Origin of the sequence: Mycobacterium sp. ST-F2, assembly GCF_001905655.1 — a bacterium.
In the GTDB taxonomy this organism is placed as follows: Bacteria; Actinomycetota; Actinomycetes; order Mycobacteriales; family Mycobacteriaceae; genus Mycobacterium.
This window is the reverse complement of the sequence record NZ_JMHT01000041.1, coordinates 1-51,437: the sequence shown is the minus strand read 5'-3', so window position 1 is coordinate 51,437 and position 51,437 is coordinate 1. Positions and strand designations below refer to the sequence as shown.

Genomic DNA, 51,437 nt, shown 5'->3' with positions numbered 1-51,437 from the left:
GGCGTACAGATGACGCGGAAGACACTTTGAACATGACAGTTCGACCCACAATAAAACAGCAGTTCAGGGTAGGTTTTAAAGAGTCATTAGGGCCGCGTCATCACCCACGTCATCAAAAGCGTGCGTATGGCGCGGCCCTATGGCGTTCATCCACACCCGCACACGCAAAGACGGCAGCCTCTACTTTGCGGTCTACTACCGGTCGGACATGTCGCCGACGCTCCGCCGAATGTCGTTGCCTGGCTGTACGTTCACCGCATGCGTGCAAAGCCGCCGCTGGGGCGCTCTCTGGCCGAGGTAGCGCCGCTTGTCGCTGCCGACTGGCATCCGGCTCTCAACGGCGACCTGACGCCCTCCGACGTGTTCCCTGGCAGTGACTTGAGGGCCTGGTGGCGGTGCTCACAGTGCGGCTATGAGTGGGCGACCAAGGTGTGGCGGCGTACGGGGCGAAGGCAGGGGTGCCACAAGTGCTCTGTGGCCCGCCGAGCAGCGGCCTACGCCACGCCAAAGCCGAGGGAGTCGCTCGCCGAGGCCGCCCCCGAGGTCGCCGCCGAGTGGCACCCGACCCGCAACGGTGACCTGATCCCGGCGGCAGTCCGCGTTGGTAGCGGCAAGCTGGCCTGGTGGAAATGCTCGCAGTGCGGGCATGAGTGGCAGACCGCGATCAACAAGCGTGGCCGCGTCGGCATCGGCTGCCAGAAATGCGCTGGCGTGCAGTTCGGAATACGACGCGCCACACCCAAAGTTGGCCGCAGCTTTGCTCACGAGTACCCCGACGCCGCCGAAGAATGGCACCCCTCGCGCAACGGCGAGCTGACCGCGTTCGATGTGCGGCCATCGAGCAACAGGCGTGTCTGGTGGCGGTGCGCTGCCGGGCATGAATGGGACGTATCGCCCGCTAATCGCACCCGAGGCGAGCAGTGCCCAGAGTGCGACGACGTCCGCAGAGCCATCGAAAAGGCGACACCGAAACCTGGCCGATCACTCGCCGACCTGCACCCCGACATTGCCGCCGAATGGCACCCAACGCTCAACGAGCCGACCACGGCTGCTGACGTGAATCCTGGTGGCAGACAGAAGCGTTGGTGGCAGTGCAAGGCTGTCGGGCATGTGTGGGCGGCGCCACCGTACAAGCGCGTCGACCGGGGCGACGGCTGCCCCGACTGCTCGACGATTGGCGTTTCGGCCCGCCAGGTGCGCCTTGAGTACGAGCTGGCGGCGGCGGGCCTGCCTGTCGCGCACGGCCACCCGGCGATACCTGTCACAGGGCGTCGGCCGGTCCGTGCCGACATCGTCGTGCCCGGGCTGCACCTCGTCGTCGAGTACGACGGCGTTAGGTTCCATGCCGCACTGGACAAGCGCGACCGCTCGCAGACCGCTGCACTCATCGCTGCCGGGTGGACTGTGCTGCGGGTACGCGAGCTGCCCTTGCACAGCCTCGGCGGGCATGAGGTGTTCGTAACCCCAACCGAGCTAATCAAGTCTGTCAGCGTGAAAGTGCTACGCGCACTTGAGAATATGGGCTACACCGCCGAGCGCCTCGACGAGTACATCAGCGATCCGCAACTGTGGGGCGAGGCAGAGGCGAACAAGGCGGTCCACAAGCACCGGACCATCAGCCTCGCCAGTGAGTTTCCGGTCGTCGCTGCTGAGCTGCACGCCGACAAGAACCACGGGATCACCGCCGACCGCATACACCCCGGCACGCACACCAAGTTTGTGTGGACGTGCTCGCAGTGCTCGCATGAGTGGACGACGGCGGTGCAACTGCGCACCACCGGCAGCGGCTGCCCGAAATGCGGCTACCGCACTGTGGCGCGCAAGCGCACGCAGCCGCCGCCGGGCGGGTCGTTCGCTGACCTGTTCCCCGAAGCCGCACGCGAGTGGCACCCCACACGAAACGGTGCGCTGGGGCCGAATGAGCTGCGGCCAGCGAGCGGTGTGCGGGCCTGGTGGCTTTGTGCGCGCGGGCACGAGTGGCAGGCAGTGGTGAGCAGCCGCCGCAAGAGTCGCTGCCGCCAGTGTTACGACATCGAGCGGCGCCGCGGCGATAGCATCCCCAGATGAGTACCCGGCGCTGGTGCCCGAAATGCGGCGCGCACGTGGACGTTGGCGACGACGATTTCCTTGTGCGGCATTACAAGACGATTGCCAGTGGCGAGCATCGCAAGTGCCCCGGCAAGACTCGTGGCGCCGTAGAGCGACCTTCATCTATCACGGTCGTGTGTGGTGGCCTGCCGAGCCACTCACGGCGCCGATAAGGGCGGTGGTGCGACTGCCGCTTCCTAGCGGCGCGGCCCACCCATTGGAAATTCCGAGAACCAGGTGGGTAGCACCATGTTTCGCTCCTCGCCGCGAAAAGCCTTGTTGCTCACATGGCTCTTTGTGCAGGAACGCTCTCGCCTTTCGGCACGTGATTTGCATTCGGTGCAAAGGTCTTCATCCCAGCCTGGTCGGGTGGTCGGTTTGTCGCGCTTTTTCTTTGCCACGACTTCAGCTCCCTTGTTCGCTGGGTGTCACCTCAGGTAGTGGCCCACGAGTTGGTGGACTTTACGTTATCCCGGTGCGCTTCACATGTAGCGTTCAACGAGCCTCGACCGCCATCCGCTCGAAGCGGCCTCATCTCGGCCGGGCGGCGAGGCTTGCGGCATTGATCACAGACGCGGCGGCGGCCGTTGCCTGTCTCAAAGCGCTCGCCGCAACGCTGGCACAGCTTGGCCATCAACATGCCGGTGGGGCCACAGTCGGGCCCACCGCAGACCCCACAATCCCCTGGGTTCAGACGTTACGGATGTCCGCCTTGAGCAGATGGGGTTCGGTATCGGTGTCGTCGATGCCGAAGCTGATGATGCGACGGGGCGTGATGCGGATGATCGCGGAATCGAGGGCATCGCCTGCGGGGCCATGTTGTCCTGACGCTGTCACGGCCTGTTGGGCGGTGCCGCGTATCTCCAGGCACCGCACGCGCCATGGGTTGCGAGAGGCGATGTCGTCGACGACGAAGGACACCTTGTCGTGGTGGGCGAGGTTGCGGAACTTCTGGCTCTTGGCCATGTTGTAGCCCGAGATGTCGATGGTGCCCAGTTCCTCGTTGTAGGTGAAGCCCACCGGGCTGACCTGCGGCGTGCCGTCGGGCTGGATCGTGGCGAGTCGCCCGAGGTCTGCTGCCTTCATGAATTCGATTTCGTGTGGTTTGAAGGACATGCACTCCACGCTAGAACCTCAACCAAGGTTGAGGTCAACCCCCCGTGCACATGACACGCTTCGTAGTTTCGATACCGCCATGTGGTGAGCTGGATTCCGAATACCCGTGACAGAAAATGAAACACGTTCTAGTCTCGCTTTCATGGGTAACCTGGAGGCGATCGCTGACATTCATCGGCTCAAGTACCGGTACTTCCGGTCCTTGGACCTCAAAGAGTGGGACACCTTCGGGGACTGCCTCGCTGCCGATGTCGTCACCCGCTACGGCACACACGCGATGGGTGAGCCGGCGCATTACGAGGGACGAGACGCCGTCGTCGACTTCATGCGGACCAACCTCGACAACGGCATCATCACGACCCATATCGCCAGCCACCCCGAGATCGACATCGACTCCGACACCACGGCGCACGGTTCGTGGGTGTTCGAGGACACCGTGATCGTGCCGGGGCACGCGATGATCCGCGGCTCGGGCTATTACTCGGATACCTACCGCAAGGACGAGGACGGTGTGTGGCGGATCGCCGGCACCGGGTACCAGCGCATCTACGAGGCGCTCACGTCGCTGGAAGATATGCCGAGTTTCAAGTTGCTGGCGAACCGCTGGGCCTGAGGCCTAGTCCGTCACCACGTTCAGCACGAAGTTGGCGTCGGTCTGGTTGGGTACCTCGGGCGGCACCTGCGCGGTGCCGTCACCGCGGGCCTTGCTGTACTTGCCGCTGCCTCCGACGATCGAGACCGGCAGCGTTTCGCCCTTGCTGAACACCGCGGCTCGGTCGGCCAGCATCTGGATCGAAATCTGACCGCCATCCAGGATGAAGGTCTCGGTGCACGAGACGTCACCTGACGTGGCGTCTCCGCTGACGGTCGTGCACACCCCTGCCGTGCGTCCGAGCTTCGTGCCACCTTGGCGATCGAAAACGTCGCCGGAGAAGATGAACTGGTCGCCGGGACCCTCGCCGGGAGTTCCGAGATCGACGCTGGTCTGCCCGGTGTCGTGCTCATAGAAACGCAGCGTTGTGACAGTGGGCGCGGATTGATCCTTGCCTTTGTCTCCCGGGGCGCAGGACATCGTCAGCAGCAAGGTAGGGATCAGCACGGCCGTCGTAGGACGAAACATGTTCATGGGTCTTCCTCTCAGAGGGTGAATAGCTACCGATGGCCGCAAACCATCGGCTGACCGGCAAGACCTCCTCACCCCTGCATTCAGCTGCGAGTTCCCTGTGAGGAACAGTTGTCTGTTGAGCATCCCACTCGCGCGGCGCAATTGATAGCAAACAATTCGGCGGTTGTATCCGCGGCGGAAAGTTAGGCTTGCTCCGGTGTGCACACGAGTCATCTGGCCTGACGCGGGCGACGCGGTCCTGGTCGGCCGCAACATGGACTTCCACCGAGACCTCATGACCAACCTGTGGAAGCAGCCGCGCGGCGTGACCCGCGACGATGGCGTCACCGGCAAGCTGACCTGGACCTCGAAGTTCGGCAGCGTGATCGCCACCTCCTTCGACATCATCTCGGTGGACGGCATCAACGAGGCCGGCCTGGCCGGGCACGTGCTGTGGCTGGCTGAATCCACCTACGGCACACCAGATGACGCGCGGCCGCAACTGAGTCAGGCGATCTGGCTGCAGTACTTCCTCGACAACTTCGCGACGGTGGCCGAGGCGGTCGCGTGGATCGGCGAGACCGACGTGCAGGTGGTCCAGATGGACGACCCCACCGGCGGCGACCCGCCGACCATTCATCTGGCGCTCGATGATGCCACCGGCGACTCGGCGATCATCGAGTATCTCGATGGTCAGCCGAAGGTGTACCACAGCAAGAACTTTCGGGTGATGACCAACTCGCCCACCTACGATCAGCAGCTCGAGCTGGTGAAGAACTTCGAGGGCCTCGGCGGCACCGAACCGTTGCCGGGCTCGACGTTGGCCTCCGACAGGTTCGCCCGGGCCACGTACTACGTTGGGCGGCTGCCGAACCCGTCCAGCCAGGTCGAAGCGATCGCGAGCATGTTCTCGGTGATCCGAAATGCCGCGCAGCCCTTCCGGATTCCCGACCCGGGCAAGCCCGACGCCTCGCAGACCATCTGGCAGGTGGTGCTGGATCTGACCAACAAGCGGTACGTCTATGAGTCCACGACGCGACCGAACATCGTGTGGGTGGATCTGGCCGATCTCGATTTCGGCGAGGGTAGCCCGCAGCTCAAGCTTGATCTGATCAGCGATCTCGCCGTCGAGGGCGGCATTGCGGGCAACGTCGCCGACAAGTTCGAGGACGCGGGGCCGATGACGTTCCTGTCGCTGTCGCTTCTGCGTGAACTGGAGAAGGCCAAGGCGGCTGATTGAGCGGCACGTCTCGGCTATTGCCGAGACGTGTCGTTGACGCTCTGACACGCTGTGCACGTGGACCTGATGTGGCGCGTCGTCGCGCTGACCGTTGCGACGTTCACGGTGTTGCTTGCCGTGCGCCGAGTTGTGATGGTCGTCAGCGGATTGGTGTTCGCGCGCTATGTCGCCGTCGGCGGGTTGGCGGCGTTCTCTGTGGATCGCGATGGCGCCGACGGCTATACGGTGCGGTTCCAGGTCGGCGGGCCGGCGGTCTTTCACAACGTGACGGTGCAACTGTTCGGTCCACCGGAAGATGTCGCACCGACGCCACCGGCGTTGCGCCACACCATGATCGCGGGCGACGATCCGCTCGAGTGGACTTTTCGGCTGCCCGACGACGTGGCGGCGCAGACGTGCGCGATGGTCACGTGGGTACGGCCGTACCTGCAGGGTGTCGAATCCGAAGCACTCGCGCACTGGCTGCAGACCGATCGCGTGTACGAATGGCGGTGGTACTCGGATACCAACCGCCACGTGCGGACGGTCCTCCGGTTCGCCGCCCGTCGCTGGTCCGTCGGCGGACAGTCACAGCGGGAGTTGCCGCTGTACGGGCGGTGGCGGCGCACGTCGTCGAACAGCAGCGCTGATCTGTTGGGCCCGGCGGCGACCGCACCACCGATGCCGAAGCCACTTTCGGGCCGGTAGTGGCTTCGGGCCGGCGATCTTTGCCACGCCTGCGTGCGGCAACGCTATCCGCCACCGCGAAGGGGGATGTTCCTGCCCTCTGTGAATGCCCGAGAAAGGCAATCGAGATGGGCAGGAATGAGCCCATCTGATTTGGTGGCTTCACACCAATTTTCAACGAGCCGTTGAATCTTTCTCGGCAGAATCAGAAGGCCCGATCTGTCCTCCAACTCGGGTGGGTTGACCCGGCTTACCCGGTCGGCGCCGGCCTGAGCAGTGCGATCAGGACGTTGTTGTTGCCGATGCCGCCGTGCGTCCTGACATCCCAGCCCATGGTTCCCTTTCTGACGTCCCAACCTGCCGTGGCCTCGCGAACGTCCCAGCCCATCGAGCGCGCCGTCTTGTTGATGTTGTTCACGGCGTTGAGTTGGCCGTGGTTGAGCGAATCGACAGAGTCGTCGGCGAACGCGAGCCCCATCGGTGCCGCTGCGAACAGCGCGCCCGCAATAGCGGTTCCACCGACAATTCGCGCAATTTTCTTGTTCACGGGAGCTGTTCCTTTCCTGTGCACTGACTGTGAATTGCAAATGACGCATAAAGCGGATGCATTTAGATTACGTCGACGTCAATTAAAGTGCGAGTATTTGACCAGGGAATATGCGCATATTGGCCGGCGTCGAGTCGCGGGGTGGAAGCGGCGCCAAACCTCATCTATTTGACGGATGTGTAAATCCTGTGGGGATGTTTTCGTGACGCATGGGAACAAACCTGCTGGGTGAGCATGCGGTGGTCCTGGGCGCGGGCATGAGTGGGCTGCTCGCTGCCCGCGTCCTTGCCGACCGCTTCAGGGCGGTCACCATCGTCGAGCGCGACGAGCTGCCCGACGGTCCCGACAGCAGGCGGGGAGTGCCGCAGGGCCGGCACCCTCATGCGCTGCTGGGTCGCGGCGCGCTGATATTGGACGAGCTGTACCCCGGAATTCTCGGCGAGCTGGTCGCCGACGGCGCCCCCGTGTGGAATGACGGCGACCTGTCCAAAGTGCACACCTCGTTCCGCGGCCATCTGACCGTACGTTCCGGCAAGGCTCTTGATGGTCTCAACGCGATCGCCATGTACCAACCGAGCCGGCCGCTGCTGGAACACCACGTCCGGCGACGCACCTCAGCGTGTGAGAACGTGACGATCCTCGACCGCCACGACGTCGCGGAACTGACGCCGTCGCCCGGCCACACCCGAATCACCGGAGTCCGAGTAATCAATCGGGACAAGGACACTGTGCACGAGTTGTCTGCCGATCTGGTGGTAGACGCCATGGGCCGGGGTGCGCACACGCCGGCCCTATTGGAGCGTCTCGGGTACGGCCGGCCCATCGAAGAACACATCCCCATGCGCACCACCTACGTCAGCCAGAAGGTGCGGATTCGGCCGGGAACGCTCCACGAGGTGCTTGTGAACATCAGTCCGGCGCCAGGGCGGCCGGCGGGGATGTTCTTGGTGCGCTACGAGGACGACACCTGGATTTTCACCGTTTTCGGCATGGCCGGAACGGAGCCGCCCCACGAACTCGACGACATGCTCGCGTTTGCCGGGGCGTACGCGCCGTCGCACCTGCTCGATGCGGTGCGCGGCGGTGAGCCACTCGCGCCCGTCGTTCAGCATCGGATGCCGTCGAGTCAGCGGCGCAGATACGACACCATGCGGCGTTTCCCCGAGGGCTTGATCGTCACCGGGGACGCGATGTGCAGCTTCAATCCGATCTACGGCCAGGGCATGTCGGTCGCAGCGCTCGATGCGCTCTCGCTTCGAGATGCATTGCGCGGCGGCATGACTGACCTTCCTCGCCGCTACTTCAGGGCCGCGGCCAAGGCGATAGACATCGCATGGGACCTCTCCGCGGGGTCCGACCTCGCGTTTCCGGAGGTCGACGGATATCGCCCGCTGAAGGTTCGGCTGAACAACCGGCTGGCTGACTGGGTGTTGAGTGCCTGCGAGACGGATCCGGCCGCTGCCGCCCAGTTCTTCCTGACCGCCAGCCTGATCGACCCGCCCGAGCGACTACTCCGTCCGTCGTTCCTGTATCGCGTTGCTCGCGTCAATAGGCGTCGGCGGCAACGCGATTCGCAGCCGGACCTGATCGAAACGGCTTCGGTGCCGTTGTGACGGTGTAAGGATGGGCTCATGACAGTCGTTCTCGTGCATGGCAATCCGGAGACCGACGCGATCTGGGGGCCACTCGTCGGCCATGACTGGGGCGGCGGCCACGTGCTGACGGCCGTCATGCATCGGCCTGAACTCGTCCGCAGTTGGGTGAGCGACGTCATCGGAATACTCGACCCGGACTACGTCTGGCATGACCTGGCTCAGGTGTGGCAGACGCCGGGGGAGGGCGAGCAGCTGGTCGACACGATGCTCGGCGGTGCTGTCGAGGACCGCGTCGCCCAGATGGTGGCACTGGGCATGCCGCTGGATGTCGCCACTGCCCTTGCCGCCGCACAAGGTCCTGAGATGGGGCGGGCGATCCTGGCGCTCTACCGGTCGGCGCGCCAACCTGCGATGGCCGAGGTCGGCCGTGACCTCGAGAAGTTGCGCGCCAGGCCCGGTCTCGCACTGCTGGCCACCGATGATCCGTACATCGGCTCCGACGAAATCCGGTATCGCGCAGCGGAACGCGCGGGTGCGCGCACCACGGTGCTCGACGGGCTCGGCCACTGGTGGATGCTGCAGGACCCGGCGCGCGGCGCGGCGGCCCTCACCGAGTTCTGGGGCAAGCTCGACTGAGCATCAAAGCCCAACTGGCTCAGGGCAGTACGGTGTGCAGCAGCATCACGTTGTATGCCGACCACAGCGACAGCGTGAAGTACAGATCGCGACCGGTGGACCACGGGTGCAGATACGGCGCGTAGACGCCACCGGGGAACTGCTGCGACGACACCACCAATTGCTCTGGGCCCCAAGGTCCTTGCGGCGTCGGCGCAGTGCGGATCACCACGTCGGACAAGTTGTTGCAGTACATCACCAGGTACTGCTTCAGGTAGGTGTTGTACTGCACCGACATCTCACCGACCGGGCCGGGAATGATCGGCGACGCCGCGCCGGGGTTGTTCGGCACCCACGACTGGCTCTCGTTGTTCCAGTACTCGTACTTGCTCATGTCGGGCAACAGGTTCTGCGGTACCCGGGAGACGTACGCGGATCCGCTTCGGCCAGAAGGGGTTCCGTACGAGTAGATGTAGCCGTCACTGCCCTTGAGGAACGCGCCCTGCTGGAAGTTCTCATTGCCGGGCAGGTAGGCGACCCGGGATACGCTGTCCGGCGCCATCGGCCGGACACTGCTCGGGTAGACGCCCCAGTTCTGGCCATTGTCATTGGAGACGGCGATCGCCGAGTAATTCGTCGTCCACGCGCCGGCGCTGTCCCAGTTCTTGATCGACATGAAGCTGGCGTACTGCGTCTTGCCCACCGAGACGCCGGACGTCGGGATGATGCCCTTCTCGACGGGCGCCCAGCGGATGGTGGGGATGGTCTGCTTGGACAGGTTCGGCTGCCACTCCGGTGAGCCCGAATAGGGGTTGGTCACCGAGCCCGGCGGGATATGGACGCCGTGCGACAGCGTGCGGTCGTTGGTACGGAACATGGTGTTGTAGCGCCACTGCTGGTTCCGGGTACCGCAGTAGCCGTAGGTGTCCCCGAACATCATCAGCACCTGGTTGTTCACCGGGTCGCCGTTGTCCCACATGATGCCGAGATCGGTGCCGGAGATGCCGAACCGCTGCAGGGTGTCGCCCCCGGCGCTCTGGTCGCCGGTCACCCAGCCCACGAGGGACGTGGTGCCCGCGTCGATGGCGGGCGCCGGTTCGGCGGCAGGTTGGGGCTGAGCTGGGGCGGGTGCAGGCTGCGCCGCGCGCGGCTGGACCGGCGGCTGCGGAACCCGCGGCTTGGTGGGAACCACACCGGCCTGCTGTTGCACGGTGCCCTGGGTGAAGGCGCTGAGTAGCGAACGGGACAGTTTGCCCAGATTCGGCAGCGGCGCTTTGTCGTTCGCGTTGCTCGGTCGGTGGCCCCGGGGCGGCGGCATGACCCCGCCCTGTCCGCCTGTCTGCATGCCGGGCGGCGGCGTGGCTCCCGCATTGGGGCCGGTGCACGGGTCGGCAGCTGCGCGGGGCGGCGTGATGCCGGCAGCTCCGCCGAGAACGACGGCGGCCGTCAAAGCCACCGATGCAATGCGAGGACGCGGCGACACGGTCACACCTTTCGGATGGCGGGCGGCGCTCGGACGCCAGCGATGGGGCTTTTGTGACCATAGTTATCAATGAGGTTGTTGAGACCTCTGCTGTGCGGATGGGTACCCATCTGTAACCGCGTCGCGATCGTTCACCTGGCGTTTGCCCGGCGGAGGTGATCCACGTCGCAATGCCCGCGTCAGGCCGTTCGACCCTCGTCCGACCTAGACTCCAGCCATGACCGCCGCTCAACGCGAACGTGCCGCACTCGTCGAATCTCTACGCGCGCACGGGCCCGATGCACCGACTCTGTGTGAGGGTTGGACCGCCCGCGATCTGGCCGCGCATCTCGTGGTGCGGGAACGTCGACTCGATGCCGCGCCCGGCATCCTGGTGCCGCAGCTCGCCGGCTACACCGACCGGGTCCAGGCACAGGTGACAGCATCCACCGACTGGGAGACGCTCGTCGACATGATCGCCGCGGGCCCGCCGTTGTACTCGCCGTTCAAACTGCTCGACGCCTTCGTCAATGTCGCCGAGATGTTCATTCACAACGAGGACGTCCGCCGGGCCCAGCCGACCTGGGAGCCGCGGGAACTGGACGAGCGACTGGTGTCCGCGTTGGCGGGTCAGGTGGCGAATATGGCACGTATGGGGATCAAGAAGCCGCCGGCCCGGATCGTGCTCGTGACTCCCGAAGGCCGTCGCCTGGCTGCGGCCGGCCGTGGTGCCGAGGTGACCGTGACGGGTGCGCCCGGCGAACTGCTGCTCTTCGCGGCGGGTCGCGGACCCGCTCAGGTGGACTTCAGCGGGCCCGACGACGCCGTCGCTGCTGTCCGGGGTTCGAACCGCGGATTCTGACCGGCGGTCGCGCACCAGTAGAACGCACAAAGCAGCTCAATCCCGAAGGATTGAGCTGCTTTGTGTTCGGCTTCTGGGATCAGAAGTTGTTGCAGGTGTTGGCGACGTTGAGCACCAGGTCGGTGTACGCAGCGGCGCCGGGGGTGTTGTAGGCACGCGTGATCAGCGCCTTACGCTGCTGCGGGCCCGAGGCGATCAGCTGGTGCAGGTAGCCGACGCCGATCGGGTTTGCCTGCAGCTCGGCGGCGGCACCCGGGTCGAGGGCGGTCAGAGCGGCGATCACCTGCGGGTAGGTGCAGGTCGAGTACATGATCGGGGTGGGGTCCGGCTGAGCGGTGGCGACGGCACCGCTGGCCATGACCGCGACCAGTGCAGAGCCCGCGCCGACCATCATCCGAGTGGTGAAAGACATTGTGTGTTCCCCTCCCGCACCAGCTAACCGATGCGACCAAAGTGATTGATGACTACGTTAGCAGCTCTATCGACCGCCTGTGGCTGAGCGTTACACCGCCCGCATTCCCAATTTTCACCGGCCTGCGCAGGGGCTGCGCAGACATCGTCCAGCTACTCGCTCGGGTGGAGCCGATTCGAACAAGATGAAGTAGGCAACCCTAACCTAAGTGCTCCGGTAGGGTTGCTGACCAAATGACCGAGATTGATCAGGCGCCGATTCTGCCGCGCGAGTTGACTGACGTGTCCGTCGAGGTCCAGGCCGTGGGTGCGCCGCCGACTCCGCACCTGTCCGATCCGTGGACCATGCGCCTTGCCGACGCGGACACCGACGCCGAGCTGTTGTCCGAATGGATGAACCGCCCGCACCTGGCCGCGGCGTGGGAGTACGACTGGCCGGCGCCGCGCTGGAGCCGGCACCTGCGGGCCCAGCTGGACGGCGCGTATTCGCGTCCGTTCATCGTCAGCCACGAGGGTGTCCCCATCGGCTATATCGAGGTCTACTGGGCGGCCAAGGACTCGATCGCCCCGCGCTACGACGCGCATGCCTATGACCTCGGGATCCACGCGGCGATCGCCGACGAGCAACTGATGCAGCGCCGCATCGGAATGACGCTGATGCCGCGGGTGACGGCCGGCCTGTTCGACCTGGTGCCGGACTGCCGGCGCATCATGTTCGACCCCGATCACCGCAACATCGGCGCCCGGCGGCTGGTCGAGCACGGCGGCGCCGAGTTCCTCGGCGAACACGAGATGGCGAACCGGAGAATGGCGCTGTACGCACTGGCGCGCCCAGCCGACTGACGGCGGACCCGCCCTGTATATAGAGGGAGTGGCAAAAAGGCTTCTGCTGTTGCTGGCAGTGCTCGCCGTCGTCGGGGTGTGCGCCGGACCGTGGTTCTACCGCACCCAGATGGAAGGCGCGCCGGCTCCGGCTCTGAGCCTGCCGTCGACGCATCGTCCGGCCAGCACCAATCTCGACGGCAAGTGGGTGGTGAGTGCGGGGCCCGAGGGCGAGGCCAGCCGCACGCAAGCCGGTTACCGCGCCCGGCAGCAACTGCTGTGGGAAACGGTGACCGTCACCGGCCGGACCAATTCGGTCAGGGGCGACGCCACCGTCGCGGGCAACACCCTGCAGGCAGCGAGCTTCGTCGTCGATGTCGCAACGATGGAGTCGCCGCATCACGGCCGCGATGACAAGTTCCGCAGCACCGACGTGATGGATGCCGCGCAGTTCCCTACGGCCAAGCTCGCGGTGCTCGATCCGGTCGATCTGTCATCCATCGCCGGAGACGGCACGCCCACGACGCTGGAGGTGTCGGCGCAACTGACGCTCAAGGGCGTCACGCGTCAGGTCGCTGTGCGCTTGGAGGTGCAGCGGTCGGGTACGGGCGCTGTCGCCGTCGGTCAAATCCCCGTCACGTTCTCCGATTACGGCATCAACCCGCCGGCGCCGTTCGCCGGTCTGCTCGCCGTCGACCCGATCGTGACCATCGAATTCCTCGTGAACCTGGTCAAGCGCTGACCTTCAGCTGAAGCGGCCGAGTGCCGTCCCGCCGGACCGGTGGCCGCCGTCGACGGAGACCAGTGCCGGCACCCGTTCACAGGTGACCACCCCGTGGTCGGCGGTGACCTCATCGATGAGATCGAATGCGGCAGCGATGTTCTCCGGAGTGTCGACCACGATGGTCGTGACCGGGACCTGACGGCCGAGTTGGAAGAGCTTGTCGCCGTGCGGTGTTCGCCCGTCGGGGAAGCCCCAGATACCGCGTAGGACGGTGACGCCGCGGCTGGTCTCGATGGCACGCAGGCGCCGGACGATCTCGCGGTGCACCGGTTCGCCACCGTGCAACGTGTCCTCGGCGGTGTGAACCATCAGCTTCTGCCACAACGGGATTCCGTCGGCATCGTGGGCCGGAAGCCCGCCCGGGCGGGCGAGCAGCGTCCCGGACTGCTTGCACAGTTCGGCCCGTTCCACCGTCACCAGTGGGTCCGGCAGCAGGCGCTCCAGTTCGGGCAGCACCGTAGCGGCGCAGGCGCCGTCGCCGACCGCGATGATCATCACGGGAACGTCGGTGTTCCGGTTCATGAACCGGGCCCGCTCGCGGTGGCCGCGGACGGTGCCGTCGACCCCGAGAAACACTGAAGCGCAGGCGAATCCGCTGCGGTGCAGCAGGTCGCACACCGCGATGTGGGCCGGGCGGCCGTTGATGCGGTGTTGGCGGCCCACGTACACGGTGAGCTTGGCGTGTCCACCGACGTCCGTGCTCGTGATCAGTCGGGCGCGTTCGAGCGTGATGAGTCCGCGGGTCGTCAGCTCCACGGTCCGTTCGGCCAGGCCCGCCATCTTGTCGGCGGTGTCCACGGCGGCGATGGCGACGGGCAGGTCCTCGGATTGGCTCAGGGTCTGATCGGTGCGCAGCTGGTGCCGTGGCCCGAAGCCGGCGATACCGCGCAGCACCACGCTCGTGGCGACGTTCTCGGCGCCGTACAGATCGAGTAGTTCCTCGGCCAGGAACCGGCCCCGATAGCGTTGCCGCTCACCGAAATACGTCGTGAGTTTCAGGTAGTCCGTGGAGTCGTTCACACCAGGCCGCCCATCCACAGTCCCAGCGCCGCGGCGGCCAGGCCCAGCACCACACTCGCCACGATGTTGGCCAGGGCGAACCAGATCTGTCGTTCCTCGCCCAGCCGCTGCGTTTCCAACATCCACGTCGAGAACGTCGTGTAGGCGCCGACGAACGCGGTGCCGGCCAACAGGGCGACGTGGGGACTCAACGCGAGTCCGCCGAGGAAGCCGAGCAGCCAGGCGCCGCTGAGGTTCACCACGAATGTGCCGTACGGGAAGCTGCTGCTCTTGCGTTTGGACACCGCTCTGTCGACCAGGAACCGTGTCACCGCACCCATGCCGCCGATGAGCGCGACCCCGGTCCACACCACGATGGTCATGCGCGCACCCGCACCCGGCGCACCACGACGGTGGCGAGATACACCGCCGCCAGTCCGGCGACGATGCTGGCCACTGTGTAGCCCGCCGCCAACCCGTACGCGCCGTGCTCGAGCATCCGCACCGTCTCGACCTGCATGGTGCTGAACGTCGTCAGTCCACCGCACACCCCCGTGCCGAGCAACGGGCGCTGGTAGCTCGACACCGGCAGCCGCTCCAGCAACCGGGTCGTGAAGTACCCGAGCAAGAAGGCGCCGACGATGTTGACGACGAACGTCGGCCAGGGCCAGTGCCCGGGATGGGGCGCGGCAAACACGGCGAGGGCGGCGCGCGCGACGGTACCGATGGCGCCCCCGACGAACACGGCGGCCAATTCTCGATTGTCGTGGCCGAACATATTGCAAAAGTATGGTGGCCTACCGCCGACTGTCCGACACCGGGGGAGAACCGGTAGCAGAATCGACCTCATGACGGCCAACCCCCGCGCCGGCCAACCGGCCCAGCCAGACGACCTGATCGACGTGGCCCATGTGGTCACCGCCTACTACACGGTGGCGCCTGATCCCGAGAACATCGACCAGCAGGTGGCGTTCGGTACCTCGGGCCACCGCGGGTCGAGCCTCGATGCGGCGTTCAACGAACCGCACATCCTGGCCACCACGCAGGCGATCGTCGAATACCGCGCCGCGCAGGGCACCACCGGACCGCTGTTCATCGGCCGCGACACCCACGCCTTGTCCGAGCCGGCCTGGGTCACGGCGCTGGAGGTGCTGGCCGGCAACGAGGTGGTCGCGATGATCGACGCCGCCGACCGCTACACACCCACCCCGGCCGTCAGCCACGCGATCCTGACCTTCAACCGGGGCCGGGAAGGCGATCTCGCCGACGGCATCGTCGTCACGCCGTCGCACAACCCGCCGCGCGACGGTGGTTTCAAATACAACCCACCTAACGGTGGCCCGGCCGACACCGACGCGACGAGCGTGATCGCCAAGCGCGCCAACGAGATTCTGCGCGACGGCTTGCGGGACGTGAAGCGGATGCCGTTGGCGCGCGCGCTGGGCTCGGCCGAGCGGCACGACTACCTCAATGCCTACGTCGAAGACCTGCCGAATGTTGTTGACCTCCATGCCATTCGCGCTGAAGGCGTACGCATCGGGGCGGACCCGCTCGGTGGGGCCAGCGTCGACTACTGGGGCGCCATCGCCGAACGCCACCAGTTGGACCTGACCGTCGTCAACCCGCTCGTGGATGCGACGTGGCGGTTCATGACGCTCGACACCGACGGCAAGATCCGGATGGACTGCAGCTCGCCGAATGCCATGGCGTCGCTCATTGCGAATCGGGACCGCTACCAGATCGCCACCGGCAACGACGCCGATTCCGACCGGCACGGCATCGTCACACCCGACGGCGGGCTGCTCAACCCGAATCACTATCTCGCGGTGGCCATCGACTACCTGTACACGCATCGCGCCGGTTGGCCGGGTTCGACCGCGGTCGGCAAGACCGCAGTCAGCTCGTCGATCATCGACCGGGTGGTGGCCGGACTGGGGCGCCAACTGGTCGAGGTGCCGGTCGGCTTCAAATGGTTTGTCGACGGATTGCTCAGCGGCACAATCGGATTCGGTGGTGAGGAGAGTGCCGGGGCGTCGTTCCTGCGGACGGACGGGACGGTCTGGACCACCGACAAGGACGGCATCATCCTGGCGTTGCTGGCCTCGGAGATCCTTGCCGTCACCGGGCAGTCGCCATCGCAGCGCTACACCGAACTGACCGAAAAGTACGGCGCCCCAACCTATGCGCGCATCGACGCGCCCGCCGGCCGCGAACAGAAGGCCCGGTTGGCGAAGCTCTCGGCCGAGCAGGTCACCGCGACCGAGCTGGCCGGTGAACCGATCGTCGCCAAGCTCACTACGGCGCCCGGCAACGGCGCACCGCTCGGCGGGCTCAAGGTGACCACCGAGAACGCGTGGTTCGCCGCGCGGCCGTCCGGCACCGAGGACGTCTACAAGATTTACGCCGAGTCGTTCAAGGGGCCCGAGCACCTGGCGCAGGTGCAGGCCGCCGCCCGGGAAGTGGTGAATACAGTCATAGCGTGAGTGCTGTCACCGAAGACGGTCGTCGCCCGACTCGGCTTCCCCCCGAGATCTGGATCCTGGCCGGTGCCAATGTCGTCATCGCGCTCGGTTATGGCGTCGTGTCCCCGGTGCTGCCGGCGTACGCCCGGAACTTCGGTGTCAGCATCGGTGCGGCGACGTTCGTCATCACGGCGTTCGCCGCGATGCGTTTGATCTGCGCGCCCCCCAGCGGCCTGTTGGTGCAGAGGTTGGGCGAACGGCGCGTCTATCTCAGTGGTCTGCTGATCGTCGCGTTGTCGACGCTGGCCTGCGCCTTCGCGCAGAGCTACTGGCAGCTGCTGCTGTTCCGGTCCCTCGGCGGCGCCGGGTCAACGATGTTCACGGTGTCGTCCCTGGCGCTGATGATCCGGTTGTCGCCGTTCGACGCCCGCGGTCGGGTCGCGGGGCTGTTTTCCAGCGCCTTCATGATCGGCGGTGTGGCCGGCCCGGTGGTGGGCAGCCTGACCGCCGGGCTGGGCCTGTCCGTGCCGTTCGGCATCTACGGCGCTGCGCTGACGATTGCCGCAGCCGTGGTGTTCGTCAGCCTGCGGCACTCGCCGCTGGCTGCCCGTGAAGAGGAAACCGGGCCGACGGTGTCGGTGCGGGCCGTGCTGCGCAACCGCGCTTATCAGGCCGCGCTGCTGTCGAATCTCGCGGCCGGATGGTCCGCGCTGGGTCTGCGGGTGGCATTGGTGCCGCTGTTCGTCGTCGACGTGCTGCACCGGAGCGCGGGCATGGCCGGCCTGGTGCTGGCGATGTTCGCGGTCGGCAACGTCTGTGCCGTCATCCCCAGCGGGCACCTGTCCGACCGGGTCGGCCGGCGCAGGCTCCTGATCATCGGCCTGTCGGTGTCGGCGGTCTCGACGGTGCTGCTGGGGTGGACCACGTCGCTGCCGGCGTTTCTGGCCATCGCGTTCGTGACCGGTGCGGCCAGTGGCATCTTCATCTCCCCGCAGCAGGCCGCCGTCGCGGACATCATCGGCAACCAGGCCCGGGGCGGCACCGCGGTGGCGACCTTCCAGATGATGTCCGACCTCGGCACCATCGTCGGCTCGCTGGTCGCGGGGCAGATCGCCCAGCACGTGTCGTTCACCGCGGCGTTCTGCGTGGGCGGGGCGATCCTCCTGGCGGCGGCCGTCGGCTGGTTGGTGGCGCCGGAAACGCGTACTTCTGGTGACGAAGAGGAGACCCCGATCTGTCCGCTGGGCCACGAGCCGGTGGAAGGGTCCCTCTGACCAGCCGTTTTGTTCACCGTGGTGCTGGTGGTGTAGCTTCATCAGGCACCACTTAAGGGGCTATGGCGCAGCTGGTAGCGCACCACACTGGCAGTGTGGGGGTCAGGGGTTCGAGTCCCCTTAGCTCCACGTTTCAACCCGCTCTGACTTCGGTCAGGGCGGGTTTTTGCGTTCATCGTGCGCCGGTGCAGGAGAAGCGCGAGTAGGCGTGAGAGTAGCCGCACAGTCAACCGCGGGTCGCCCTATGTAGGGCGCGCAGCCTGGATTGCGGTTCGCCAGGCGGTGTGTACCGCGTGGAGGGCGTCTTTCGCGGACACTGTCAGTCGGGTCTGTCCGGCCAATTGCGCCTGCCAGACCGTATCCGATGGCGCATCGCGAAATAGGTAATCGCCAGGGTCTCTATTGGTGGGACCGAATCGCCGGAACAGCGCGGCAGCCGCCGGCTCGATGGCACCGATCTTGTTGAGCGCCCACAGGTCCCAGAGGTCGCGGGCAGCATGCCTATCGGCCCACGTCGCAGTCTTCGATGCGGCGAAAGCGGGCAACGTTGGCACCAACAGTTCCGCTGGCGGTGCATCGGCGTAGCGCTGGACCAGTGCGCGGCGTTCGGTCGGCCACAGAATTCGATCCTCAGACGACAGCAGCTGTAGCCGTATCGGGTGGCCGTCCGCGGGCCTTATCAGCACGGGGACAGTGTCTGCGATTGAACTCAATGCGGGTTCTACGGTGAGCCGCCCATGGCTACGAGGCACAGCGCGGGGGAGGGCAGCATCCAGATCCTGCGCGACCAGCTTGCGGTCGCCAAGGGCGATGAGATCGATGTCCTCGCTCAGCCGGCCATCAGCAAGATGCGTGCGCGCCAGGGCAGTTCCGCCGATGAAGTGGATCCGGTCGCCGAAGTTTCGACTCAGGAACGCCAGCAGATGCGACATGAGGTGGTCGCGTTCGACTTGCTCGGTGGCAACGCCGAATTGTGTTGCCACGGCGTCACGTTCGTCGATGTTCATGATCTTGCGTGCACCCAGGCTTCTGCCCGGCGTAGCGACGCGAGTCGACGTTGGTCGGTTGCCAACTCCTGTAGTCGGCTCTTGTCGCTGCGTGCGTACAGCGCGGCCAGGGCGGTGGGAACGTCGGGTTCCGCGTCCCCCAGTGAGGGGCGGTGGGCCAGATCGAGCACAGTCTGCTCAGGGGTGGTCACCAGCGTCGGTCCCAACTCGGTGCGGATGAGCTCGGCGTCGATCTCGGCCGTCTGACGCTTGACGAATCGCACGATCGCCGGCCGGTCGGAGAGTGCGATCGGCCGGTGTTGTTGTGGCACTGCGATGATCGCGGTCGCAAGTGCTCGCGGAATCGCCCCATGTAGGCGTGCGGCACTTATGCCCATTACGACGACCTCATCTATTCCGTAGATCGCAGAGCCGATCCCGGCGGCGGCGGCTTCGAGCCCCGGAATCCACGGCCGTCCAACCATGTCTTGGGGGACAACGACGTAATAGCCGTCGGCAAGACGGTGTAGTAATCCGTGCTCAGTGAGCCGCGCGAGCTGGGGCCGAGGGTGGTGATACGCAACAGTGGCATCGCGCGGCCGAATGGTCCGCAGCGGGACCTGGGCCAACGCCGCTGGAATGGGGGTGCTGTGGTCTTGCGCCACGTTCACCTCTTAAGTATGCGAAACGTACTTCTTTAGGGTACGAAATGCATACTAATTGAGCAAGGGAGGCGCTTGAACAGGATGTCTGTCTGATCCGATCGGAGTCTGCTGATGTGGGGTCAGGGGTTCGAGTCCCCTTAGCTCCACGTTTCAACCCGCTCTGACTTCGGTCAGGGCGGGTTTATTTCGTCTGGGGCGTTATTTTCGTCGAACGCCGGGCTGCCACAGTGAAGCTCTGCCACAGTAATTTCTCAGCCTTTGTGGCTACACGATGGCTTGAGGCGGGGACCGTTGGTTCGTAGAGGCCGGGCACCGGCCTGTACGTAGCTGACGAAGATTTGGGTGGGGGGAAGCCGGCGTGCGTGTCACGGCAGGTGTGCGCGAGGGGTCGTTCATCGCGACCCGGAAGGATGACGCCGCGCAGACGAATGTTGCAGCCGACGACGGGCAGACGGTCCTGGTCGTCGACGACGATGCGCGACTGCGCGACCTGCTGTGCGCGGTGTTGGCGCCGTTGGACTGTGAGATCGTGCAGGCTGGTTCGGGCGAAGAGGCGCTCACCGCGCTGCTCCAGCGCAAGGTGGCAGTAATCGTTCTGGACAAGAACTTGCCGGGGATGGACGGTTTCGAAACCGCGCAGCTGATCCGGGAAACCGGCGAGTTCGCTTCTACCCCGATCATCTTCCTCACCGGGCAGGCAGACGAGGGCGACCTGCATCGTGGGTATGACCTGGGGGCGGTCGACTTCCTGCTCAAGCCGGTGTCGCGACAGGTGCTCTATGCAAAGGTCAAGGCATTGCTGGAGCTGGACCGGTCTTTTGCCCGGCTGCACAGGGAGTCGGCCGAGCTTCACGAGGAGCAATTGCGGGCGGCTCGTTCTGCCGAGACGCGGCAACGTGAGGAGTTGGCCCTCACGCGGCGACGGGAGAGGCTGGCCAACATCTTCGCCAAGGACAGTCTCGACCTGGCCTCCCTGGAGAAGACAATCGTCATCGAGCTGGGTCAGATGTTCGCCACCTGACACTGGATGCGCCGGTCGTCAGCTCGCGCCCGTCGATCGACGTGGCGTTCTCGAGCGCAGCCCAGCTGACCAATTCGGTAACCGCGGTTTTGCTCACGTGCGCAAGCGAAGACGGCGCTCGAGGATGTGAGGCGGTGAAATCCGCCGGGGGGCGAGTCGTGCTGCAGGACCCCGATTCCTGTGAGGCCGTTCTCGCGGTCAACGCGGCGATGCTCAGGGTGGAACCCGACCATGTCGCGGATCCGCATGAAATCGGTAGATGGCTGTCGGAGCCGAACATGCCGGAGGCGCGAGATTCGTGGTGAGGCCGCTGCCGCGGATGGGTCTCGGCCACCGAACTTACCGCGCGGTAAGATGCGTTGCATGACTCAGCGCAGCATGCCCACTCTCGATGGCGTGACCCATGAATATGTGCAGGCCGGAGATGTGAAGATTCATGTCGCCGTGGCCGGACCGGAGGGCGGGCGCCCGGTCGTGCTGCTGCACGGCTGGCCGGAGAACTGGTTCATGTGGCACAAGGTCATCCCCGCGCTGGCAGCTGCCGGCTGCCGGGTGCATGCCATGGATCTGCGCGGCGCCGGCTGGAGCGAGGTCACCCCGAAGGGCTATGAGAAGGAGCAGTTCGCCTCCGATGTGCTCGCCGCGGCGACCGCGCTGGGGCTGGAATCCTTTGACCTGGTGGGCCATGACTGGGGTGGCTGGACCGCGCAGCTGGTGGCGCTGAAGGCGCCGGAGCGGATCACCCGGCTGGCCATTCTCAACATCCCGCCGGTGTGGCAGGAGCCGGGCCGGGTGGCTCGCCATGCGCACAAGCTGGCGTATCAACTGGTCGTGGGAGCCCCTGTGGCAGGGCCACTTTCGCACCTGTCGCCGACGCTGTGGTGGTTCATCCGCCGCAGCGGGATGCCACAGGAATCGGTGGATTTCTTCCGCAGCTGCTTCCGAGACCGTGACCGTCGCGTGGCGGGTTCCAAGATCTACCGGTCCATGGTCGGCAAAGAGGTCGCCAAGCTCGCGCGCGGTCCGTATGACGACCAGAAGCTCGCCATGCCGGTGCGCGTCCTCTTCGGTCTCGACGACGTGGCGGTGCACCCGTCGCTGCTGGAGGGCTTCAAGGATCACGCCGACGATCTGAACATCACCGAGGTGCCCGGCTGCGGTCACTTCATCGTCGATGAGCAGCCTGAACTCGTCGTGAAGTGGCTCCTGGATGTGCTGGCAGAGCCGCAGCGGAGTTGAGCCCGACCACTTCCGACCCAACCGCAACGCGGGGCGGCGCAGTAGCGAAGAATGACCGGATGGCGAATTCCGAGCTCGTACCGTTCGGCGAGCTGTCCAATGAGTTGGCCCTGGTAGAGGAAGTCGAACCGCCTGGTCTTCCGGGCAGCAACCCGACCCTGGCACTGCAGCACATGGAGGCTGCGCTGGTTCGTGCCGACCTCGAATGCCCCGACGTGCTCAGCGCCGAGCAGTTCCGGCGCCTGCGCTACCTGTTGAGCTTCGCGCGCCTGACGGTATTCGAGCCGGGCGCGGCCGGTCCGGGTGGTACCCGCGGCCGCGGGGATGTCACCGTCGGCGACGCGACCGCCGGCTTCCGGCAGCGGGTGATCGACGCGCTGTACAACCCGCTCCGTGGGCGTACCACAGCGCAGGAACGATTGGATGCCGCGAAGGCCGTCCTCCTGAGCTTCGCCGAGGACGTGGAGTACGAACGAGCGCGGCTGCTGGAGCGCCACGCCAACGACTTCTCGGCGGACGAACTCGACACCGAGCTCGGGTACAAGACCTATGTCGCGGTGTTGGGTGGCGGGGGTGGCGCCGGCTACGTCTACCTCGGTGGCATGCAACGCATGCTCGCGGCCGGCCTGCCGCCGGCCTACATGCTGACCAACTCCTTCGGCGCCATCGTGGGCAGCGTGATGGCCCGGGTTCTGCCGGTGCCCATCGAGGACTACGTCGCGTGGGCGAAAACCGTGACGTACCGCGGGGTCCTGGCCCCGGCCAGGACCCGGCGCCGCCACGGCCTCAACGGCCTGTTCTCGTTGCAGTTCGACGAGTTCGCCAAGGAGATGTTCACGCGAGAAGACGGTGAGCCGATGCGGCTGACGGACCTCGCCATCCCGTACGAGACCGTCGTCGCCGGTGTCAGGAAACAGTCTTTCGATCGGCTGCCCGGGCAGTTCCATCCGTCGCACTTCACGTTGATGGGCGTACGGGCGCTCGAGCACCTCAAGCTGGGTTACGCACCGGGCGCCGTCAACCGCCTGTGGCAGGTCGCCGCGTTCATCGACTCACGCGTTGTGAAACCGATCGTGCTGGGCGGCGACGATCTCACCGCTGACTTCAATGTCGTTGACGCCGCGAGTTTTTCGTCGGCGATCCCGGGCATTCTGCATCACGAGTCCAGCGACCCGCGGATGTGGGGCCTGCTCGATCAGCTGCTCGTCGAGAAGGACGTCGCCGCACTGGTCGACGGGGGAGCGGCCAGTAACGTCCCAATCGAGCTGGCGTGGAAGCGCATCCAGGACGGGCGCCTCGGCACCCGCAACGCGTGCTACATCGGCTGGGACTGCTTCCACCCGCAATGGAATCCGAGACATCTCTGGCTGCAACCCATTACGCAGGCGCTGCAGCTTCAGATGGTCCGCAACGCGCCGTTCGCCGACCGCGTCATCCGGTTCAGCCCGACGTTGTCTCCGGTCACGTTGGCGGCCGCGCCGGAAGCCATCGATCGTGCCATCGAGTGGGGCAACGCGTCGGTGGAGAGTTCGGTGCCGTTCGTGCAGCGGCTGACCGAGCCGGTGTGGTGGGAGGGAGATCGGGCGCCTCAGGTCGACCGCTCGCCGGTCCGTGTCTCCGCTCCGTTGCAGCCGATGGCCACGATTCTGGACGGGGCCCGACGTGCCGCCGAATACGTACCGCGGGTCACGCGCGTGCGGCGCCGGGTCACGGCGGTGGGGGAGCGGATCCGTAGATCGCAGTGACGGGCCTGCCAATCAGGAGACGTGTTCTGTCACAACACAATCCTGGCCCGCGGCCGCCATGGCGTCGAGCTGGGTCGGCGTGACCGGGAACAGTCCGGGTTACTGCGAAGCGTGTTCGACCGCTGCGCGAAGGCGGCCTCCAATGCATTTCCAACTCCGTGTGGCTACGTTCCTGCCATGACCCGTTCCACCGGCTTCATCGGTACGACCCTCATCTTCGGGGTTCTCACGCTGCAGCTGAGCGCGTGTACCTCGACCATCAAGCCCGAAGGCGCCGCACAGTCGGTGACCGACATGGTCACCAGCAAGACCGGATTTCACCCGACCGACGTCAAATGCCCGTCCGGTATCGACGCCAAGGTCGGCGGGGAATTCGACTGCACCTTCACGGGACCGGAGGGTCCGTACAAGGCGCACCTGAAGATCACCAGCGTCGACGGCGAGAAGGTCGGCTTCGACATCAAGACGAGCCGGAGCTAGGCGCCGACGCGTGAATTCCCTTGGCGCGGATCGCTTTCTTTGCCGCGTTGCGGGCGGTTTGCGCCTCGCTGCGCCGTTCGTCGATGAGGCGTCCGAATTCGCGCGACAACTGGGGTCGGTCGGTCAGCAGCCGCTGGATCTCGTCGTGCTCGATCTGCAGCAGCGTGACTTCATCGACGGCGTGTACATAGGCCAGATTCGCCTGGTGGGTGAAGGCGGCAACGCCGATGAGCGCGCCCTTGTCGAGGCTGCGCACCGCCGCGACCGACCCGTCGTGGGTGGGCACCGTCAACCGGACCCGCCCGGAGACCACGATCGTCATGGTCTTCGGGACTTCGCCGGGTGCCTGGATGAGTTCGCCTGTGCCGTAACGGATCAGACGTGCGTAGGGCATCAGCGCCTGTTGGTCGCCCTTGTTCAACCGCAGGGCCGGTGCGGCGACTTCGTCCAGCGCCTCCTCGAGGCGTTTCGGCGTCGAGTAGTCGTCGGCGACGCCGTCGAGATGCAGTTTGTCGCGCCGGGCGGCGTACCAGGCCCAGCGCAGGAAGGTGGCCTGCACGGCGTCGTCGTCGCCGGGGGATTTCAGGCCGATGGTGGTGCGGTACTTGTGGTCGCCGATGGGCACCGTTGACGGTTCGACGTCGTCGCCCCGCTGCGGCAGGTTGGTGGCGATCCGGGTGAGGGTTGCGCACACCTGATCCGGGGAATCCGTGGCGGCGAACGTGGTGGTGACCGTCGTGTGCGACGTGGGTAGCCGGCTCAGATTGGTGAAGGACGTGCCGGCGAGCACGGAGTTGGGGGTGATCTGTACACCGGTGCTGGACTCGATGTGGACGGCGCGCCAGTTCACCTCGACGACCCGGCCGCGCGCGGCCGCGGTATCCAGCCAGTCGCCCATCCGGAACGGCTGCTCGAACAGCATGAACAATCCGGACACGATCTGGCCCACGGAGTGCTGCAGCATGAGGCCGATGACCACCGAGCTCACGCCGACGGCGGTGAACACGCCCTTGACGTTGGTGCCCCAGATATAGCGGGAGATCACCGCCAGACCCAGGATGATGAGGACCATCCGGGCGACGTCGATGAAGATGCGCGGGATGCGGCTGCGCCACGAGGTCTCCGGGGCGTTGGCGAACATGGTGTTGCTCAGCCCCGACAACACCAGCAGCAGCACCAGGAACACCAGGACCGTCGCCACAATCCGGATGGGCATGTCGCGCGCGGGGACGACAGCGACCTTGAGCAGCAGGAACAGCACTGCCACCACCGGCAGCACGTAGGTGCGCAGGAGACCCACCGGGGCGGCGAGCGGACTATGCCTGCGCAGCAGGGACCGGCGCCACTCGGTGAGCGCGATCAGGCTGACCGGCAGGCCGATGGCGATGCCGGCGACCCACAAGAACCACGACGGCCCTGAGGTGTACATGACTACCGCCGCCCTGTCAGCCGCCAGACCGTCTCCTCGGTGTCACCGACGGTGAACTGTCCCGCCTGGGTGAACCGATGAGTGTCATGCACGGCGTCGCGCACCCGCGAGGTGATGTAGATGCCGGGTTCGCTGCCGCCGGCCTGGATCTGATACGCCAGATCGACTGCGCCGCCCCACATGTCGTAGATCATCGTGGTGCTGCCCACCAGACCGCTGGTGACCTGGCCGGTGTCGATGCCGGCCCGGAAACCGAGCTGCAGATTGTCCTCGGCATTGAGGCGCGCCACGATGCGTTGCATCTCGATGGCGAACGCGACGGTGCGCTCGACATTGTCCAACCGCGGCACGTTCAATCCGCAACTCGCCGTGTAGCCGTTGCGCAGGACGCGCATCGCCTCGACGCCGTTGCGTTCGGCGGCATCATCGAACTGGCGGACCAATTCGTTGACGACCGTGAGGAACTCGTCGGAGGGCAGCTCGTTGGCGAGGGCGTCCAGGCCGTCGATGTCCGCGAACAGCACCGCGACGTCCTGGTGGCTCTCGCTGATGGGCTCTTCGCCCTGTCGGTAGCGTTCGGCGACGGCTTCGGGCATCAGCGACCTCAACAGCTGCGCGTTTTCCTTGCGTTCGCGGCGCAGCAACTCGTCCTTGATGCCGAGCAGCCGGCTCATGTCGTTGAAAGTCTTGGTCAGATCACCGAATTCGTCCCGCGTTCGTGCCGGGATCACGTCGTCGTAGTCGCCTCGACTGACCTTCTGCGCGCCGGCCTCGAGCCGGCGGATGGGACGTACGAACAGCTGCGCCAGGGCCATGGCGGCCAGGCAGTCCAGGATGACGATCGCCGCCACGGCGACGCCCATGGTTCTGGTGAAGACCCGTTCCGGCGCAAACGCTTCGGCGGTGTCGATCTTGGCCACGATGGTCCACGTCACGTCGGGGCCGACGGTCACCGGCGCGTAGGACTGCAGAGTCTCCTGATCGAGGTAGTCGGTCGCGATCAGGACCCCGGACTGGCCGCGTTCGGCCGCTCGGGTGGCGGGGCCGCCGACGGGCTGCAGCAGCGTCGTACCGCCGAGCCGGACGGCCCGCTCGGCGATGGCGGCCGGTGTCCCGGCTGCGGTGACATCGCGCTGGTAGGCCTGCTTGTTCTCCACGAACAGCCGGGAGTTGGACCGCATGAGGTTGTCGGCGCCGGCAAGGTAGGTTTCGCCGGTGGCGCCCAGACCGTTGGCCTGCCACTTGCCGTTGAACGTCATCAGCGAGTTGAGGCCGGTGATGGGGAACTGCAGGGCCAGGACACCTACGGTGTGACCGCCCGACACGACGGGCGCTGCCATCCATGCGACGGGGTGGTCGCCGGCCGGGTGGTAGGTCTGATAGTCGGTGACCGAGGCGTAGTCGACACGGTCAGCGCCCATGGCCTTCGCGAATGCCTCGTGGAGGTTGCCCTGTTCGTACGGTCCGGTGAGGACGTTGGTGCCGAGGTCGGCGCGCTTTTTCGCGGAGTAGACGACGTCGCCTGCTTCGTCGATCAGCAGCGCGTCGCCGTAGCCGAACAGGTTCACCACCTTTTCGAAGAACGGGTCGTAGCGGCGGGCGGCGGCGGCCCAGGCGCCGGGTTCCGGGGCCGGAGGCGGTGCGCCCTGCTGCGCGGTGGGGACGGTGTAGCGGGCTTGGAGATACCGCGCTGCGTTGGTAGACGGCAGCAGGACGTCGAGATTGAGCTTGGCTCCCGTCGCCCGCTCGATCGGGGTGATCAGTTCCTGGTTGTAGTAGTTGACGATGGCCTGTTGCTGCGCGGGATCGATTGGGGCGGTAGACAATTCGTTGAACCCGGCGCTGAAGGCCTGTATTGCTTCTGCCATCGCCGGCCCACTGGTGTAGACGAGCAGGGCGTTGCGCAGATTGGCGATCTGGACCCCGAACTGCCGGGCCTGGGTTTCGCGCACCTGGGTGAGCCGGTCGAAGGCGGCGTTGCGCAACGAGGCCTGCCCGGTCTGGTAACCGATGAATCCCACCACGGCGGCCGACACGATGCTGGCTCCGAGCAGCATCGTGATGAGCTTCGACTGGATGCTGAATCTGCCGCGCACGCGCCGCAGCCGGACGTGCTCAGGCGCCGGTGCGTCGTCCGCAGCCGGCCTGGCGGCGGCTGTCGTCACGACCTCACTGCGGTCCTCCGGTGGAGGGTTGACCATCGGGCCTCCTGTCGTCGGCAGCAAGTACATCACGAGCGGTGCAGGTCACCGGCCGGTTATCGCAGGTACCCGGTGAAAAATCATGCAATATATGGCCTTTCGGCATAGCCTTTGCCGCCATGCGGGACGGTGATCGGTGAGCCGCGAGGTCATCCTCGCGATCCAGACCTGGTCGGAGATCAAAGCCGATTTCGGGGCCAATTGGCTTGTCTACGTCTCCATGCCGTTCGTGGCCGCGTTCGTCGGGTGGAGCACGAAGATCGTGGCGCTCGAGATGCTGTATCAGCCCTTGGAATTCAAAGGCATCGGTCCGCTGGGCTGGCAGGGCATCGTGCCGCGGCGGGCGGGCAAGGTCGGTTCCAAGACCATCGAGCTGCTGACCGAGAACCTGCTCAGACCCGAAGAACTACTGAGCCGGATCGACGTCGACGAGATGATGGCGGCGTTGCAGGTGCCGTTGACCCGCGCGGTCGACGAGATTTCGCGCGAATTGGCCGAGCAGATCCGCCCGGGCCTCTGGGACTCCCTGCCCGACGCCGCCCGCGAAGCCATCCGCGCCCGGATTCAGGCACAGACGCCGCGCACGGTGGCTCGCATGCTGACGGAGATCAGCTCCGATCTGAGTCGCTATCTCGATTTCCAGTTCATCGCGGTGACCACCCTGGTGCGCAACAAGGTGAAACTCGTCAGGCTCATGCGGACCGTCGCAGACGACGCGATGGCGTTCATGCGCCGCAGCGGAATCTACTTCGGATTGGTCATCGGCTGCGTGCAGATGGTCGCGTGGGGCCTGTTCCACAATCCGTGGATCATGCCGGCCTTCGGGTTCGGGGTGGGCGCCGTCAGCGACTACATCGCACTGAACATGTTGTTCCGTCCGGTGTATGAGAAGAAGTATCTCGGTCTGTTTCCGTTTCGCGGACTCCTGCATGACCAGCGCGAGAAGATCACGCGCGACTACGCCAAAATCCTTGCGCAGGACCTCTTCGCGCCCGACATCTTGTTCAACGCAGTGTTGACCGGGCCGGGCGCCGACAAGCTGTTCGCGTTGGTCGCCAAGGAGATTCAGACGGCCATCGACAGTCAGATGGGCGCCGCGGCGCCGTTGGTGAAGTTGGTGGTCGGCGGTCAGCGATACAACACGATGAAAGACACCGTGGTGTCGACCGTGCTGGCGCGGCTGCCGGAAACACTGGCGATCGCCGAGGACTACGCCAAGGACAAGATGGACCTGGCGAACATCATCGTCGACAAGATGAGCCGGCTCACCAACGAAGAGTACGAGTCGATTCTGCGGCCGATCTTCAAGGACGACGAGAAGCTGGTGATCGCCGTCGGCGCGATCCTGGGTGGCATCGTCGGTGAGTTTCAGGTGCAGATCATGGAGCTGTTCGGCCGCGACGTGCACAGCCCGGCCGCGCTGGCCGACCTGGTTGCGGCCGTCCTGCATCGCTGACCGTGCGGTGCGGTCAGCGCACCAGGCGGGCGGCGACCTGGGCGTAGATCTCGCCCAGCTTGTGGGGATCGCGGTGGGTGCGTGAGGGGAACCACCGGCACACGTCGACGCACAGCGACGAGATCGCCATGACGACGTCGTCGAGGTTGTCGACGTGGAATTCGCCTGTCGCCATACCGCTTTCGATGATGCCGGCGACCACCGCGGTGACCTGGTGCCGCAGCGGGGCGATGGTGCGGTAGTGCGCCGGGGTCAGGCCGTGCAGTTCGTACTGCACGACCCTGGCCTGCTTGCTGTTCTCCGCATGCCACGTCGCGAACGCCGCGACGACTGCATGGAAGCGTTCTGCGGGCGGGGCGGCCGCGTCGTCGGTGGTGCGCAGCGTCGCCAGGAGGCTGCCGTGCCCCTCGAGGGCGATCGCGTAGAGCAGCTCTTCCTTCGAGCGGTAGTGCGGGTACATGGCCGTCGCGCTCATGTTGAGGCGCTTGGCGATCTGGCGGGTGGAACTGCCGCCGTAGCCGGACTCGGCGAATGCCTCGATGGCCGCGCGTCGGATGCGTTCGGCGGCGGCCGAATCGGTTGTCCGGTCGGTCTTCATGTGCACGTGATCGTACACACAGTTGACACAGGCCAGGCCGATAGGCGATATTAGCAATCGCTTAGGAAATGAGCGACCGCTAATGTTTGGCCCCTTTGGAAGGTGGAACCCACGTGACTGATTTCATGTCTCGGCGCGACCTGGACTTCTTGCTGTACGAGTGGCTCGACGTGGTCGAGCTCACCAAGCACGAGCATTTCGCGGAGCATTCCCGCGACACCTTCGACGCGGTCCTCGACCTCAGCTCGGACATCGCGACCAAGCGATTCGCGCCGCACAACAAGAAGGCCGACCACAACCCGCCGTTCGTCGATGAGAACGGCAAGGTGGTGCTGATCGACGAGATCAAGCAGGCGCTGGACGACTTCAACGGCGCGGGCCTGATGGCCAGCTCGTTCGACGAGCGCGTCGGCGGCATGCAGCTGCCCAACGTGGTCGCGCAGTCGTCGGCCGCGTTCTTCCGCGCCGCGAACCCCGCCACCTTCTCGTACGCGTTCCTCACCGTCGGCAATGCCAACCTGCTGACCGAGTACGGCACCGAAGAGCAGATCGACACCTGGGTTCGCCCCATGCTCGAAGGCCGCTACTTCGGCACCATGTGCCTCTCGGAGCCGGACGCCGGCTCGTCGCTCGCCGACATCAGCACCAAGGCCACCAAGGCCGCCGACGGCACCTACCGCGTCACGGGCACCAAGATGTGGATCACCGGCGGTGACCACGAGCTGTCCGAGAACATCGTCCACCTGGTGCTGGCCAAGGTCCCCGGCGGCGGACCCGGCGTCAAGGGCATCTCGCTGTTCATCGTGCCGAAGTTCCTGACCGACGGCACCCGCAACGACGTCGCGCTCGTCAGCCTCAACCACAAGATGGGCAATCACGGCACCACCAACGCCCTGCTGAACTTCGGTGACGGCAGCCACCAGCCCACCGACGAGCCGGGTGCCGTCGGCTACCTGGTCGGCGAGGAGCACCGCGGCCTGGCGTACATGTTCCACATGATGAACGAGGCCCGTGTCGCCGTCGGCTCGATGGCCACCGCCATCGGCTACGCCGGCTACCTCACGTCGCTGGAGTACGCCAAGGTGCGCACGCAGGGCCGTCCGGTCGGCGACAAGGACCCGTCGCGTTCGCAGGTCGCCATCATCGAGCACGCCGACGTCAAGCGCATGCTGCTGGCCCAGAAGTCTTATGTGGAAGGCGCTTTGGCGCTCGGGCTGTACGCCGCACGCCTGGTCGACGAGATCAAGATCCTCACCGGCGCCGAGCGCGACGAGGCCGAGCTGATGCTCGAGGTGCTGACCCCGATCGCCAAGAGCTGGCCGTCGCAGTGGTGCCTGGAGGCCAACAACCTCGGCATCCAGATTCACGGTGGTTACGGCTACACCACCGAGTACGACGTCGAGCAGCAGTACCGTGACAACCGCCTGAACGCCATTCACGAGGGCACGCACGGCATCCACGGGATCGACCTGCTCGGCCGCAAGGTCGTCATGCAGGATGGCGCGGGCCTGAAGCTGCTGCAGCGGCGGATCAACGACACCGTCGAAACCGCACTGAAGTCCGACGCCACCGCGGCCTACGCGCGGGACCTGCAGGCCCAGACCGAGCGTCTGGTCGAGGTGACCGCGACACTGTGGGCCGCGGGCGACGCCGAAACCACGCTCGCGAACTCGACCGCCTACCTCGAGGCCGCCGGCCACATCGTGATGGCGTGGATCTGGCTGGAGCAGCTGGTCGCCGTCGGCGGCAACACCGGCAACTTCTACGACGGGAAACGTGCTGCGGCGCAGTACTTCTTCCGCTACGAGCTGCCCAAGGTGACGACCCAGCTGGACCTGCTGGCCAGCCTGGACCGCACCACCGTCGAGGCGCAGGTCGACTGGTTCTGATCAGCCGGCCCACCGGCGAAGTAGGCGTCGGACCCGAGGATTCCTCGGGTCCGACGCTCATTTCTGCGGCGGGGTAGGACCGGGGCCCGTCCGGAGCGGGCGGATCGGTTGCAGGGCGGGCGTGACGCGGGCCGGGCCGTCTTCGGCGTTGCGCCAGATGCCCATCGCGATCATCCGCACCGGTGCTGTCAATTGGTCGAAGGCCATGCGGTTCATGGGGCCACATACCGATACGGCGGCGACGGCTTCCCCTTCGCCTCCGATAGGCGCTGCGACGCAACCGAATCCGGGCACGGACTCCTCGCGGTCGACGGCGACGCCACGGGCGCGCACCTTGGCCAGTTCGGCCGTGAGCTGCGTGCTGTTCGCGATCGAGTACTTGGTCTTGCGGGTTGTGAGGTCGACCTCGGCATCCTGGTTGTAGGCCAGGATGGCTTTGCCGACGGCGGTACAGTGCGCCGGCTGGCGGCCGCCCACGCGCGACGGTACCGCGGTGATCAAGGCGTTGCCGACCTTCTCCAGGTAGACGACGTCGCTGCCGTCGAGCACCGCGAGGTGGACGACCAGGCCGGTGGCGCGGTGCAGCTGATGGAGCAACGGCATCGCGGCACGATGCATGCGGTCCTGGTGCACAGCCAGCGAGCCGAGCTCCACCAGCCGCATCCCGAGTTCGTAGTCGCGGCCGTTACGGCGCAAGAATCGCAGCTGGACCAGGCGTTCCAGCATGCGGTGAGCCGAGGACCGGGGCAGGCCGGTGCGGCGCACGATCTGCGCCAGCGTGAGACGGCCGGACCCGTCGAACGCGTCGAGGATCAAGCACACCCGATCAAGGACCGCACCAGGTGTCGTTGATTCGTGTTCCGACATCACAGAGGCCTCCACATTGTCGCCGTTGACCGGGGGTGTATGACAATTAGGAATATAGCGATTAGAAACACTATTCGATAGGCGTTGTTAGCTAGATCACGGCCGGTGTCGCGACTGCGCGTGGCTCGGGAATCGGATCGGTTGATCCCCAAAGGGATTGGGGTGGCGGCAGGCGTGGGCAGCGCCACGACCCGCGGCGGGTTGTCTCGGATCACCGTCACGACGTAGCGGAAATATTCTTTGCCGAATGTTTTTTGCGTGTTTGCTTGTTAACATCGACCAGTGAATCTTGACTTAACCGCTTCGCGATGAATTGTACTGTGCAGCAGCTTGTTTACAGAGACGGTTCGGTAAGTGTGCGGCGGATGTGAAGGCGATTGATAATTTGCTTGATCGCTGAACAGCGGTTGCAGGAGTGAGGCCCTCGAGGTCGGCGTGCCGAGGGGCCGGAGCACCACGGAGCGGCGTTCGCTCCCAGGTTTCACAGTCATCCGTTCATAATTTGCCAATCGGATGCCTGCCCGGGATTTGCGGTCGGGCGCCGCAGCGTCGGGCGGTGTGTGCGTCGCCGGGGGTGCCCATGTCATTTGGGTGTTGAGCTGCATCTATTTGCTAATGACGATCTCACAGCCACCGATCGGGTCGGTGAGGTCGGCGTCGTGTTCAAGTCCCCGATGGATTGATATTGATATTTGCTATCTTTGCATACGCAGGGAATATTGGGTTTACTGGCGGAGAACGGGAAGGGCGGGGGTGAGGTAATGCGCAGGCAGGCGGCGGCGGTCGCGGTTGCCCTCGCACTCGTCGTCGTCAACGGGGCGGGTTTCGCCGGCCAGGCACTGACGGGCGTGCTCGACAACCTCATGCAGTTGCTCGCCGGCATCACCGCGGTGATCTGCGGATGTATCGGGGCCCGGCGGCGCAGGGGCCGGCAGCGCTCCTGGCGCCTTGCGGTCGCCTGCGGGATGGTCGGCTGGTCGGCTGGGCAAGTCATATGGGGCTGGAATCAATGGGTGCATGACGGTGCCCTGACCTCGCCTTCGTGGGCAGACGTGGGGTACCTGAGTCTGCCTGTTTTCGTCCTCCCCGCGCTGTTCGTCGCGGCCAAGGGGGCGGGCAGCTCAGGCCGTCACCTGGAACGCGATAGACGCGTGCTGTTCGCGCTGGGCCTCACCCTCGATGGTCTGATCATCACCACCTCCCTGTTCACCCTGGCGTGGACAGCCGTACTGAGCGAAGCGGTTCGTTCCCGTCCTGACGACGTGGGCGACTGGGTGGCGATCATGTACCCGGTCACCGATTTCCTGATGGTCGTGGTCGCGCTTCTGTTGCTGGTCTTCAAGAAGCTGGATCCGGCGGATCGCCGCAGCTTCGGGCTCCTGACGGTGGGCATCGTCGCGTTGGCCTTCTCGGACAGCATCTACGCGTACCTGTTCAGCGTCGGTGCCGCGAGCATGAAGCCCTGGGCCGACGCCGGATTCGTGGTGGGCCCGCTGTTCATCGGGTTTGCGATGCTAGGCACCGCCACGGTCGGCAAGCGGGAGCATCACGCGAACCTCGGCGGATACCGCGTTTCGCAGCTGGCGCTGCCGTTCACCTGCCTGATCGCAGTCGGTGTCCTCGTGGTGTGCCAACTGGTGGCCAACGGCCGGCTCGAACAACTCGAGGCGTGGCTGGCGATGTCGGTCGTGCTGATGGTGGTCGCGAAACAGCTGGCCGTCCTCATCGACAATCGCCATCTGATCCGCAGGGTGTATGACGGTCAGCGGCAGCTCGAGTATCAGGCCAACCACGACACCCTGACGGGGTTGGCCAATCGGCGCCTGTTCACCGATCGGCTGGAAGCGGCGATCGCGGATCGCAGGCCAGTCACCGTCATATTTCTCGATGTCGATGACCTCAAGGAGGTGAACGACAGGTTCGGCCACACCGTCGGCGACGGTGTGCTGCTGTCCCTCGGACAGCGGTTGGCCGGCTGTGTGCGGCGCGACGACACCGTCGCCCGCTTCGGTGGTGATGAGTTCGCGATCCTGATCGCCGGCAATGCCGCACCTGCCGCGGCGGTCACCGCGCGCATCAGCGCCGCCCTTCGCACGCCCTTTGTCGTGGCGACATCGTCGATCACGGTGCACGTCAGCATGGGCGTGGTGGTCGCGGACTTCGAGGAATCGTTGCTCTCGGCGGACGAACTGATGCGGCGTGCCGATCATTCGATGTACCAGGGCAAGCGAATGGGCAAGAACACGACGGTCCTGTACGAGCCGCCGCCCGTCGACGAGGAGGACTTCGCGGCTGCGTTGCGCGGATCGGCAGGGGGAGTGCCGGAACGGTTCAGCTTGCGCTATCAGCCGATAACCCGGTTGGACGGGTCGATCGTTGCCGTCGAGGCGCTCTCGAGATGGACGACGCCGAGCGGGAAGGCGGTGGCGCCAAGCGTTTTCGTGCCCGCGGTCGAGACCGCGGGCCTCGGTGCGGTTTTCGACATGATGGTGTTGGATTTCGCCTGTCGCGAGGTCAGCGAGGCCGGATTCCGGTATCCGGTACACGTCAACGTCGGCCCCGCGCGCCTGGTGGATCCGGTTTTCGAAGCGGCCGTCGCCGACACGATCGCCCGATATGGCGTAGCCGGGCGCCAGCTCATCCTGGAAATCACCGAGACGATACCCATCGCCAACTTGTCTGACGCCGCAGGTGCGATCCGGCGCCTGCAGTCGCTCGGCGTCCGTATCGCCCTCGACGATTTCGGAACGGGCTACAACTCGTTGATGTACCTCCAGGCGCTGCCGGTCGACCTGATCAAGCTGGACCGGTCGTTGACCAACTGGTTCAACCCCGACGAGACCGAGGTGCTCTATCACTCGGTGATGAGGCTGTGTCTGGCCGCGGGGTTCGGGATCGTGGCCGAAGGTATCGAATCGGCCGATCAGGCCGAGCGCATTCGCAACGTCGGGTGTTCCCTCGCCCAAGGCTACCACTTCGGCAGACCCGCCCCGTTGGAAACCCTGTCGCGGACTTTTCGGTGCGGTCCGATCCTGGCTTGAATCACCGCAACACACCCAGCGACTTTCGCCACTGCTGTGGCCTCTTGGGGTGACAACTGCTGGTCAGGAGGCAGTGCGCCGGTATCCTCAGCATCCACTTTGGTTTGCCAAGTATTTACTTTGGCGCTAATATGTGGACACTTTTACCAGGTGCCTGTGAGGTGACGGCGAGGTGTCTCGAAGCTCGGCTGGTATGCGCGCGATGCGGTCCAGTGTGCAGTCGGTGAGCCGATTGGTGGCGCGGTGGTGGCGCGAACCGGTCGATTACGAGGCGCAGGTGCAGAACTACGCCCGGCGGTCGTTGGCCGATGCAATCCGGGCGATGATCGGCCTGGCAGTGGGGCTGGCTGCCGGTATCGCGGCAGCTCTGGTTTCCCTGGGCGGGGCGGACACGATGCGGGCGGCCGGCGTCGTGGTGGCCTTCGCCGCGCTGATGACGTACTGGTCGCTCATGTGGTGGTCGCGACCGTGGCCGACCCGGCGGACTTCATTGGTGTTCGTGGCCTCCGTCGACATCGGGGCCGCAGCGTTGATGGCTCTGGGGCCGGGCTGGGCGACCCAGTTGTTCGGACTGACCTGTTTCGCTTGGTTGTCCACCTATCTGATGTTCTTCGACGGTCCGAAAGCACTTGCCGTTCACATGGTCTGGACGGCCATCTCGACCGTCGCCCTCGTCGGCGAGCAGCTGTACGTCAACAGCGGTGGTAGCACGGCGGTCGCCGTTGCGATTCTGGCCGCGACTTTGCCCCTGCTCACCGTGCCACTGGGGATTCAGTTGGGCATCTGGGCGTTGCGCGGCGATGCCCACGCATCTGTCACCGATCCGCTGACCGGCGTGCTCAACCGACGTGGATTGCTGCTCCATTTCGCGAACCTACTGGGCGACAAGCCGTTTGCCGGGCCGTACGTGACGGTCATGCTCATCGATCTCGACCGATTCAAAGAGTTGAACGACGCATACGGCCACTCGACCGGTGACAAGGTCCTGATCCACTGCGCCCGCACCATCACCGCGGTGGTACCCGATGGGGCGCTCGTCGCGCGGGTGGGTGGGGAAGAGTTCGTCGTCGTCGATCTCACCGAGCAGCTGCACGACGACACGACTTCCGAACGTATTCGCGAGGCGATCGCGCTGCGGGACGACCATCCGGCAATCTCGGCCAGTGTCGGTGTCACCGGTGTGCCGCGTGCGCACTTCTCGTCTTCGCTCGCCGATTGCGAGCTGTTGTTGACTGATCTGATCGCACGCGCCGACCAGGCGATGTTCTGCGCAAAGCGGAGTGGTGGCAATGCGATTGAGCGCCGTTGAACACACCGGCACCGGTTACGAATCCGCGATGGCCTTTTCGATCCGGCAGGTGAGCATGGTTGTCCATTCCGCGAGGAATCTGTCATCTGAGATCGACTGCTCGCGGCCGTCGAGCAGAATGCTGACCCGGTTGCCCAGCAGTGCGTTGACGCCGACGACGGCGATGGATTCGACATCGTCGGCGGGGATGTCGGGACCCCAATTGGCGGTCAGTTCGGAGAGGTCGGCATGCAGGCCGTGCAGCAGCGCACCGTATGCCGCGGTCAGGCGGACCGATTGGTTACCGGGCGTGTTGGCGGCGATGGTGAGGAACTGCTGCTCCTCGTCGATGACCGCGGTCAGGTAGCGGCCCAGCAGCGTGAGGTCGGTACGGAGGTCTCCGACCCCGCGGAACAGCATCCGGATGTCGCGCATGCTGCGACGCCGATCCAGTTGCCGGTCGATGCCGGCGTCGAGCAGCGCTTCTTTGGACTTGAAGTGGTGGTACAGGGCACCCGATCCGGGCGCGAGACCGGCTGCGGCTTCGATCTGTGCGACGCTGGTCGCGCGGTAGCCCTGTTCGCAGAACAGGCGCATGGCTTCGGTGACCAGTCGCTCTCGAGTGGGCACTTCAATCATTTGGAATCCCCAAGTGTTCACGTACCGATACCTCATACGTTATCAGCGGGGTTGGGCACCCGGCCGCTGTTTGACAGTCGGTGACATGAATCTGTGACCAGCTTGCTGGCAAAACCTGGTCGGGTTCAGCGCAGACTTTCGAGAATCCGATGCGCGGAATCATGCCAAGAAAAGCGCTCGGCGTTCGCAAGACCGCGTTGCCTCATCGAGTCGGCCAGTCCTTGTTCCGTCTCCAACCGTTCGAGTTGGGCGAGCATTGCGGACGTGTCATCGGGAGAGAAGTAGAGCGCGGCATCACCGGCGACCTCGGGGAGCGAGGCCGCATTCGACGACACCACAGGGCAACCGAGCGTCTGGGCTTCCAAAGGCGGGATACCGAATCCTTCGTACTCGGACGGAAAGATCAAGCCCTGCGCGTTGCGGTACAGCCAGGCCAGTTCGGCATCGGAAAGTCGACCGGCGACAACGGCTTTCGACGACAGCTCGGACGCCTTGCTGAAGACCTGGCCGCCGGCCGATGCGCCGACGATGACGACTGTCCGGCCAGACTCGATCACCGCCTGGACGGGCCTGGGCAGGTTCTTGTGGACGGCGAGTGTTCCCACCGCAAGGTAGAACGGCCCTTGCGGCGCCAATTCTGGCCGCTGCGGTTCGACTGCCGTGAGGGCGTCCGCGGCGCAACCGGCGACGACGAATTTCTCGGTCCTGATTCCTAACACTTCATTCAATTCGTTTGCGCTGAAGCGGGAGACTGTGACCAGGTGACGGGCCCACCGACCGAGCCCGTAGTACGAGACCAGATAGAACAGAACGAACGCTTTGCGGAATGTCTGCGGAAAACGGAACGGTGTGGCGTCGTGCATCGTCACGACCTGACGTCTCTTGAGGAGGGGCGCCGGTCCGGCGAAATTGAGCAACAGCTTCCCGAACGTCGCCAGGGGCAGATACAGCTGCTCGAACAAGACGCCCGTGGCGCGCGACCGACGCACTTCCACGCGGGGCGTATGAAGCCATGCCGGCACCTCGGCATCCGCGGGTACGTGGAGCACGAGATCGGTGGTATCGCCGACCACGATTGCCCGAACAATTTCGGTGGCGTAGCGCTGAGTGCCGGTGAGCTTCTGCGCCAACCATTTTCCGTTCACATGCATACGTGTCATGAGCGCGGTGCTCCCAACGATGTATAGAGAGTGCGCAATGCTGCGCTCTGTTCGGTATCGCAGTTGCGGGCCAGGGCGGACGCGGTTTCCAGACGCAGGGTTTCGAGTGCGCCGGTCTTGAGGAGGCCCGTCAACGCGGTGGCGAGTTCCTCCGGGCGGTCGATGGTGATCGGTAGTTCGACGCCAGTGAGATAGGGACGTCTGCGCGCAATGACCGGCAGCCCGATGCCGGCCGCTTCCATAATCGAGATCGGAAATCCTTCCCACAACGCGGTGTGCAGGTACACATCGCACTCTGACATCACCTTGAGAGCTTGCTCCCGTGGTAGCCAGCCGGTGACCTCAACGCCGTGTTCGGTGAGCATCTGGATGTCCTCCGTGGTGCCGCCGCCGATCCACACGGCTTTCAGCTGTGGGTGTACCCGGACTGCAGCCCGGATCGCGTCGGCGAAAAATCGAGGATCCTTCTGCGGACCCAGGCGCCCGTTGCCGACGATGCGCAAGGCCGATGCCTCGGACGACGGTCCGGCCGGCGGCAGACCCGGCGGGTTGACGTTGGGCACGCTCACGACACGCGGCGACCACAATGGCCATCGCGACAGTTCGGCTTCACGAGGCGAGCAGGCCGCGTAGGCCGTGGTATTGAACGACAGCAGCCATTCGAGGGCGCGAAAGCACTGACGCAGGGGCCAGGCCACGTCAAGGCGTTCGAAAGAGTAGCAATGCGGCGTGTACACGAGAGGGCGCGTGGCTGACCGGCGGGCGGCGAGGCGCACATAGGCGCCGGCCATACTTGAGTGCGCGTGCACGATGAAGTCACCTCGCGAGCTCCGCAAGAAGCGGCGAAGGAACCGGATCCGGTTCAGCAGCCCCGGGGGCATCTCCGTCCTGGTCGCGAAATAGCTGAGTTCGTCGACATTTAATCTGGCCTCGTCACGGATGGAGTAGACGAGGTGATGTTCGGCCTCGGGGTAATTGCGGACGAAGTCGCCGATCGCCGACGCGGTGCCACTGGCGAATGATTCGGCGACATGGATGATCGTCGGTTGTTGGGCGGCGACGATCCCCAACTCCGAGTTGGGTGCTGGCACAGCGCCTCCGCATCATCACATCTAGCAAAGAAAGCAGCGATTGCTGCGTGCCCCATACCGTAGTCGGTTTGCTTGATGCGGTCCAGTTCGGCGCCAAGTGGCGTAGACGACGTTGAAACGTCGACGATGCGCGAAACATACCTGCTTACGAGCGTGAAATCGGTTAGCTCAGACATCGTCGTGATGTTGGTTCGCCCGCGAAGTAACCGTTCCGACGATGGCGAAGTGGTGTTCAACGATCGCTGATTGTGTAGGAGCCGCCGATTCTAGCGAACATTGACTCTCGGAGTTTTGCCCGTACATCGGGCGGGATGATCTAGGTTGCGTGCATCGAGCGAGCCGGCTCGCCGAGGTTCGGTCAGATCTGGATCAGCGTTCCGCCGACCAAAATGTTGCTCGATGTGTAGTCGATCTTGGGGGCGTTGGTGTAGAAGGTCGACAGCGATGACTTGGCGAAGGTGAGGTTTTTGAAGTTGATTGCGCTCGCCGTCGCGCCGCTATCCAGAATCAGGCCGAGCTGGCGCTGTGCGGTACTGGCAGTTCCCGACACGGACAAATTCTCGATGGTCACGTTGGTGACTGGTTGACCGGTATTTCCGGAGTAGACCAGGATTGCCCCGTGGACAACGCTTGCGTTGTAGTTTGCTCCGGTCACGGTGCCGCCGTTCACGATCACCCCATTCACGCCCATGGTGTTGTAGCTCGGCTCGGCGGCAATATAGATGCCGGCTGCGTTCGTCTTCGATACTTTTATGTTGTTGTACGTAATATTCTGTCCGCCAACCACACTCACGCCGCGGCCCCAGATCGTCCCGTTGACAGTCGGGTTGTTGATGGTGATGTTTCGGCAGATGTTGCCGTCGGGGATGTAGGACACGATCGCAATTCCGTCGTCGCCGGTGTTGTTGGTGACTGCGTCGGTGACGGTGCCGTCGTGAGCCCCGTTGGTCATGTGAATTCCGTCGGCACGGGAATTGTTGACGGTCACGCCGGACAGAGTGAACCATCCCGCGCCGTTGACGAACACCCCTGCGCCGGCTGCGCCGTTGATGGTTACCTTGCTTACGGAGTCGTAGTTGCCGCCGATCACCAGCTTGTGCTGCTCGAGGGCGCCGTAACGCGGGCCGGTCTGGTTGGCGCCGAATGTCATGTTGCTCACAGAAACGTGGTCAGCAACAATCTCCACCGCCGACGTCGCATCGTTGGTGGCCTGCAGCGTCGCGCCATTGCCGTTGATGGTGATCCCGGCAGCTTCGATCCGGAGAACTCCCGAGTGGTAGAAGGTTTTCGCGGCCATCGTGAGCGTGGAGTTCGGAGCCAAGTTGCTGAATACGTTCTGTAGAACAGCGGTGCTGTCGCCGTTGATGGTCGTCGCCAGGACCGGAACGGTCACAGTTTCTGATGCTGTGGACGATCCGCTACTGGCCAGGACCGTAAAGGTGGCTGTGGTCTGGTTCGCCGACACCGCAGAGGTGTCTCGCGCGAGTTTGGTTGGGGTGTAAGTGAACGTGCCATTTGAGTTCACTGTGACAGTGCCGTATGTCGGTTGGGTCGTGACCGAGTACGTTGGCGCGGTGCTGCTGGTCCCCTTGAAGTTCAGTGATCCGGTGACTGCTCCAGTTGTGGTGTTGGGCTTACCTACCGATGCGGTGCCGGCGGCAAGTGTGAGGGGCTTACTGCTGCGCGGCGTAAAGATGGTGGTGATGGCTGAGAGGAAGGCGCTGAGGGGGTTTGTGCTGGCAGTCGCTGCGGCCGGAGCAGTCGTTGACGTGAGCGAGGTCTGACTAGCTGCCACAGATTTCAGTGCAGTGGTTGCGACGGGTGTCGCGGCAGACGTCGAGTTCGGCACCTGTGCGCCTGTAGCCTGCGTTTGGTTGGAATTGCGTCGTACCCATGCGGCGATCGCCCAACCGAACGATTCGACTGGCGTCGATGGTTTGGTGCCGTTGGACTGCGGACTGGGCACGGTTAGCATCCTTGCCGTTGCCGGCAGCTGCGCGAGGGGCGTGCCAACAGTGGTTGAATCTAGTTGGACCACTACGGATTTCGTGTCAGATGGTGCGATGATCGGCGCAGTCGCGGCGGTGCGTGGCGTGGGTGCCGGCTGTTTGGGCTTTGTTGGAGTCAGTGGCTGGGTCTTCGGCGTACCCGCTGCAGATGCTGGGTGTACTTCGCGCGACGGCGCGGGTGGGTTCGCCGTAGATGTCGATGTTGGCCGGTGCAGTGGTGTGGTCTGGCCGGGGCGTGTCTTCGGCGCGTTGACAACAGCGCTAGATCGATGCCCTCGCTTGCCGTTGGTCGGCGAATCCACGGGAGCAGAAGCGGACTTCGGTTCGGTGTGCTGTTGTGAAGGCGGCGTGGCGTCAGGTGCGCCGAGGGCAGTGCCGGAGGTACCCGCTATGGCCGTGCCAATTCCGAGAGCAACTGCAAGTGCGCCCACCCGCCCGATGTGCATTGTCACGTCCATTTGCCAGACCTCTTGGTGCTCAGTGTGTCTACCGAGGGATTCGGCCAACTTTTGTGGCAATGATGATGACGAGATTTTCGAGGTGCGTAACGCTTTTGCAGATTTTCGTCCTAGGGATGTCTCCGCTGGTCAGGAGTGGAAATTCGCCAAATCTGATCCCTTTCGTGTAAATAGCCGGAAAAACTGCAGAACGATACCGAATGAGACCTTTGGGATTTGTTTGCTAACGGGTCAATTTCGTGTAGAACTCTTTTGCCGTTGTAGGAGGGCGGCGGAGCGTCTGGTGGCAGTTCATCCCCCAGTGGGTGTCAGCAACCGGTTGCTGTGCTCGCGTTGGCCATCACCTGCGCCGCCGCGGAGACGCTATGTCGGTGGTTACCAGGATGGCGGATACGCCACCGCACGACTTCGCTCCCGGGACCGGCTGAACCGGTACATTCAGTGGCGAGTGGGACGTCCCAGTTGGAAGGCTGTGTAGTGGGTTTGGGATGGCGGTTGGCTGTAGTAGGTTCTGCGGCATTGGTCGTGGTGGCGTATCCGGTTTTCTCGTCCTCGTCGAGGAGCGATTCGCCGAACGATGCCACAGCGATGTTGCAGGCCCGTATTGACGCACTCAAACCGGGGGATACGCTCACCCTGGACCCGGGAATCTACCGTCATAGCGGTGTGATCAAGGTAAATGTGCCGGGTGTTCGCGTCGATGGTGGCGGTGCCACCCTTCAAGCCACCAACGATTCAACGTCAGCTGTGCAGATCGTCGCCAACGACGTCGAGTTAACCAACATTCGATTGACCGCGCCTACTGATGGTCAGCGGCGCGACCAACTAGATCAGCACAAGCTGGTGATTTCTGGCCAGCACGACACGGTCTCACACGTGACTATCGTCGGTTCAGCAGCGGCAGGAATTTTCGTCACCGGCGCCCAGAACTTCACCCTCCGCGATATCAGCGTCAGCGGCACTAGGGCTGATGGCGTGCACATCACGGGTGGATCGGCCAACGGTGTGGTAGACGATCTGCGCTCTGATGCCACCGGTGATGACGCGCTGGCGGTCGTGTCGTACGCCAGCGACCCTGGTCCTAGCCACGACATTTCGGCGTCACGGATATCGGTGGCCAGTACCCGCTGGGGGCGTGGAATATCGGTTGTAGGTGGCGACAATGTGACCGTGCGAGGTTTCTCAGTGGCGAATACCAGCGCAGCTGGAGTATCGGTCGTGACTGAGGGCAGCCCCTGGTTCAGTCGCGCCGTGGACCATGTCGAAATTTCCGATGGCACCATCACCGGTGCCAATACGGATCCCACCGTCGTTCACGGCGCAATTCTGTTGTCAGCGGCCAACGTTGGTACCAGCGTCAGCAACGTATCGATATCGAACGTGGGGATATCGGCTACGACGCCCACTGCGGAGCGTGAAGTCGCCATCCTCGCGGAGGGCGGCACCCTGAACAATGTTGCGGTGACAGGGATTCGGTTGGACAATTCCGCGCTTTCGCCGCTAGCGACGAATGCGCCACCGAGTAGCTTCAGGGTCACCGGGTGGACCGCGAAGGGCGAACCCATCGCGGTGAGCTAGCGCAGACCAGATTCCCCACCGCATCGGCAATGGATGCTCTCGAAAACCTAGTGGGCAGAACTACGCAGTGAGTGGACCGCCCGAAGTTCCGCCCGCGCGCGGTGGGGTTGACAGGGTCTACGCGTGGCCATCCCATCGTTCTGTGTTGTCGAAGCTCGAGCTGGTCCTGGCACAGCTACTAGATCGACTATTGCCATGAATAGGGTTGTGGATGGCCACCCAGTGCTCAGCTTCCTGCTTGTAGATATCTGAGCGATCACGTCTTGTCCTGCGAGTTCGGTTCAGATAGTCGGACTTTGACGTGCTTGCAATAGCAGAACATGCTAGCTTCAGTAAGTGGTGTGGGCAACGCTTGAGAAATGACTGCCCGGCTGGCCAAGTGGTTAGCTATGAAAGTCGTAGCAAAGCATTGTTTTCTATGTCGACACTACTGACTGACGAGCGGTGGCGAATGCTTCGCATGGGGGCGACTATGGTCGAGGTGCCTCGGGCGCTGCAACGGTTTGCTGTTCCTGAACGTGCCCGACGGAACGCGGGCAGTATCGATGACGTGTAAGGAGAAAACGGCGGGCATGCGTGCTTTTGCTTGGAAATTGGGCGGGTGTATGGATTGACCAGCCAGCTGGAAAAAGACAAATCAGCCAAAGCACTTCGGTTGTGGTGGCTATCGCCGATCGCCGCGTCGATATTTGTCGCTCTCGCTTCGATGGTGCCGACCGCGCTTACGGCGGATTCACAATTTCGCAGCTTGTGGAAGACGCCGAAATGGATCACTACTGACACGTTGCTGTTGTTCGCCTGCGGTGTGTTGGCAATGTCTTTCGGCGTGTTGCTCGCGGGTGCTGTGGTCCGCCCGAAGCGGCACTATGCCTTGCCCTGGCCGAATCTCAGCGATCACGCCCTTACGGTGTTGCGCCGAGCGAGTACCGTGCTCACTCTCGCCACGGTTGTTGGTTATGGCGGCTTTATCTTCCTTATCGCGAGGGCGGGTCTGACGCCGGCCAGTCTGATTGCCGGAACGAGCGATGATGGAGCCGACCTAAAGGAACGCATCGGCACCATCCCGGGTGTCACCACGCTAACGCAGCTCGGCATCGCTGCCGTGGTGGTTTCGGCAGTGCTACTGGCCCGCGAATTCACACGTTCCGAGCTGGCCAAGATGTTGATCGTCATTGGCCTAGCCGTTCCGCGCGCGTACATCTACTCCGAGCGTCTCGCCTTGTTGGAATTGTTGATACCTGCCGGTGTCGTCGCTGCGGCGAAGTTGTCGACCGGGTCTCGTGCGCGTCGGCGCATTTCTCAGGTAATACCGGTAGTCGGCCTTGTATCTATTGTGCCGATATTTGCTACGTTTGAATATTTCCGTTCGTGGAATTTCTACCGGCTGCACGGGGAAACGTCGTTCACAAACTTCGCTATGGGGCGGTTCGCGGGGTACTACACGACAGCTTTGAACAACGGTCAGCTCATCATCGACCATTTGAGGTGGCCCGGTAGGTGGCCGTTCGACACCCTTGAGTTCTTCTGGAGCGCACCCGGCATTTCCAACGTCGGCCTTTACGAGCATCTCAGTGGTTATGAGCGTCTCAGTGGACACGCCAGGCCGTATTCGAATGTCAGTGATCTAACACCCTTTGCGGAAATGCTGAAACAGTATGCAAATCCCGAATTCAACAATCCAAGTGGATACGCTGGTCCGTTTGTGGATTATGGCCGATTCGGCGGCCTGGTGTTCCTGTTGTTGATCGGGTTCTTGATCGGGCTCGCGTATAGAGGGTTCTGCAATGCACAACTCTGGGGCGTGTTGCTGTACCCAGTCATCTTCACTGGCGTTGTCGAGATGCCGCGTTACATCTACTGGGTGCAGGGCCGAGTCACTTATGCGTGGCTCGCGATTTTGATAATTGTCGTAGTGGTAGCCCGATCTCGCCGAGCGTCGAGTGGAAGTCAGCGCGCGTTAAGCCGAAATTAAAATAGTGCAGCAGTTGCTGCTGTTGACAGCTTCTGCGATGACCGCGGTAGCCAATACGATCTTCGTTTCGCTTCTGGTACCTCGATTGGCTTGTCGTCGAAGATCGCTCGATGATCGATTCACGCTGGAAACACTGTCAAATCCACGGTCCCGTCCGCCGTCGGGTCGTCGTTCGTCGGGGCAGACTTGGTTGCGACACCAATTCGCGAATTGCTCGCACTATGTGAAGATGGGGCCGAGGAGCCTCGTCAAGCTCGTTGCGAGCTGTGAGCCATTCGCCGATCGACAGCGCTGCGACTCCGCACGATGAACTGATGGCCAATAGCATCGGGCCGCCGAAGACAGCGGCCCCGACGGAGCAAGGCACGGCCACAGCGAGAACTATCAATGCGGTGCGGGAAACTGCTTTGATTTTTCCGCACACTATGAGTAACGAGATGTCGACGCCGAATGCGGCCTGAAAAAGGCCACCAGCGGCGAGCGTTACCAGCAGTACATGGGCGTCACGCATTGTCGGTCCGTATGCGAATTCAAGCGCTACGCCTCCGACTATCGCGAGGGCCCCGACGATTATCACAGTTATCGCGACGTTGACCGTGGCCAGGTTCGACAGCAGTCGTACAACCTCATGTTTGCGTCCGGCGGCCCATAGCCGTGCAGCCGGTGGCGTCACCGCCAGCGCGGCCAGGCTTTCTAGGATCGTCACCTGCATCGCAATGGTTGCTGCCGCGCTGTAGTGCGTAGCGGTGACCGGGCTGAAAACAGCGTTGGCGAGCCAGATCGTGCCGGACACGAGTGCGAACGCGGTCAGGTCGAGGCTGAATAGCCGAGCTCCGGTTTCGATCGCTCTACGCACGGCGACCAGCCCGCGAGATGCTGACATGGTGACGTTGGTGCGAGCTGCCCACAGGGCGACGACGAGCTGCGTCGTGGCGACCGCAGCATAGGTGCCGAGCAACGTGACGAGAGTGGGACGTTCGGCGGTGACGGCAACCAACCCGACCACCGGCACCACCATGATGCTACGGATGTAGTGCATCGTAAGTACTGAGGCTCGGACACGTCCGACTGCCGCGAAAATATCGCTGAGCATCATCCGGACGGTTTCGACCGTAATCGTCAGTGTCGTCAGGCCGAAGCACCACAAGAAATTCTTGTGGCCAATCAGGCCCACTGTGGCACATAGCGCGATTACAGGCGCTGACAGGATTGTCAGGAAAATCGCGGCACGAAGATGTGTTCCGGCGATGACTCGGCGATTGTGCGGATCGGGCTCAGAAGGGATGAGCCTGATCACGTTGGGGCCGAGCCCAAGCCGGCCGACGACCGAACCGATGGAGAGGGCAGCGAGCACTGCGAAGAAGGCTGCAGTGTCCAACGGGTTCAGCGTGCGCACCACGATGACTGTGAGCAGAAAAGTCGACACCATTCCTGCCGCAGCCGCACCGACGCGAAGTGTAAAGCTATGGCGCAACTCTCGCTTGGCGTCGGCATCCTCGCTGGACACTAGTGCGTCCGTCGCTGGTCGGAAGGCGGCGCGGCGTCGCCTAACCAGCGCGCTCCGCGGGATTGGCACATGATTGCTCCAAGTCGTCGAATCGGGTACATCGTATGGGGTGTATCCCCGGTCCGCGCAAACTGCGTTGTGTTTGCTATGGGTCTCTGTGGGTTGTCGGGGGGGACATCGCACTGGCGCCCCCGCCCAACAAGTCAGTGACCGTCGCGGCGTCACGCCCGTCGCGGGGGCCCGGAGCGGCGGACCCTCGGAGAAAATCGGCGACGATCTTTCGAAGCTCGATGAAGACGCTTTGGTGAAATGCGGCGTGATCTCCGACGTCGACCGGTATGAGCTGGGGCGGCGCAGCCGATGCGCGAAGGCGATCGAGAGCCTCTGCGCCACGATTTGCAAGGAACAATTCAGTGTCTGCCGGGCACAGCACAATCGTGGCGGACGTTCCTTGCTGAGCCAGCGGCTTGAGGAGGACTTCGGGCGCTTGGGCCACGCCCATCCGGCCCAGCTGCCGCCACGCAAACGCGGGTAGATATTTCTGCGCTACGCGTCGCAAACGTGCCCGCCGCGATTGTTCCCAGTCGGTGACGTCGAGATCACCCGGCTTGATCTGAATGCCCATGGCTTTCTCGATGCGTAGTGACCAAAGCAACTCGTTGACGAGAACAACGGAGTCCGCGCGCACCTCTCTAGCTGCGCATGCGGCATACCACCCGCCAGAGCAGGGGCCTGCGAACTGCAGTCGGGATGCACCGAGAGCAGCGTGCCGCGCCGCCGCTTTTGCGTCTTCGATTCCTTGATTGGAGTAGACGAAGATGGACCCGTCGCGGTTGGCCGGACCAGATTCGCCGGCTCCTTGGCGGTCCCACCGCAATGCATCGCCCCCGTGCAGCGCGCTCGTTCGGGACAGGTCCACCCATTCACGATTGGGGCCATGATGCGAATTGTTGGCGTTCGTGAAGAACATCACCGTCGGACGCGAAGCCTCGATACCTGCGGGGATGGGCATCGAACGGATGGCGAACATAGACTGCGGCCCGATCCGTTCGACTCGCTCTACGACGAACTGGCCGTTGTCCACAGCGACTCGAGCAGTGTCTGTGACTGAGGGTGACACCGTATGTCGCTGCATCGGCACCCGCTTGTCAATCCATTCGACAGTGCAATCGACGGCGTCCAACGCGATCGGAGGCAGTAGTCGTGTCGGCTGTGCACATTCGGAAAGTCCATCGATAACTACGAGGTCGGTTGCTGGAGAACCGGATAGCGACGTTACGCCGGGGTCTGTACCTTCGGTGCGGCTGATCACCAATCGTTGGACTCCGTGTGTTTCGACTGGCGGCTGCAACCGCAGCGAGCCAAAGTCCTTGGCCGCCTTGGCGGAAAGTCGCGCGCCGATCATTGACACGACACCTTCGGGAACGCGGTCCTCGCCGGTGGCCATCTTGAAGAAGGAAGTTTGCTCACGCAAGAAACGTCGTCCCGTTCCCATGGGGTCCCAGTAGACGACGCGTTTGACATCAGGCGAATGTTGCAGGACGGAATCCAGGATAAGTGCCCCGGCCCGCACCCCCACGCCTGAGATGTCGTCAATTCCCATTCCCCGCAGGTAGTCAGTGGCGTATCCGATGCTGGCCTGCCATTCACTAACCGAGTTCGAGCGGACCTGGCCGAATGACGAGTCGCCGCAACCTAGATAGTCAAAGCGTAGCGCCAAGATTCCGCGTTCTGCGAGTCCGTCTGCGAGTAGTCGGAGGGCGCGCAGACTATCGAAGTAGTCTTTGCCGAGCGATCCGCAGACCAACGCGGCGCCGCGCACTTCCCAATTCGCAGGCACATGCAGTACGCCGAAAAGCGGAGACTCAGCCGGGCCGAAATAGGTCGGACTGCTGGTTGCGGCGCTCGTGAGGCTCAACGTGCCGTTCTCCTGTTCGATGGTGTACGGGTGGCCCGATCGGAAGCTTCTGTGTTAGCTGAATTTGCGGACTCGTGACCAGATTACCGCTCTCGGCCGAACGCGCGACATGCTTCACGGGACTTGCCTGCTGACAGCGCTTTCAATGGCCAGTTGGACGAAACCCGCCGATGGGTAGGGGAATCTATCGGGTATGCCCAGGGGCTCCGAAGGCTGCCTCAACGAGTCATGCAAATGTTTGCTAAAATTTGCTGGCCGGGGTTCGCAATGGGCGAATCGTCGCGTAGAGTAGCGCGGGAGCGAAGCGCTGCGGGGAGATGGCGGTTTTGGCTCTGCCGTCAGGCGAAGTCGGCTGACGGGTGTACCACCCGAATTTGCACGCGACAACTTGGAGTCCCATGCGGAAGATTGCTAATAGCGTATTTGCCTGGCTGATTGCGCCGTTATGGCCGGTCACCGTGATTGGGCTGGTACTGGGTGCATTGGTCGGGGCGTATGCAACGCAGTCGAGTTCTCCGAGGCATATCGCCAGCGCGATCGTTCGAGTGCACGCGCCGGTTGACCCGAATCAGTTCGTCAGTGGCAATGCCCCTGCGGTCGACTTCCCAAGCTTTATGTCGGGTGAGATTGCTTATCTGGCTTCGCCGGCTTTTGCTGACGCAGTAGGGAAAGGCATGGGCAAGCCGTACCGAGTCAGTGTGACTGTGAGCCAGTTGGGGCAGTCTCCCCTCATTGCGATCAGCGCTGATGGTGTCACCTTCGATATTGCGCGCACAATCGTGGACACGGCAGTTCACGCGTATACCGAGGCGGTTCAACAACGAATCCAGAAACGCGATCAGGCAGCGGCCGACGCCATCTCCAGCGTCATCGATCGCATGCAGGCCGATCGGCAAGCCAATCCCGGTGAAGCTTCGTCTACGGCCCTAGATCAGCTTGAGATCCAGCTCCGGTCGATCCAGGTGGACAGTGGCCGTCCGGCAGTTGAGGTCGTGCAGGCGGCCCTCGAGACAGCGCCTCCCGCCGCCGCGCCGTTTTGGTCTCTTGGCCTCGTTGGTGGAGCTCTCTTGGGCGCGGTGGCGGCGTTGGCCGTTGCGCTTGCCTGGCGGGCTCGGATTGGACTGATCACGTCGCGGGCATCTCTTGTCGATGAATTCGAGTTTGTGATGAGCCCGGTGATTTACGTTCCCGGTGACGAGTCGGTTGGACGCGCCTTGTATGCCCAGCTGCGCTCTCCGCATTCGGGACGTGTGGTCGTCCTCGGGGCGACACACGTTTCGGGGTCGTCAGCAGTGGCACAGCTATTGGATGCCGCCGTAGGCGAGCGCGTGTCCGGCAAGGCCGTAGGTGTCCATCGGCAGCTGGAGGATCACGAGCGGTGTTCTGTCGTTGACGGGGGATCGGTGGACCGTACCGCCGAGCTGCCGGACGTCATCTCTGGTGCCAGTGAGGTGATTGTCGTGACTGCCATCGGACGGGATGTCGTTGATGCGACGCGGGTGGCCGTCAAATGCGCGACCAACCAGGGAATTCCGGTGTCGGTAGTTGGCACGCGCCGAGCATTGTTCAAGGTCGGGGACTGAACCAATGGTAGGGCCAGAAAGGCAAACAGAGCCGACGCTGTCCCTGGTGTGCAGCACTATTGGGCGCCCGGAAGCATTGGGCGTCCTTCTTGATTCGGTTGCAGCGTGTGATGGCTCCGAGCGCGTTGAGTTTGTCCTTGTTGATCAGAGCGTCGACAGGGCCTGTATGGACGTTCTGGCCAGGCACCCGTTGGGGCAGCAGGCTAGATCTGCCACCAGTCGAAGGGGACTTTCCGTCGGCCGCAACGTTGGTCTCACTCTGGCGTCAGGGCCAATCGTGGCGTTCCCCGACGACAATTGTTGGTATCCGCCGGAGACTTTCTCCCAGGCGCTGGACTTCTTAGATGAGCGTCCGGATCTGGCCGGCGTCTCCGGCATACAGGTGACGGCAGATCGGAATCCATCGATGCTGAGATGGCTGCAGGAACCAACCCTCATTACCCGATCCAACTTCATGCGGACCTCGATCTCGAGCACGTTGTTTTTGCGCCGCAGCGCATTGCCTTCTCGCACACCGTTCGGAGGAATTGTCAATACCTGTGGATCGGCTTGTTTCAGGCGACCTCCGT

43 protein-coding genes, 1 tRNA gene and 2 pseudogenes are annotated in these 51,437 nt (G+C 64.1%); 26 read left to right on the top strand and 20 right to left on the bottom strand.

Going from position 1 to position 51,437, the window contains the following annotated elements; genetic code table 11:
- Positions 1-126 precede the first annotated feature (126 nt).
- Both EB75_RS30175 and EB75_RS16180 read left to right on the top strand, forming a co-directional pair.
- Positions 127-462 (top strand): annotated as a pseudogene (locus EB75_RS30175) (zinc-ribbon domain-containing protein); the annotation flags it as partial.
- 12 nt (positions 463-474) lie between these two features.
- On the top strand, positions 475-2,067 hold the full coding sequence (locus EB75_RS16180; RefSeq protein WP_286150217.1) for a zinc-ribbon domain-containing protein: 1,593 nt from the start codon (positions 475-477) through the stop codon (positions 2,065-2,067).
- A gap of 711 nt (positions 2,068-2,778) precedes the next feature.
- Here EB75_RS16180 and EB75_RS16175 read toward each other — a convergent pair.
- The gene (locus tag EB75_RS16175; protein ID WP_073696373.1) at positions 2,779-3,204 is read right to left on the bottom strand and encodes a PPOX class F420-dependent oxidoreductase; all 426 of its coding nucleotides are present in this window, start codon (positions 3,202-3,204) and stop codon (positions 2,779-2,781) included.
- Positions 3,205-3,346: 142 nt separating this feature from the next.
- Between EB75_RS16175 and EB75_RS16170 the strand changes: the two genes are divergently transcribed.
- Positions 3,347-3,817, top strand: coding sequence for a nuclear transport factor 2 family protein (locus EB75_RS16170; RefSeq protein WP_073696372.1), 471 nt, complete (start codon positions 3,347-3,349; stop codon positions 3,815-3,817).
- A gap of 3 nt (positions 3,818-3,820) precedes the next feature.
- On the opposite strand, the gene EB75_RS16165 is transcribed toward EB75_RS16170, so the two are convergent.
- On the bottom strand, positions 3,821-4,330 hold the full coding sequence (locus tag EB75_RS16165) for an allene oxide cyclase barrel-like domain-containing protein (protein WP_083612336.1): 510 nt from the start codon (positions 4,328-4,330) through the stop codon (positions 3,821-3,823).
- Positions 4,331-4,526: 196 nt separating this feature from the next.
- Here EB75_RS16165 and EB75_RS16160 point away from each other — a divergent pair, with 196 nt between their 5' ends.
- Both EB75_RS16160 and EB75_RS16155 read left to right on the top strand, forming a co-directional pair.
- Positions 4,527-5,549: a linear amide C-N hydrolase gene (locus tag EB75_RS16160; RefSeq protein ID WP_073696371.1), complete on the top strand. Its 1,023-nt coding sequence runs from the start codon at positions 4,527-4,529 to the stop codon at positions 5,547-5,549.
- A 57-nt stretch (positions 5,550-5,606) separates the two neighbouring features.
- Entirely contained in the window at positions 5,607-6,236 is a 630-nt protein-coding gene (locus EB75_RS16155; RefSeq protein ID WP_142239641.1) for a hypothetical protein, read from the top strand.
- Between the two features lie 229 nt (positions 6,237-6,465).
- Here the strand turns inward: EB75_RS16155 and EB75_RS16150 are convergent, their stop codons facing one another.
- Positions 6,466-6,762: a hypothetical protein gene (locus EB75_RS16150; protein WP_142239640.1), complete on the bottom strand. Its 297-nt coding sequence runs from the start codon at positions 6,760-6,762 to the stop codon at positions 6,466-6,468.
- A gap of 209 nt (positions 6,763-6,971) precedes the next feature.
- Between EB75_RS16150 and EB75_RS16145 the strand changes: the two genes are divergently transcribed.
- Together EB75_RS16145 and EB75_RS16140 are read left to right on the top strand one after the other, a co-directional pair.
- Positions 6,972-8,375 (top strand): FAD-dependent oxidoreductase, encoded by a 1,404-nt coding sequence (locus tag EB75_RS16145; RefSeq protein ID WP_073696368.1) that lies wholly within the window; start codon positions 6,972-6,974, stop codon positions 8,373-8,375.
- 18 nt (positions 8,376-8,393) lie between these two features.
- The gene (locus EB75_RS16140) at positions 8,394-8,993 is read left to right on the top strand and encodes an alpha/beta fold hydrolase (protein WP_073696367.1); all 600 of its coding nucleotides are present in this window, start codon (positions 8,394-8,396) and stop codon (positions 8,991-8,993) included.
- 19 nt (positions 8,994-9,012) lie between these two features.
- On the opposite strand, the gene EB75_RS16135 is transcribed toward EB75_RS16140, so the two are convergent.
- Positions 9,013-10,455 carry a glycoside hydrolase family 183 protein gene (locus tag EB75_RS16135; RefSeq protein ID WP_073696382.1) on the bottom strand — a complete coding sequence of 481 codons (1,443 nt, stop codon included), beginning with the start codon at positions 10,453-10,455 and terminating at the stop codon, positions 9,013-9,015.
- A gap of 217 nt (positions 10,456-10,672) precedes the next feature.
- Here EB75_RS16135 and EB75_RS16130 point away from each other — a divergent pair, with 217 nt between their 5' ends.
- On the top strand, positions 10,673-11,296 hold the full coding sequence (locus EB75_RS16130; RefSeq protein WP_073696366.1) for a TIGR03085 family metal-binding protein: 624 nt from the start codon (positions 10,673-10,675) through the stop codon (positions 11,294-11,296).
- 79 nt (positions 11,297-11,375) lie between these two features.
- Here EB75_RS16130 and EB75_RS16125 read toward each other — a convergent pair whose 3' ends face one another.
- A complete protein-coding gene (locus EB75_RS16125) occupies positions 11,376-11,708 on the bottom strand; it encodes a hemophore-related protein (protein ID WP_073696365.1) in 333 nt (110 codons plus the stop codon).
- 233 nt (positions 11,709-11,941) lie between these two features.
- On the opposite strand from EB75_RS16125, the gene EB75_RS16120 reads away from it, so the two are divergent.
- Both EB75_RS16120 and EB75_RS16115 read left to right on the top strand, forming a co-directional pair.
- The gene (locus EB75_RS16120) at positions 11,942-12,550 is read left to right on the top strand and encodes a GNAT family N-acetyltransferase (RefSeq protein ID WP_073696364.1); all 609 of its coding nucleotides are present in this window, start codon (positions 11,942-11,944) and stop codon (positions 12,548-12,550) included.
- 28 nt (positions 12,551-12,578) lie between these two features.
- Positions 12,579-13,271 carry a YceI family protein gene (locus EB75_RS16115; RefSeq protein WP_073696363.1) on the top strand — a complete coding sequence of 231 codons (693 nt, stop codon included), beginning with the start codon at positions 12,579-12,581 and terminating at the stop codon, positions 13,269-13,271.
- 3 nt (positions 13,272-13,274) lie between these two features.
- On the opposite strand, the gene EB75_RS16110 is transcribed toward EB75_RS16115, so the two are convergent.
- Genes EB75_RS16110 through crcB (EB75_RS16100) form a run of 3 tightly spaced genes read right to left on the bottom strand, consistent with a single transcriptional unit; the run spans position 13,275 to position 15,090 of the window.
- Positions 13,275-14,333, bottom strand: coding sequence for a DUF190 domain-containing protein (locus EB75_RS16110; RefSeq protein WP_073696362.1), 1,059 nt, complete (start codon positions 14,331-14,333; stop codon positions 13,275-13,277).
- The gene (crcB, locus tag EB75_RS16105) at positions 14,330-14,695 is read right to left on the bottom strand and encodes a fluoride efflux transporter CrcB (RefSeq protein WP_073696361.1); all 366 of its coding nucleotides are present in this window, start codon (positions 14,693-14,695) and stop codon (positions 14,330-14,332) included. Before crcB (EB75_RS16105) ends, EB75_RS16110 begins: the two co-directional genes overlap by 4 nt.
- Positions 14,692-15,090 (bottom strand): fluoride efflux transporter CrcB, encoded by a 399-nt coding sequence (crcB, locus tag EB75_RS16100; protein ID WP_073696360.1) that lies wholly within the window; start codon positions 15,088-15,090, stop codon positions 14,692-14,694. The genes crcB (EB75_RS16105) and crcB (EB75_RS16100) overlap by 4 nt, the downstream gene beginning before the upstream one ends.
- Positions 15,091-15,160: 70 nt before the next feature.
- On the opposite strand from crcB (EB75_RS16100), the gene pgm reads away from it, so the two are divergent.
- The 3 genes and pseudogenes from pgm (at position 15,161) to EB75_RS16085 (ending at position 18,177) form a co-directional block, all read left to right on the top strand.
- Complete coding sequence (gene pgm, locus EB75_RS29980) at positions 15,161-16,795, top strand: phosphoglucomutase (alpha-D-glucose-1,6-bisphosphate-dependent) (protein ID WP_073696359.1); 1,635 nt, start codon at positions 15,161-15,163, stop codon at positions 16,793-16,795.
- Positions 16,792-18,044: pseudogene (locus tag EB75_RS16090) on the top strand (MFS transporter); the annotation flags it as partial. The gene pgm and the pseudogene EB75_RS16090, both read left to right, overlap by 4 nt.
- Before the next feature lie 60 nt (positions 18,045-18,104).
- Positions 18,105-18,177: transfer RNA gene (locus tag EB75_RS16085), tRNA-Ala, on the top strand.
- Positions 18,178-18,290: 113 nt separating this feature from the next.
- On the opposite strand, the gene EB75_RS16080 is transcribed toward EB75_RS16085, so the two are convergent.
- Together EB75_RS16080 and EB75_RS16075 are read right to left on the bottom strand one after the other, a co-directional pair.
- The gene (locus tag EB75_RS16080; protein ID WP_073696358.1) at positions 18,291-19,055 is read right to left on the bottom strand and encodes a nucleotidyl transferase AbiEii/AbiGii toxin family protein; all 765 of its coding nucleotides are present in this window, start codon (positions 19,053-19,055) and stop codon (positions 18,291-18,293) included.
- Positions 19,052-19,699 carry a type IV toxin-antitoxin system AbiEi family antitoxin domain-containing protein gene (locus EB75_RS16075; RefSeq protein ID WP_073696381.1) on the bottom strand — a complete coding sequence of 216 codons (648 nt, stop codon included), beginning with the start codon at positions 19,697-19,699 and terminating at the stop codon, positions 19,052-19,054. Before EB75_RS16075 ends, EB75_RS16080 begins: the two co-directional genes overlap by 4 nt.
- Positions 19,700-20,057: 358 nt before the next feature.
- Between EB75_RS16075 and EB75_RS16070 the strand changes: the two genes are divergently transcribed.
- The 5 genes from EB75_RS16070 to EB75_RS16050 all read left to right on the top strand — a co-directional run bounded on the left by EB75_RS16070 (position 20,058) and on the right by EB75_RS16050 (position 24,184).
- The gene (locus tag EB75_RS16070; RefSeq protein WP_083612334.1) at positions 20,058-20,720 is read left to right on the top strand and encodes a response regulator; all 663 of its coding nucleotides are present in this window, start codon (positions 20,058-20,060) and stop codon (positions 20,718-20,720) included.
- A gap of 41 nt (positions 20,721-20,761) precedes the next feature.
- The gene (locus tag EB75_RS16065; protein ID WP_286150216.1) at positions 20,762-21,025 is read left to right on the top strand and encodes a chemotaxis protein CheB; all 264 of its coding nucleotides are present in this window, start codon (positions 20,762-20,764) and stop codon (positions 21,023-21,025) included.
- 58 nt (positions 21,026-21,083) lie between these two features.
- The gene (locus EB75_RS16060) at positions 21,084-21,959 is read left to right on the top strand and encodes an alpha/beta fold hydrolase (RefSeq protein ID WP_073696357.1); all 876 of its coding nucleotides are present in this window, start codon (positions 21,084-21,086) and stop codon (positions 21,957-21,959) included.
- Positions 21,960-22,018: 59 nt separating this feature from the next.
- Positions 22,019-23,704, top strand: coding sequence for a patatin-like phospholipase family protein (locus EB75_RS16055; protein ID WP_073696356.1), 1,686 nt, complete (start codon positions 22,019-22,021; stop codon positions 23,702-23,704).
- Between the two features lie 177 nt (positions 23,705-23,881).
- Entirely contained in the window at positions 23,882-24,184 is a 303-nt protein-coding gene (locus EB75_RS16050) for a DUF4333 domain-containing protein (RefSeq protein ID WP_073696380.1), read from the top strand.
- On the opposite strand, the gene EB75_RS16045 is transcribed toward EB75_RS16050, so the two are convergent.
- Both EB75_RS16045 and EB75_RS16040 read right to left on the bottom strand, forming a co-directional pair.
- On the bottom strand, positions 24,165-25,613 hold the full coding sequence (locus tag EB75_RS16045) for a mechanosensitive ion channel family protein (RefSeq protein ID WP_073696355.1): 1,449 nt from the start codon (positions 25,611-25,613) through the stop codon (positions 24,165-24,167). The genes EB75_RS16050 and EB75_RS16045 overlap by 20 nt on opposite strands.
- A gap of 2 nt (positions 25,614-25,615) precedes the next feature.
- Positions 25,616-27,814: an adenylate/guanylate cyclase domain-containing protein gene (locus EB75_RS16040; RefSeq protein WP_073696354.1), complete on the bottom strand. Its 2,199-nt coding sequence runs from the start codon at positions 27,812-27,814 to the stop codon at positions 25,616-25,618.
- A 136-nt stretch (positions 27,815-27,950) separates the two neighbouring features.
- On the opposite strand from EB75_RS16040, the gene EB75_RS16035 reads away from it, so the two are divergent.
- On the top strand, positions 27,951-29,270 hold the full coding sequence (locus EB75_RS16035; protein WP_073696353.1) for a DUF445 domain-containing protein: 1,320 nt from the start codon (positions 27,951-27,953) through the stop codon (positions 29,268-29,270).
- A 13-nt stretch (positions 29,271-29,283) separates the two neighbouring features.
- On the opposite strand, the gene EB75_RS16030 is transcribed toward EB75_RS16035, so the two are convergent.
- Positions 29,284-29,868, bottom strand: a complete 585-nt coding sequence (locus EB75_RS16030) for a TetR/AcrR family transcriptional regulator (RefSeq protein ID WP_073696379.1) — start codon at positions 29,866-29,868, stop codon at positions 29,284-29,286.
- A 125-nt stretch (positions 29,869-29,993) separates the two neighbouring features.
- On the opposite strand from EB75_RS16030, the gene EB75_RS16025 reads away from it, so the two are divergent.
- Positions 29,994-31,757 carry an acyl-CoA dehydrogenase gene (locus tag EB75_RS16025; RefSeq protein WP_502689377.1) on the top strand — a complete coding sequence of 588 codons (1,764 nt, stop codon included), beginning with the start codon at positions 29,994-29,996 and terminating at the stop codon, positions 31,755-31,757.
- 57 nt (positions 31,758-31,814) lie between these two features.
- Here EB75_RS16025 and EB75_RS16020 read toward each other — a convergent pair whose 3' ends face one another.
- Entirely contained in the window at positions 31,815-32,624 is an 810-nt protein-coding gene (locus EB75_RS16020) for an IclR family transcriptional regulator (protein ID WP_073696378.1), read from the bottom strand.
- Between the two features lie 761 nt (positions 32,625-33,385).
- Between EB75_RS16020 and EB75_RS16015 the strand changes: the two genes are divergently transcribed.
- Together EB75_RS16015 and EB75_RS16010 are read left to right on the top strand one after the other, a co-directional pair.
- On the top strand, positions 33,386-35,665 hold the full coding sequence (locus EB75_RS16015; RefSeq protein ID WP_073696351.1) for a putative bifunctional diguanylate cyclase/phosphodiesterase: 2,280 nt from the start codon (positions 33,386-33,388) through the stop codon (positions 35,663-35,665).
- Positions 35,666-35,888: 223 nt separating this feature from the next.
- Positions 35,889-36,974 (top strand): GGDEF domain-containing protein, encoded by a 1,086-nt coding sequence (locus tag EB75_RS16010; protein ID WP_286150215.1) that lies wholly within the window; start codon positions 35,889-35,891, stop codon positions 36,972-36,974.
- Between the two features lie 15 nt (positions 36,975-36,989).
- On the opposite strand, the gene EB75_RS16005 is transcribed toward EB75_RS16010, so the two are convergent.
- The 4 genes from EB75_RS16005 to EB75_RS28490 all read right to left on the bottom strand — a co-directional run bounded on the left by EB75_RS16005 (position 36,990) and on the right by EB75_RS28490 (position 41,809).
- Complete coding sequence (locus tag EB75_RS16005) at positions 36,990-37,592, bottom strand: TetR/AcrR family transcriptional regulator (RefSeq protein ID WP_073696349.1); 603 nt, start codon at positions 37,590-37,592, stop codon at positions 36,990-36,992.
- 125 nt (positions 37,593-37,717) lie between these two features.
- Positions 37,718-38,722 carry a glycosyltransferase family 4 protein gene (locus EB75_RS16000; protein ID WP_286150214.1) on the bottom strand — a complete coding sequence of 335 codons (1,005 nt, stop codon included), beginning with the start codon at positions 38,720-38,722 and terminating at the stop codon, positions 37,718-37,720.
- 26 nt (positions 38,723-38,748) lie between these two features.
- Entirely contained in the window at positions 38,749-39,843 is a 1,095-nt protein-coding gene (locus EB75_RS15995) for a glycosyltransferase (protein WP_142239638.1), read from the bottom strand.
- Between the two features lie 358 nt (positions 39,844-40,201).
- Positions 40,202-41,809, bottom strand: a complete 1,608-nt coding sequence (locus EB75_RS28490) for a right-handed parallel beta-helix repeat-containing protein (protein WP_168176051.1) — start codon at positions 41,807-41,809, stop codon at positions 40,202-40,204.
- Positions 41,810-42,787: 978 nt separating this feature from the next.
- On the opposite strand from EB75_RS28490, the gene EB75_RS15980 reads away from it, so the two are divergent.
- The gene (locus EB75_RS15980; protein ID WP_073696376.1) at positions 42,788-43,888 is read left to right on the top strand and encodes a right-handed parallel beta-helix repeat-containing protein; all 1,101 of its coding nucleotides are present in this window, start codon (positions 42,788-42,790) and stop codon (positions 43,886-43,888) included.
- Positions 43,889-44,498: 610 nt separating this feature from the next.
- Positions 44,499-45,860, top strand: a complete 1,362-nt coding sequence (locus EB75_RS15975) for an O-antigen polymerase (RefSeq protein WP_286150213.1) — start codon at positions 44,499-44,501, stop codon at positions 45,858-45,860.
- 136 nt (positions 45,861-45,996) lie between these two features.
- Here the strand turns inward: EB75_RS15975 and EB75_RS15970 are convergent, their stop codons facing one another.
- The gene (locus EB75_RS15970) at positions 45,997-47,367 is read right to left on the bottom strand and encodes a lipopolysaccharide biosynthesis protein (RefSeq protein WP_073696345.1); all 1,371 of its coding nucleotides are present in this window, start codon (positions 47,365-47,367) and stop codon (positions 45,997-45,999) included.
- A gap of 145 nt (positions 47,368-47,512) precedes the next feature.
- A complete protein-coding gene (locus tag EB75_RS15965) occupies positions 47,513-49,285 on the bottom strand; it encodes an alpha/beta hydrolase family protein (protein ID WP_142239637.1) in 1,773 nt (590 codons plus the stop codon).
- A gap of 398 nt (positions 49,286-49,683) precedes the next feature.
- On the opposite strand from EB75_RS15965, the gene EB75_RS15960 reads away from it, so the two are divergent.
- Entirely contained in the window at positions 49,684-50,868 is a 1,185-nt protein-coding gene (locus EB75_RS15960) for a GumC domain-containing protein (protein WP_142239636.1), read from the top strand.
- A gap of 4 nt (positions 50,869-50,872) precedes the next feature.
- A partial coding sequence (locus tag EB75_RS28830) for a glycosyltransferase family 2 protein (protein ID WP_142239635.1) occupies positions 50,873-51,437 on the top strand: 565 nt, incomplete at its 3' end.

What these genes read in the sequence shown, in the direction of transcription:
- EB75_RS16175 (WP_073696373.1), bottom strand. Translation starts at nt 3,204, where the DNA reads ATGTCCTTCAAACCACACGAAATCGAATTCATGAAGGCAGCAGACCTC.
- EB75_RS16170 (WP_073696372.1), top strand. Translation starts at nt 3,347, where the DNA reads ATGGGTAACCTGGAGGCGATCGCTGACATTCATCGGCTCAAGTACCGG.
- EB75_RS16165 (WP_083612336.1), bottom strand. Translation starts at nt 4,330, where the DNA reads ATGAACATGTTTCGTCCTACGACGGCCGTGCTGATCCCTACCTTGCTG.
- EB75_RS16145 (WP_073696368.1), top strand. Translation starts at nt 6,972, where the DNA reads ATGGGAACAAACCTGCTGGGTGAGCATGCGGTGGTCCTGGGCGCGGGC.
- EB75_RS16140 (WP_073696367.1), top strand. Translation starts at nt 8,394, where the DNA reads ATGACAGTCGTTCTCGTGCATGGCAATCCGGAGACCGACGCGATCTGG.
- EB75_RS16130 (WP_073696366.1), top strand. Translation starts at nt 10,673, where the DNA reads ATGACCGCCGCTCAACGCGAACGTGCCGCACTCGTCGAATCTCTACGC.
- EB75_RS16125 (WP_073696365.1), bottom strand. Translation starts at nt 11,708, where the DNA reads ATGTCTTTCACCACTCGGATGATGGTCGGCGCGGGCTCTGCACTGGTC.
- EB75_RS16120 (WP_073696364.1), top strand. Translation starts at nt 11,942, where the DNA reads ATGACCGAGATTGATCAGGCGCCGATTCTGCCGCGCGAGTTGACTGAC.
- crcB (WP_073696361.1), bottom strand. Translation starts at nt 14,695, where the DNA reads ATGACCATCGTGGTGTGGACCGGGGTCGCGCTCATCGGCGGCATGGGT.
- crcB (WP_073696360.1), bottom strand. Translation starts at nt 15,090, where the DNA reads ATGTTCGGCCACGACAATCGAGAATTGGCCGCCGTGTTCGTCGGGGGC.
- pgm (WP_073696359.1), top strand. Translation starts at nt 15,161, where the DNA reads ATGACGGCCAACCCCCGCGCCGGCCAACCGGCCCAGCCAGACGACCTG.
- EB75_RS16080 (WP_073696358.1), bottom strand. Translation starts at nt 19,055, where the DNA reads ATGAACATCGACGAACGTGACGCCGTGGCAACACAATTCGGCGTTGCC.
- EB75_RS16060 (WP_073696357.1), top strand. Translation starts at nt 21,084, where the DNA reads ATGACTCAGCGCAGCATGCCCACTCTCGATGGCGTGACCCATGAATAT.
- EB75_RS16055 (WP_073696356.1), top strand. Translation starts at nt 22,019, where the DNA reads ATGGCGAATTCCGAGCTCGTACCGTTCGGCGAGCTGTCCAATGAGTTG.
- EB75_RS16050 (WP_073696380.1), top strand. Translation starts at nt 23,882, where the DNA reads ATGACCCGTTCCACCGGCTTCATCGGTACGACCCTCATCTTCGGGGTT.
- EB75_RS16045 (WP_073696355.1), bottom strand. Translation starts at nt 25,613, where the DNA reads ATGTACACCTCAGGGCCGTCGTGGTTCTTGTGGGTCGCCGGCATCGCC.
- EB75_RS16040 (WP_073696354.1), bottom strand. Translation starts at nt 27,814, where the DNA reads ATGGTCAACCCTCCACCGGAGGACCGCAGTGAGGTCGTGACGACAGCC.
- EB75_RS16030 (WP_073696379.1), bottom strand. Translation starts at nt 29,868, where the DNA reads ATGAAGACCGACCGGACAACCGATTCGGCCGCCGCCGAACGCATCCGA.
- EB75_RS16025 (WP_502689377.1), top strand. Translation starts at nt 29,994, where the DNA reads ATGTCTCGGCGCGACCTGGACTTCTTGCTGTACGAGTGGCTCGACGTG.
- EB75_RS16020 (WP_073696378.1), bottom strand. Translation starts at nt 32,624, where the DNA reads ATGTCGGAACACGAATCAACGACACCTGGTGCGGTCCTTGATCGGGTG.
- EB75_RS16015 (WP_073696351.1), top strand. Translation starts at nt 33,386, where the DNA reads ATGCGCAGGCAGGCGGCGGCGGTCGCGGTTGCCCTCGCACTCGTCGTC.
- EB75_RS16005 (WP_073696349.1), bottom strand. Translation starts at nt 37,592, where the DNA reads ATGATTGAAGTGCCCACTCGAGAGCGACTGGTCACCGAAGCCATGCGC.
- EB75_RS15960 (WP_142239636.1), top strand. Translation starts at nt 49,684, where the DNA reads ATGCGGAAGATTGCTAATAGCGTATTTGCCTGGCTGATTGCGCCGTTA.